The organism is Corynebacterium sp. HMSC061H03, assembly GCF_001838215.1.
GTDB classification, from domain to species: Bacteria; Actinomycetota; Actinomycetes; order Mycobacteriales; family Mycobacteriaceae; genus Corynebacterium; species Corynebacterium jeikeium_D.
This window is the reverse complement of record NZ_KV836075.1, coordinates 204567-262237: the sequence shown is the minus strand read 5'-3', so window position 1 is coordinate 262237 and position 57671 is coordinate 204567. Positions and strand designations below refer to the sequence as shown.

Annotated in this window: 43 protein-coding genes, 1 tRNA gene, 1 other RNA gene and 4 pseudogenes; 20 read left to right on the top strand and 29 right to left on the bottom strand. The window is 58.7% G+C overall.

The genetic code is table 11. The annotated features are described in order from the left end of the window. The first annotated feature begins 107 nt into the window (after nt 1-107). From HMPREF2787_RS07845 to HMPREF2787_RS07835, 3 genes are all read left to right on the top strand, one after another. Complete coding sequence (locus tag HMPREF2787_RS07845; protein ID WP_070858933.1) at nt 108-1472, top strand: dicarboxylate/amino acid:cation symporter; 1365 nt, start codon at nt 108-110, stop codon at nt 1470-1472. A 10-nt stretch (nt 1473-1482) separates the two neighbouring features. Beyond that, on the top strand, nt 1483-2337 hold the full coding sequence (locus HMPREF2787_RS07840; protein WP_070858932.1) for a serine hydrolase domain-containing protein: 855 nt from the start codon (nt 1483-1485) through the stop codon (nt 2335-2337). 268 nt (nt 2338-2605) lie between these two features. Next, the gene (locus HMPREF2787_RS07835) at nt 2606-3229 is read left to right on the top strand and encodes a DUF3145 family protein (protein WP_070858931.1); all 624 of its coding nucleotides are present in this window, start codon (nt 2606-2608) and stop codon (nt 3227-3229) included. Here the strand turns inward: HMPREF2787_RS07835 and HMPREF2787_RS10895 are convergent. Further along, nucleotides 3205-3570, bottom strand: a complete 366-nt coding sequence (locus HMPREF2787_RS10895; protein WP_083308422.1) for an acyl carrier protein — start codon at nt 3568-3570, stop codon at nt 3205-3207. The genes HMPREF2787_RS07835 and HMPREF2787_RS10895 overlap by 25 nt on opposite strands. After that, entirely contained in the window at nt 3570-6326 is a 2757-nt protein-coding gene (gene aceE, locus HMPREF2787_RS07825) for a pyruvate dehydrogenase (acetyl-transferring), homodimeric type (RefSeq protein WP_070858930.1), read from the bottom strand. Before aceE ends, HMPREF2787_RS10895 begins: the two co-directional genes overlap by 1 nt. A gap of 276 nt (nt 6327-6602) precedes the next feature. Between aceE and HMPREF2787_RS07820 the strand changes: the two genes are divergently transcribed. From HMPREF2787_RS07820 to HMPREF2787_RS07805, 4 genes are all read left to right on the top strand, one after another. Continuing rightward, nucleotides 6603-7013: a DUF3052 domain-containing protein gene (locus tag HMPREF2787_RS07820; protein ID WP_005511050.1), complete on the top strand. Its 411-nt coding sequence runs from the start codon at nt 6603-6605 to the stop codon at nt 7011-7013. 187 nt (nt 7014-7200) lie between these two features. Further along, nucleotides 7201-7272 (top strand) — tRNA-Val (locus HMPREF2787_RS07815). Between the two features lie 72 nt (nt 7273-7344). Beyond that, nucleotides 7345-7950, top strand: a complete 606-nt coding sequence (locus HMPREF2787_RS07810) for a zinc metalloprotease (RefSeq protein WP_141698021.1) — start codon at nt 7345-7347, stop codon at nt 7948-7950. Between the two features lies 1 nt (nt 7951). Next, nucleotides 7952-8911, top strand: a complete 960-nt coding sequence (locus HMPREF2787_RS07805) for a cobalamin biosynthesis protein (RefSeq protein WP_246824243.1) — start codon at nt 7952-7954, stop codon at nt 8909-8911. Here HMPREF2787_RS07805 and HMPREF2787_RS07800 read toward each other — a convergent pair. Continuing rightward, complete coding sequence (locus tag HMPREF2787_RS07800; protein WP_049170162.1) at nt 8908-9894, bottom strand: SURF1 family cytochrome oxidase biogenesis protein; 987 nt, start codon at nt 9892-9894, stop codon at nt 8908-8910. The genes HMPREF2787_RS07805 and HMPREF2787_RS07800 overlap by 4 nt on opposite strands. Before the next feature lie 136 nt (nt 9895-10030). Here HMPREF2787_RS07800 and HMPREF2787_RS07795 point away from each other — a divergent pair, with 136 nt between their 5' ends. Beyond that, the gene (locus HMPREF2787_RS07795) at nt 10031-10612 is read left to right on the top strand and encodes a GtrA family protein (protein ID WP_042388795.1); all 582 of its coding nucleotides are present in this window, start codon (nt 10031-10033) and stop codon (nt 10610-10612) included. Here HMPREF2787_RS07795 and HMPREF2787_RS07790 read toward each other — a convergent pair. Then, on the bottom strand, nt 10609-11112 hold the full coding sequence (locus HMPREF2787_RS07790; RefSeq protein WP_369707166.1) for a low molecular weight protein-tyrosine-phosphatase: 504 nt from the start codon (nt 11110-11112) through the stop codon (nt 10609-10611). The two genes, HMPREF2787_RS07795 and HMPREF2787_RS07790, sit on opposite strands and share 4 nt — an antisense overlap. A 68-nt stretch (nt 11113-11180) precedes the next feature. Continuing rightward, nucleotides 11181-11861 carry an HAD hydrolase-like protein gene (locus tag HMPREF2787_RS07785; protein WP_049170165.1) on the bottom strand — a complete coding sequence of 227 codons (681 nt, stop codon included), beginning with the start codon at nt 11859-11861 and terminating at the stop codon, nt 11181-11183. 35 nt (nt 11862-11896) lie between these two features. Between HMPREF2787_RS07785 and cobC the strand changes: the two genes are divergently transcribed. The 5 genes and pseudogenes from cobC to rnpB all read left to right on the top strand — a co-directional run bounded on the left by cobC (nt 11897) and on the right by rnpB (nt 16250). After that, nucleotides 11897-13030: an aminotransferase class I/II-fold pyridoxal phosphate-dependent enzyme gene (gene cobC, locus HMPREF2787_RS07780; RefSeq protein WP_049170167.1), complete on the top strand. Its 1134-nt coding sequence runs from the start codon at nt 11897-11899 to the stop codon at nt 13028-13030. A 69-nt stretch (nt 13031-13099) separates the two neighbouring features. Next, nucleotides 13100-14287, top strand: coding sequence for a Nif3-like dinuclear metal center hexameric protein (locus tag HMPREF2787_RS07775; protein WP_070858928.1), 1188 nt, complete (start codon nt 13100-13102; stop codon nt 14285-14287). 5 nt (nt 14288-14292) lie between these two features. Continuing rightward, entirely contained in the window at nt 14293-15036 is a 744-nt protein-coding gene (locus HMPREF2787_RS07770; protein WP_049189597.1) for a zinc ribbon domain-containing protein, read from the top strand. A 24-nt stretch (nt 15037-15060) separates the two neighbouring features. Next, a pseudogene (locus HMPREF2787_RS07765) lies at nt 15061-15726 on the top strand (histidine phosphatase family protein); the annotation flags it as partial. A gap of 59 nt (nt 15727-15785) precedes the next feature. Then, nucleotides 15786-16250, top strand: an RNA gene (rnpB, locus tag HMPREF2787_RS07760) — RNase P RNA component class A. 11 nt (nt 16251-16261) lie between these two features. Here the strand turns inward: rnpB and HMPREF2787_RS07755 are convergent. After that, nucleotides 16262-17425, bottom strand: a complete 1164-nt coding sequence (locus HMPREF2787_RS07755; RefSeq protein ID WP_070858926.1) for a galactokinase family protein — start codon at nt 17423-17425, stop codon at nt 16262-16264. Between the two features lie 263 nt (nt 17426-17688). Between HMPREF2787_RS07755 and HMPREF2787_RS07750 the strand changes: the two genes are divergently transcribed. Then, entirely contained in the window at nt 17689-17892 is a 204-nt protein-coding gene (locus HMPREF2787_RS07750; RefSeq protein ID WP_016423068.1) for an SPOR domain-containing protein, read from the top strand. A gap of 12 nt (nt 17893-17904) precedes the next feature. Here HMPREF2787_RS07750 and HMPREF2787_RS07745 read toward each other — a convergent pair whose 3' ends face one another. Next, entirely contained in the window at nt 17905-19728 is a 1824-nt protein-coding gene (locus HMPREF2787_RS07745) for a CYTH and CHAD domain-containing protein (RefSeq protein ID WP_070858925.1), read from the bottom strand. A gap of 30 nt (nt 19729-19758) precedes the next feature. Beyond that, complete coding sequence (gene panB, locus HMPREF2787_RS07740; protein WP_246824242.1) at nt 19759-20568, bottom strand: 3-methyl-2-oxobutanoate hydroxymethyltransferase; 810 nt, start codon at nt 20566-20568, stop codon at nt 19759-19761. A gap of 140 nt (nt 20569-20708) precedes the next feature. On the opposite strand from panB, the gene HMPREF2787_RS07735 reads away from it, so the two are divergent. From HMPREF2787_RS07735 to HMPREF2787_RS07725, 3 genes are all read left to right on the top strand, one after another. Then, nucleotides 20709-22049: a glutamine synthetase family protein gene (locus tag HMPREF2787_RS07735; RefSeq protein ID WP_005511085.1), complete on the top strand. Its 1341-nt coding sequence runs from the start codon at nt 20709-20711 to the stop codon at nt 22047-22049. Nucleotides 22050-22109: 60 nt separating this feature from the next. Next, complete coding sequence (locus tag HMPREF2787_RS07730) at nt 22110-25292, top strand: bifunctional [glutamine synthetase] adenylyltransferase/[glutamine synthetase]-adenylyl-L-tyrosine phosphorylase (RefSeq protein WP_070858923.1); 3183 nt, start codon at nt 22110-22112, stop codon at nt 25290-25292. 98 nt (nt 25293-25390) lie between these two features. Continuing rightward, nucleotides 25391-27604: a hypothetical protein gene (locus tag HMPREF2787_RS07725; RefSeq protein WP_070858922.1), complete on the top strand. Its 2214-nt coding sequence runs from the start codon at nt 25391-25393 to the stop codon at nt 27602-27604. Nucleotides 27605-27633: 29 nt separating this feature from the next. Here the strand turns inward: HMPREF2787_RS07725 and HMPREF2787_RS07720 are convergent, their stop codons facing one another. The 9 genes and pseudogenes from HMPREF2787_RS07720 to HMPREF2787_RS07685 all read right to left on the bottom strand — a co-directional run bounded on the left by HMPREF2787_RS07720 (nt 27634) and on the right by HMPREF2787_RS07685 (nt 41004). Beyond that, nucleotides 27634-29061, bottom strand: a complete 1428-nt coding sequence (locus tag HMPREF2787_RS07720; RefSeq protein ID WP_070858921.1) for an MFS transporter — start codon at nt 29059-29061, stop codon at nt 27634-27636. Between the two features lie 77 nt (nt 29062-29138). After that, nucleotides 29139-30875: a thiamine pyrophosphate-binding protein gene (locus tag HMPREF2787_RS07715; RefSeq protein ID WP_246824241.1), complete on the bottom strand. Its 1737-nt coding sequence runs from the start codon at nt 30873-30875 to the stop codon at nt 29139-29141. A gap of 135 nt (nt 30876-31010) precedes the next feature. Further along, nucleotides 31011-32459, bottom strand: coding sequence for a threonine synthase (gene thrC, locus HMPREF2787_RS07710; protein WP_070858919.1), 1449 nt, complete (start codon nt 32457-32459; stop codon nt 31011-31013). Between the two features lie 123 nt (nt 32460-32582). After that, nucleotides 32583-33827, bottom strand: coding sequence for a dicarboxylate/amino acid:cation symporter (locus tag HMPREF2787_RS07705; RefSeq protein ID WP_070438613.1), 1245 nt, complete (start codon nt 33825-33827; stop codon nt 32583-32585). Between the two features lie 80 nt (nt 33828-33907). Continuing rightward, nucleotides 33908-35311 (bottom strand): branched-chain amino acid transport system II carrier protein, encoded by a 1404-nt coding sequence (brnQ, locus tag HMPREF2787_RS07700; RefSeq protein WP_069359208.1) that lies wholly within the window; start codon nt 35309-35311, stop codon nt 33908-33910. Between the two features lie 467 nt (nt 35312-35778). Next, entirely contained in the window at nt 35779-37470 is a 1692-nt protein-coding gene (gene ptsP, locus HMPREF2787_RS07695; RefSeq protein WP_070827462.1) for a phosphoenolpyruvate--protein phosphotransferase, read from the bottom strand. Nucleotides 37471-37558: 88 nt separating this feature from the next. Beyond that, nucleotides 37559-37825, bottom strand: coding sequence for an HPr family phosphocarrier protein (locus HMPREF2787_RS11280; RefSeq protein WP_224433282.1), 267 nt, complete (start codon nt 37823-37825; stop codon nt 37559-37561). A 177-nt stretch (nt 37826-38002) separates the two neighbouring features. Then, nucleotides 38003-38818 (bottom strand): annotated as a pseudogene (locus HMPREF2787_RS11275) (PRD domain-containing protein); the annotation flags it as partial. Between the two features lie 65 nt (nt 38819-38883). Next, entirely contained in the window at nt 38884-41004 is a 2121-nt protein-coding gene (locus tag HMPREF2787_RS07685; protein ID WP_049189584.1) for a glucose PTS transporter subunit IIA, read from the bottom strand. 261 nt (nt 41005-41265) lie between these two features. Here HMPREF2787_RS07685 and HMPREF2787_RS07680 point away from each other — a divergent pair, with 261 nt between their 5' ends. Continuing rightward, complete coding sequence (locus HMPREF2787_RS07680) at nt 41266-42183, top strand: 2-dehydropantoate 2-reductase (protein WP_049189583.1); 918 nt, start codon at nt 41266-41268, stop codon at nt 42181-42183. Nucleotides 42184-42235: 52 nt separating this feature from the next. Further along, nucleotides 42236-42853: a DNA-3-methyladenine glycosylase I gene (locus tag HMPREF2787_RS07675; RefSeq protein ID WP_049189582.1), complete on the top strand. Its 618-nt coding sequence runs from the start codon at nt 42236-42238 to the stop codon at nt 42851-42853. An 83-nt stretch (nt 42854-42936) separates the two neighbouring features. Here HMPREF2787_RS07675 and HMPREF2787_RS07670 read toward each other — a convergent pair whose 3' ends face one another. The 6 genes and pseudogenes from HMPREF2787_RS07670 to glnA all read right to left on the bottom strand — a co-directional run bounded on the left by HMPREF2787_RS07670 (nt 42937) and on the right by glnA (nt 47838). Then, nucleotides 42937-43596, bottom strand: a complete 660-nt coding sequence (locus tag HMPREF2787_RS07670; protein ID WP_048732586.1) for a hypothetical protein — start codon at nt 43594-43596, stop codon at nt 42937-42939. A gap of 309 nt (nt 43597-43905) precedes the next feature. After that, nucleotides 43906-44196 (bottom strand): PspC domain-containing protein, encoded by a 291-nt coding sequence (locus HMPREF2787_RS07665; protein WP_070858918.1) that lies wholly within the window; start codon nt 44194-44196, stop codon nt 43906-43908. Between the two features lie 52 nt (nt 44197-44248). Then, nucleotides 44249-44443 (bottom strand): PspC domain-containing protein, encoded by a 195-nt coding sequence (locus HMPREF2787_RS07660; RefSeq protein ID WP_048732581.1) that lies wholly within the window; start codon nt 44441-44443, stop codon nt 44249-44251. 161 nt (nt 44444-44604) lie between these two features. Beyond that, nucleotides 44605-45150, bottom strand: a pseudogene (locus HMPREF2787_RS07655) (type I glutamate--ammonia ligase); the annotation flags it as partial. Further along, nucleotides 45144-45380, bottom strand: a pseudogene (locus HMPREF2787_RS07650) (ornithine cyclodeaminase); the annotation flags it as partial. The pseudogenes HMPREF2787_RS07655 and HMPREF2787_RS07650, both read right to left, overlap by 7 nt. A gap of 1021 nt (nt 45381-46401) precedes the next feature. Then, the gene (gene glnA / locus HMPREF2787_RS07645; RefSeq protein ID WP_038625898.1) at nt 46402-47838 is read right to left on the bottom strand and encodes a type I glutamate--ammonia ligase; all 1437 of its coding nucleotides are present in this window, start codon (nt 47836-47838) and stop codon (nt 46402-46404) included. 404 nt (nt 47839-48242) lie between these two features. On the opposite strand from glnA, the gene HMPREF2787_RS07640 reads away from it, so the two are divergent. Then, a complete protein-coding gene (locus tag HMPREF2787_RS07640; RefSeq protein WP_038625896.1) occupies nt 48243-48761 on the top strand; it encodes an RDD family protein in 519 nt (172 codons plus the stop codon). A 17-nt stretch (nt 48762-48778) separates the two neighbouring features. Here HMPREF2787_RS07640 and HMPREF2787_RS07635 read toward each other — a convergent pair whose 3' ends face one another. From HMPREF2787_RS07635 to sucB, 6 genes are all read right to left on the bottom strand, one after another. Continuing rightward, nucleotides 48779-50398 (bottom strand): aspartate:alanine exchanger family transporter, encoded by a 1620-nt coding sequence (locus HMPREF2787_RS07635; protein WP_191622166.1) that lies wholly within the window; start codon nt 50396-50398, stop codon nt 48779-48781. Between the two features lie 264 nt (nt 50399-50662). After that, the gene (locus HMPREF2787_RS07630) at nt 50663-51442 is read right to left on the bottom strand and encodes a DUF4191 domain-containing protein (RefSeq protein ID WP_070603038.1); all 780 of its coding nucleotides are present in this window, start codon (nt 51440-51442) and stop codon (nt 50663-50665) included. 93 nt (nt 51443-51535) lie between these two features. Continuing rightward, nucleotides 51536-52594 (bottom strand): lipoyl synthase, encoded by a 1059-nt coding sequence (lipA, locus tag HMPREF2787_RS07625; protein ID WP_070603040.1) that lies wholly within the window; start codon nt 52592-52594, stop codon nt 51536-51538. A gap of 9 nt (nt 52595-52603) precedes the next feature. Then, nucleotides 52604-53407, bottom strand: coding sequence for a lipoyl(octanoyl) transferase LipB (gene lipB / locus HMPREF2787_RS07620; RefSeq protein WP_049192903.1), 804 nt, complete (start codon nt 53405-53407; stop codon nt 52604-52606). Nucleotides 53408-53559: 152 nt separating this feature from the next. Beyond that, on the bottom strand, nt 53560-55185 hold the full coding sequence (locus HMPREF2787_RS07615; RefSeq protein ID WP_016423042.1) for an inorganic phosphate transporter: 1626 nt from the start codon (nt 55183-55185) through the stop codon (nt 53560-53562). Between the two features lie 569 nt (nt 55186-55754). Continuing rightward, nucleotides 55755-57671: 2-oxoglutarate dehydrogenase, E2 component, dihydrolipoamide succinyltransferase (gene sucB / locus HMPREF2787_RS07610; RefSeq protein ID WP_083326676.1), on the bottom strand; the 1917-nt coding region annotated here is incomplete at its 5' end.

Below are 57671 nucleotides of genomic sequence, written 5' to 3'. Positions count from 1 at the left end.
CTCTTCGAGGCTGAGCTCAGCGGCCCCGGACCCCGTCGCGCGCATTTGTCAGACGGCATAAGGCGCGGCACAAGTGTTTTCAGAGAAATAAAACTCCAGGAGGAAAAGTGAATAAATTTAAATGGGCGACCGGCTTCGGTGCCCAAGTTGTCTATGGCCTGATTATTGGTCTCATTTTGGGCTTCATGGCCCGCAGTACTGGCGATGACTCCTCGCTGCGCACAGCGCTCGACGAGGTCGGCAGTACCTACGTCACGCTGTTGAAGCTGCTCATCCCGCCGCTGGTGGTCACCGCGGTCGTGGTGTCGATTGCCAACCTGCGCCAGGTCGCAGGCGCAGCCAAGCTGGCTGTTTCGACACTGATTTGGTTTGCCATTACGTCCTTTGTATCGGTGGTCATCGCCATCGTGCTGGGCTTGGTCATCAAACCGGGCGTTAACTCTGGTGTGGATGCCTCGGCGGCGCAAGAGCCGAGTTCCGTGGGCTCCTGGTGGGGATTCCTGCAGAGCATTGTCCCGCAGAACTTTCTCGGCCTTGGCGTGAAGATCAGCGAATCTGACGGTGCTGTATCCGGATCGCTGAACTTCAACGTCCTGCAGCTGCTGGTCATCGCGATTGTCTTCGGTGTCGCCGCAGTGAAGGTTGGCCCGAAGGCTGAGCCATTCATCGAGTTTTCCGGCTCTCTTTTGACCATCGTGCAGAAGGTGCTGTGGTGGGTCATCCGCCTGGCACCAATTGGTACCGCGGCTCTGATCGGCCACGCTGTCGCTGAGTACGGTTGGGAAGCACTCGGCAGCCTGGGCAAGTTCGCCATTGCCATCTACATTGGTCTGTTCCTGGTCATCGCAGTTGTGTACCCAGTTGTGCTGAAGATTCATGGCATTAGCCCAATCGACTTCTTCCGTCGCGTCTGGCCAGTGACCTCGCTCGGCTTCTTCACCCGTTCGTCTATGGGCGTCATGCCGGTCACTGAGCGCGTTGTTTCCCGTCGTTTGGCAGTACCGGATGAGTACGCCTCCTTCGCCGTGCCGCTGGGCGCCACCACGAAGATGGATGGTTGCGCCGCCATTTACCCGGCTATCGCGGCTATCTTCGTCTCGCAGTTCTACGGTGTGCCGTTGGACTTCACGGACTACCTGCTCATCATCTTCGTCTCCGTCATCGGTTCGGCAGCAACTGCTGGCACCACCGGCGCTACTGTCATGCTGACCCTGACTCTGTCGACCCTTGGCCTGCCACTCGCCGGCGTCGGTCTCCTGCTGGCTGTCGAGCCGATCGTGGATATGGGCCGCACTGCGGTGAACGTCACCGGTCAGGCTGTGGTCCCGTTGGTCGTCGCAAAGCGTGCGGGAATCTGGGACAAGGACGAGTGGGACGCCAGCGCCAACGCCGACCTGTCGCCAGCCGACGAGTCGGACGACGAGTCTGCAGACGCGCCTGCTGAGAAGTCCGAGTCCGCCACGCTTGCGTAGTCTTGAGAACATGACTTCTTGGAAGCCCTCTGTTCTTGCGCAAGTTGATCAGTGGCCAGTTGACATGGTCGCGGCTGCCGTGCGTGCCGACGATGGCAGTTGGCACACCCACGGTGATAGCGGTCGCGTGTTTGAGCTCGCCAGCGTGACCAAGTTGCTAGCCGCCGTGGGAATGCTTGTGGCCGTCGAAGAGGGTGCATTGGAGCTCGACCAAGAGCTCACGCCACCCGGTCACGGCGCGACTGTGCGTCACCTTCTGGCGCACGCCGGCGGGGTGGGGTTTGCCAGCCGCGAGCTGGAAAAAGAACCAGGGGAGCGGCGCATTTACTCCTCCGCGGGCTTTGACATCATCGCCGATGCCATCGCTGCGGAGGCAGAGATGCCGTTTAGTGAATACCTGCGCCAGGCCGTGTTTGAGCCGCTGGGGATGGCGGATTCCGTACTGGATGGCTCGGCAGGGCATGGCGCGCGTAGCAGCGTCGCTAATCTCATGGCCTTCGTCGATGAGATCTTCACCCCGACTCTGCTGCATCCCGATACCGTGACCGAAGCGTTGACCGTGCAGTTCCCGGGCCTGAATGGTGTCGTGCCGGGCTATGGTATGCAACGTCCGGCCGATTGGGGCCTGGGTTTTGAGATTTTCGGACACCCCGATTCCAAGCAGGGGCTGTGGTTTGGTGCTTCGATGCCCAAGGATGTCGCAGGCCACTTCGGGCAGGCGGGCACGTTCCTGTGGCTGCATCGTCCAACCGGACGGGCGGCGATCGCGCTGACCGACCGAGATTTCGGCGAGTGGGCTAAGCCGCTGTGGACGGATTTCAATGATGAACTCTGGCGTGAGCTGGAAGAACACGCTGAAGATTAAGGGGATATGAGCTAAGTCGGCGTCGCTTGCGGCGCCGATTTTTCGTCTCAGCGATAAATCACATCTGGGGGATTAAGGACAACTTGAGGGTTGCCAGCAGCCGTCTCGGAAATAACAATCATAAACACGTGCAACGCAAACCTCAGAAGTGTTGTTTTACCGCAGTGCTTTTTTCTGCAGTGTGGCAAGTGTCGTTGGATGAGTTCGTAGGGGAAGACGAATCTCGTCTTACACCAATTGACCGCAACTTTTCCGAGGACCTTCGTCTATGCGCACCCAACTTTCAGGCGTTCTGTGGATTCACAGCATGCCAGGGCCGCTGCAACCACACATCACGTGGGCGCTGGCCCGACTCAGCATGCCCGATGGCACGAAGCCACGCCGGGATATTTGGCGTGCGACCGACCAGGATGCCACTTTGTGCGCCGAGGTGCCTTTCACTGCAAGTGCTGACACCATCGCCACACTGGTGGACAACCTGGCTAGGTGGCCCCGCCTCTATTTCGAGCTGGCGCAAGACCCAGCCGTGGATGATGACGGCTCCGCCATCGATGGCATGCGCTACTGTCATACCCCGCAGCTGGGGACTTTCGCCGGACAGACCGATGCCGCCGGAAACATCGTGGTCAACGAGGATGCGCTGCGTTCCATCATGGCACGCGGCGGCGACATCGCAGGCGCCCTCGACGCGGCCATCGGCGGGCCGTGGGATCGCGTGTTAGAGCCGATGCGCATGATGACGGCAGGCTACGCCCCCGAAGAGTGCTTTACGACGTCCACCCCTGCCGGACCCGACAGTGCCAGCGGCAACTCGGCCGCTGGCAACGCAGACCTCGGTGGGGTAGAGGCAGCTAACGTGCTGCAGCTCTACCCGCGCCGGGCGGCGATGTAGTCAACTACATCGCCAAGGGTCTTAAACGAGGGAATGTCCTCGTCCTCAATGCGGACTCCCAGCCCTTCCTCACAGCGGACGGCCAACTCTACGACGCTCAAGCGGTCAAAGCCGTAGTCGGTCAGCGGAGTGGGGAGCTCTAAGGACTCCACCTCGTCGTTAGCCATCTTTTTGACGATTGCCGCGACCTCGCCGTGAAGACCTGCGGGCAGGTCAGCGTCGGCGGAACCCTTCTTCGAGCCCGCGTTCGCTGCATTGAGAGAGGCATCGTCAGCGTCACCGGCTCCGGTGACCTGTGTGCCCAATAGGGCGCTGAGCTGATCTCCAAGGCTAGAGGTCATTATTCAGCGTCCTGAGTGGTTGCGGTTGGATCGGTAATCTGCAGCTCTTCGGCTGCTTCCTGGGCGACACTCTTGTCGAGCTTGCCAGCGCGTGCCAGTGCGGCCAGGGCCGCAACAGCGACTGACTCGCCGTCGGAGTTGAAGTAGCGGCGAGCGGCCGGACGGGTATCCGAGAAGCCGTAGCCGTCGGTGCCGAGGACGGTGTAGTCACCCGGAACCCACTTGCGAATCTGCTCCGGGACCGCACGCTGGAAATCAGTCACCGCGATGAACGGCCCATCGGTGTCGGACAGCTGGCGGGTAACGAAGGCGTCCTCGACCTCTTCAGCCGGGTTGTGCAGACGCTCAGTGTCACGCTCGTGTCCATCGCGAGCCAGCTCATTCCACGAGGTCACCGAGTAAATCGAGGAAGCCACACCGTAGTCTTCCAGGATGTCCGCGGCGCGCAGCGCCTCCTGCATGCCAATGCCGGAAGCCAGCAGGTTGACATGCTTGTCGCCCTCAGCCTTGCGGAAGCGGTAGATACCGCCAAGCAGCCCTTCGACATCGAGGTCTTCCGGGACAGCCGGCTGCGAAGTCGGCTCATTGTAGATAGTGAGGTAGTAAATGACATCTTCGCCGCGCTCCGGACCATACATGCGGTCGATACCGTCGCAGACGATGTAAGCAATCTCGTAGCCGAATGCTGGGTCGTAGGAGACCACGGACGGGTTCGTAGCTGCCAGCAGCTGGGAGTGACCGTCCATGTGCTGCAGGCCTTCACCTGTCAGCGTCGTGCGACCGGCGGTAGCGCCGAGTAGGAAGCCGCGGGACATTTGGTCACCGGCAGCCCAGATGGAGTCAGCCGTGCGCTGGAAACCGAACATCGAGTAGAAGATGTAGAGCGGAATCATGGCCACGCCATGGGTGGCGTACGCCGAGCCGACAGCGGTAAACGACCCCACAGAGCCCGCCTCAGAAATGCCCTCGTGCAGAATCTGGCCGTCCTTCGCTTCCTTGTAGGACAGCATCAGTTCATGGTCGACCGGGGTGTAGTTCTGGCCGTGCGGGTTGTAGATCTTCAGCGTCGGGAACCAGGAGTCCATGCCGAAAGTGCGGGCCTCATCAGGGATGATAGGCACGAAGCGGTCCTTGAGATCCTTATCGCGCATCAGGTCCCTGAAAACACGCACCGTCGCCATAGTGGTGGCAACCTTTTGCTTACCTGATCCCTTGAGGAGGTTTTTCAGGGTTTCCGGCTTTGGCGTTGTCAGTGGTTCGTAGCTAGTGCGACGCTCCGGCACGAAACCGCCGAGTTCCTTGCGGCGCTCCAGCATGTACTGCACTTCCTCGGACTCCGGGCCCGGGTTGTAGTACGGCGGCAGGTAAGGATCCTTCTCCAGCTCCTCGTCGGAGATCGGAATGCGCTGGTTATCGCGGAAAAGCTTCAGATCATCGAGCGTCAGCTTCTTCATCTGGTGGGTCGCGTTGCGGCCCTCGAAGTTATGGCCGAGGCCATAGCCCTTAACCGTGTGCGCCAGAATGACGGTCGGCTGGTCCTTGGTCTCCAAGGCCTTCTTGTAGGCAGCGTAAATCTTGCGGTAGTCGTGGCCACCGCGACGGAGGTTCCAAATCTCCTCGTCGGTCATGTCCTCGACCAGCTTGGCAGTGCGCGGGTCACGGCCGAAGAAGTGCTCGCGCACCCAAGCGCCGTTGTTAGCCTTCAGCGTCTGGTAATCGCCATCGCAGAACTTATTCATCAGGTCGACTAGTGCGCCGTCCTTGTCCTTAGCGAAGAGCTCGTCCCACTCGCGGCCCCAAACGACCTTGATGACATTCCAACCAGCGCCGCGGAAGAACGACTCCAGCTCCTGGATGATGCTGGTGTTGCCGCGCACCGGACCGTCGAGGCGTTGCAGGTTACAGTTAATGACGAATGTCAGGTTATCCAGGTTGTTCAACGCCGCATGCTGAATGGCGCCACGAGATTCCGGCTCGTCCATTTCGCCGTCACCGAGGAAGGCCCAAACGTGCTGCTGGGAGGTGTCCTTGATGCCGCGGTCATGCAGGTAGCGGTTGAAGCGTGCCTGGTAGATGGCGTTGAGCGGACCAAGGCCCATGGACACCGTCGGGAACTCCCAGAACTCCGGCATGCCATGCGGGTGCGGGTAGGAGGGAAGGCCATTGCCCTCGCCGAGGGAGACTTCCTGACGGAAACCGTCGAGGTCCTCTTCGGTCAGACGCCCCTCTAGGAATGCGCGGGCGTACATACCCGGCGAAGCGTGGCCCTGGAAGAAGACGTGGTCACCGCCGCCTGGGTGGTCTTTGCCGCGGAAGAAGTGGTTAAAGCCGACCTCGTAAAGCGGTGCGGCGCCCGCATAGGTGGAGATATGTCCGCCCACGCCGATACCCGGACGCTGTGCGCGATGGACCATAATTGCCGCATTCCAGCGGATCCACTTGCGGTAGCGGCGCTCAATGTCCTCATCGCCAGGGAATTCCGGCTCCATCTCAGTCGGGATGGTGTTGACGAGGTCTGTCGAAGTCAGTGGCGGTAGAGCTACGCGCTTTGCCGTGGCACGTTCCAGCAGCCGCAGCATGAGGAAGCGTGCGCGCTCCGGGCCTGCCTCTTCTAACAGGCCGTCGAGAGACTCAAGCCACTCCTTGGTCTCTTCAGGATCTGCATCCGTGAGATAGGAGGCGACCCCATCACGGATAAGGGCAAAGTTTGACTCATCAGAGTGGGCTTGTGGCGTACCCGACGAGATATCGGACATTGTGAGCTCCTTTCAGTCCCTGAAGGAAAGGCAAAGGTTATTTTTCTCCACTCTACGTCTGAATCGTTTGTTGTGCCCCTAGCCGTTTCTTGCACACGCTTTCACCGAACAATCCGGTCGGCTTTACGACGAACATTGCGAAGAACACTGCGAAAACTGCACCTTTTTGGGGAAATTCTTATTTTGCAGCTGTGAAAAATGTATTTGAGCGGTAAAATTTCCCCACATAGCTCGAAAAATCGAGCTGAATATTTTTTCTAGAGGAGGAAAAGGGAAGTGGTCAACGCCACAGGCGCTGCTCATGAATATGCGAGCAGGCTCGGCATCAAGGAAGGTCAGCTAGTCCAGGAGGTTGGCTGGGATACAGACTGTGACTCAGCAATCAGTGAGTCGGTCGAGAATTTCCTGGATGCAGACCTGCTCGACGAAGACACGGATGAGGTTGTCGACGTCGTATTGCTGTGGTGGCGTGAAGAAGACGGCGACTTGGTCGATGGTCTTGTGGATGCTTCCCGCCCTTTGGAGGATGAAGGCCGCGTTTGGCTGCTCACGCCAGGCGCTGGTCAGCCGGGCGCCATTGATCCTGGCGTGATTGATGAGTCCGCACAGCTTGCTGGTTTCTCCAATACCTCGGCGCTTCGTCTGGGGGATTGGCAGGGCAATTGCCTGGTGCAGCGCTCTAGCTAGCCGGTTCTAGCTGATTGGCTTTAGCTAATCAGCTAAATTTGGCCACTAGCTGAGCTGTTGCTGGGTAGGGCTGCCGTGAGGCGGGCTGTCGTCGTTGAGAAAGTCTGCTTAAATAAACTGGATAAACGCTGTGTGTAGTGCGAAATTGGCAATCTATGTTTGCCGTGTGTTAAAGTTTCGCAGCAGCGCGGCGATAGCTCAGCGGTAGAGCTCTGGTTTTACACACCAGCGGTCGGGGGTTCGAAACCCTCTCGCCGCACAGTCATAATCCGTCCGGATTCTCGTAATGGAGAAACCGGGCGGATTTTTGTTTGTGCTAAACTCCCGGTCTGTGCGTTTTACCAAATCGCTAGTAACCATCATTGTTGCCGGATCTCTACTTGCGGGCCCACAGGCCTACGCAATTGGAGGAGACGGTAAACCAGTAATCGACGCTGCCACCTGTAAGGCAATGGTCAAAGCCGCAAATGCAGGCGAGCCGGTGGAGGATCCATCGATTCTCCATCTCTCCGACAAGATGCCTTCCTACCTTGCCGACGGCACCCTGGACTACGTTGTTGCTCCAGACTTTCCGTACCGCGCGCAGCTGGACGCTGCTGCCCAAGAGTGGAATGAAAAGCTCGGTGGCAAGGTCGTGCTCCGGGAAGTGACCAAAGACAAAGCTGATTCGGATACCGTGAGCGTTCGCTACGTGCCTAAGCCGAACTCGCACGTTTTGGCTTCTGCATCGGAAATTAGTAAAGAAATGACGGTTTTCGTTACTTCCACACTCTATCCTGATGCAATTCGCAGCACGCTTGCACACGAGTTTGGGCACCTACTCGGTATCCGGCACACCTGTGATTACACCTTGATGGCTGCATCTTCGCACCGTCATCCGGCAGCACATGTCACTCCGCTCGATGTCGTAGCCGTTCTGCAGGGACAGTTCGATTAAATTGCGTATAAAAGCCAGAAGTCGACGCCTCTGGCGACGCGGTGCAGTCATCGCTGCAGGATATGCGCTTGACCGCATTTTCGCAGATCCCACCAATCACCATCCGGTGGCCCTCTACGGGCAGGCTGTCAGCAAGCTTGAGCGCCGAATCTACGCCGACTCCAAAGGGTGCGGTGTAGCTTTCACCACCATCGCCGTGGCCACACCGGTAGCGCTAACCGCTGCGGCCAGCACAGTTGCTCCGAGCCTCACGCTGGCTGCTGTCACGTGGGCGTCGCTTGGTGGCACCACTCTTCGCCGCACTGGTGAACGCATGGCCGACCGACTCACCTCCGGCGACATCAATGCCGCTCGTGCGCTAGTGCCGTGGCTGTGCTCGCGTGATCCGGAATCCCTCGACGCTGATGGCATCGCCCGAGCCACCGTTGAATCGCTCGCCGAAAACACCTCCGACGCCGTCACCGGCACTCTCATGTGGGGTGCCATTGCAGGAGCTCCTGGTGTGGTCGCTCATCGAGCGGCCAATACCCTCGACGCGATGGTGGGGTACCGCAACGCTCGCTATCGCCAGTTCGGGTGGGCTAGTGCACGGCTTGACGACGTCGCCGGGTTCCTCCCCGCGAGACTTACAGCTGTCGCAACTGTGGTTGCAGGTCCGGATCGTCGTCAAGCATTGGCAGCGTGGCGACGAGACGCCGGCAACCACCCAAGCCCGAACGCAGGCGTCGTGGAGGCGAGCGCTGCAGGCGCGCTGGGGCTGCAGCTGGGTGGTAAGACGGTGTATCCCAGCGGTGTGGAGATGCGCCCAGTGCTGGGCAGTGGTCGGAGACCTGCGGTGGCAGATGTTCGGCGTGCGGCTGAGCTGAGCAAGCGAGTGCAAAATATTGTTGCGCTCAGCTGTGCGGGAGCTGTGGTTGTGGCCGGATGCGTCCGGCACGCGAAGGCGCGAGCTGCGAGCTAGAAGCGTTCGTCGTATCGGTTGTCGCGGTAACCTGCGGCGCGGTGGCCAGTGTTGCCGTAGCGTTGCGCCATGCGCTGGCGGTGCAGCTCGGCGGCGCGATCCTCTTCGGACTTAGCCTGCGGAGGAGTGGGAGTGGTGGCATCGTCCGATTCGGGTGTTGCGTCCTCAGAGTCATCAGCGTCATCTACTGGTTCCGCGGCTTCGGCATCGCGGAGGTTCTTAGCCATCTCCTCTTGCTCCGCGCGGTCTCGTCTGCGCTCGACGATTTCAGCACGAATGAACCAGACGACGGCCAGCGGTACGAGAGCGCCGAAGAAGATCCACTGAATGCCGTAGGAGAGGTAGGGGCCGGACTCCAGAGTGGGCAGTGGAATGGCCTCGATGACGGCATCGGATTTGTCCGAGAGCTGAAGCCAATCGGGGTTGAGTTCGGTGTCGACTAGCTCGGACACTTCCTTGGTGTTGATTCCGTAGACCTGCGGCGGGGTGCCGGGGATTGGGGCGGTCTCGGCGGGAATCTCGTTTCGGCGGGTAAAGGCCGAGATAGTCAAGGTGCCCTTCGGGGCTGGCTCAACATTGGGGGTGCTGGAGTCTGTCGGGCGTACAAAGCCGCGGTTGACCAGGTAGTTTTCGCCATTGTTAGCGACGAAGACATCGAGTACCTGGACGGCGGGGGCTCCATTGACCGGACGGTTACGCAATAGCACGCGTGTATCCGGCAGGAAGGACCCGGTGGCGGTAACGCGACGCCATTCGTTGCCCTCGACGAATCCTTTGCCCTTGGGCATTAGCTCATTGACATCTACGGGGTCGAGCTCGAATGAGTGCTCAAGCTGCTGATTGCGATGCTGCGTCGCGGTGTTCTTACCCAACTGCCACGGAGCCAGAACAGTAAATGCGAGATAGGAAAACGCAATGGCGACAATGGCAGTGAGAACCCATCCAGGGGTCAGAAACTGGCGCACATTCTTAAACACATTCATTGAGCTTACCCGGTGGTGTGGATGGCACTAGAGCGGCTGGTGGTTGGCGGTGCGGAGATTGAGTGAACTTCGGGTAAAGTTGTTTGAGCGTATTTGACGGGGAATCTACCCGGGGATAGATGGAAAGAGAGGTGTCGTGGTGGGCACGCAAACAGCGAAATCTTCGCCTTCACGCCGCTTCAGCACAGTCTCGCGCCAGTTCATCAAGTTCGGTCTGGTCGGCGGCACAGGTGTGGTTGTCAACCTGATTGTCGTGATTATTGCCCGCAAGTTGGGCCTCAGTCTGGGCACCAATGAGCATGACGTGTTTATGAACCTGTTCGGAACGCGGTGGAATATCCGTTACTCCCACGTCTATGCAACTCTGGCGTTTGTCGTGGCTAACATCTGGAACTTCCAGCTCAACCGGTCCTGGACCTTCCGAACTGACAATCGCCCGAACTGGTTTAGGCAGTTCTTCCCGTTTTTATTTGCAGGTATCTCAGCGCTGATTGTGAACCTGGTTGTCATCACGCTGCTGACTAACCCCACCTCGCCGCTGGCACTGCCGGTGGATATTTTCGACGACTCCACCGGCTTTAGAAACCGCCTCTACTGGGCAAACCTTATCGGCGTTATTTTGGGCACGCCCGCTAACTTCATCTTGAATAAGATTTGGGCGTTTCGAAACCGGGGCAATGCCAGCAAAACAAAAGAAAAGGTTGTTTTGAAACCTTAGCGCTCAGAGGCCAGCGCCAGAGTCTCACGCAACCATGCGATGATTCCCGGCGTCGCGGCCTCAATTTCGTTTCGAGTGCGGACGAATCCCTCCGGACCTCCGTAGTAAGGATCGGCCACGACGGCCCCCTTCGGGGATGCCGGGTCGAAGGAACGCATCAGGCGAATCTTCTCTTTTGGCACGCCAGCGTGGAGTAGACCATTGATGTGCGATTCATCCATGGCGATGAAAAGCGTTGCATCCATGTGCTCATCGCCCAGCTGTGCCGCGGTGTGGTTCGGATCGTAGCCAGCATTTTCCAGCTCGGCTTGCGCTCGCTCGTCGGCGGGTTCGCCGACATGCCAGCCGCCGATTCCGCAGGAGGCGAGCAGGACATCGTCGGCAAGCGCATTGGCTTCAACCGCGTCACGGACGATGATTTCAGCCATGGGGGAGCGGCAGATATTTCCGGAGCAGACAAACACGACGTACACGGACTCAGTACGATGCGACGAGTTCATAAGCATAATAGGCAAAACCAAACTTCTCGGAAAATAAAAATAGGATTGTCACTAATCGTTGACGAGTCTTAAAGATACAACATTTCCCGCACAACACGATTCAGGTCCTCAGGCGAGGACGCCACCGCCGCTGCCGATGCCCACTCAGATTCCGAGCCGTAGCCCCATTTAACAGCGATGGCGGGGATGCCGAACTGTGCGGCGCCCTCAAAATCATGGATGCGATCGCCAACCATTACGACCGAACCGTGCGGACGCACTGCTTCATCGGTTTCAATGCCCAACTCCTTGAGCGTGTACTCAATGACCTCAGTCTTAGTCTGTCGTGAGCCGTCGTCGCTGGCGGCGCCGATGAAGTCAAAGGCGTCGAGAAGCCCGAAATTGTCCAGGGTCTTGCGGGCGAAGTAGTCGCCCTTGGACGTCGCAGTGGCTAGTTGGACACCAGCTGCCCGCCAATCGCGCAGGAGCTCCGGCCAGCCGGGGAACATCTCGGCACGCTGCCAAGCACCGGCGTGTTGATGCTCCATGTACACAGCGAAGGCTCGGTCGACTTGTTCGTCGGAAAGTCCGAGGGATGCGAGTGTCTCCACCATTGGCGGGCCGGGGATCGTGTTGATAAAGCTCTCGGGCGGAAGTGGGTGGTCAATTGCCTTCAATGCAAGGCGGAACCCATGTGCGATTGCGGGGAGAGAATCGGCGATGGTGCCGTCGACATCAATAAGGACAGTGGGGCGATGGCCAGTGGACATATTGTTCATCCTAAAAGGTCATTAGGCTGGATGGCATGTTAGACGACCCGCTGCGCTATCACGGCGATCAGGCCGCCCATGGCGCTGACCTGGACTTTGCCGTCAATGTTCACGGCACCACACCGCAGTGGCTGCAGGACTCGCTGGCCACGTCCCTCGGAGAACTTGCCGCGTATCCGTCTGCGCAGCTCGATGCCGACGTCCGCGCTGCCATTGCCACCAACCACAATCGCAGCGCCGACGAGGTACTGCTTCTCCACGGCGTCGCCGAGGGCTTTTCGCTCTTGCCGCACCTGGGCTTGCCCGCCACCATCGTCCAGCCGCAGTTCACCGAACCTGAAGCCGCGTTCCGCGCCGCGGGAGTCGGGGTGGATTCGCTGGTACTACCGTCGCCGTACACGCTCACGCCTACGCTTGCCGACGTCCACGAGAACGCCTCCTCCCCGCATTCCCAGCAGCTTGACGGTCGGATGGTCATCATCGGCAATCCGACTAACCCCACCGGTGTTGCTCATTCAGCGGATGACCTGCGGGGGCTCGCCAGCCGTTGTGGGATCTTGGTCGTGGATGAGGCATTTATGGACGTCGCCGATGGTGAGATTATTCGGCGGTGCTCACTAGCTGATTGCAGGCCGGGGGAAGCGAACAGTATCCCCGATAATGTCATCGTTTTCCGCAGCATGACTAAGACCTGGGCAATCGCAGGCCTGCGCTGTGGTTACGCACTGGGAACCCCTGAGCTCCTGGCGAAGTTGGGGCGACTGCGTCCGCACTGGCCACTGGGCACGCTGCAACTTACCGCTATGGCGGCAATCGCGTGTCGCGAGGCAGAGCTGTTGCCACAAATCCGCGCTGAGATTGGTCAGCAGCGCGAGGCTATGACACAGCTGTTAGTAGCCGCCGGCTGGCAGGTGTTGGATTCCAAGGCTCCCTTTGTGCTGGCGCGCCCGGGGGTTGCCCTGAGCACGCATGATGGTCCGGACGCTGCGGAGGTTGACGTCGTCAAGCACGAGCGCCTGAGACAGCGGCTCGCTGCGCGCGGAGTAGCCGTGCGGCGTTGCGACACCTTCGCCGGTTTGGACGGTTCGTGGTGGCGGCTGGCTGTGCGAGACGAGACCAGTGTGCGGCGGCTCATTGCGGAAGTAGCGGATTTGCTGTCGCAGAACTGATGGGTCGGGGCAGAGTTCACTACGCTGGAAGAGAAGCTGGAGAGAAATGCATGTTGAAGGGATGGATGTATGACGGACTCTGCGCAGACCCGTGCCGAGGGCAATAACGCAGTGGTGACCGTTGCCGACGTGCGTGCGGCGATGGACGCGGCCTACCCGCCGGCACTGGCGGAGAACTGGGATAAAGTTGGCCTGATCTGCGGTGACCCGCAGGATGAGGTGCGTCGCATCGCGTTGGCGCTGGACTGCACTGACGAGGTTGCAGATCGCGCGATTGCCTCCGGTGCTCAGATGCTCGTTGTGCACCATCCGCTGCTTCTGCGTGGTGTGAATTCCGTGGCGGCGGATACACCGAAGGGTCGGATTATTCATAAGCTGATTCGGGCAGGTGTAGCTCTTTTTGCAGCGCACACCAACGCTGACAGCGCCCGACCGGGTGTCAACGACCAGTTGGCCACGGTGCTCGGAGTTGAACCGGGTGCGCCGCTAGCTCCGCAGCCGGCTCCCGGCTTGGATACCTGGACAGTGAAGGTTCCGGCAGATCACGTCGATAAGGTCGCGCAAGCCATGTTTGAGGCGGGCGCGGGCACTATCGGCGACTACGACAGCTGTGCGTTTCGCATTAACGGCCGCGGCCAGTTCCGCCCGCTGAGCGGGGCGAATCCCTTCATCGGTGCCGAGGGGCAGATTGAGTATGTCGAGGAAGTACGCCTGGAGATGGTCGCGCCACGGTCCGTGCGCGCGGCGATTGTCAAGGCTCTCGTTGCAGCGCATCCGTATGAGGAGCCGGCCTTCGATATCGTGGACAATCAGGCTACCGGCTTGGATCCGCAGCAGGCTGTGGGCATTGGGCGAGTGGGCACGCTGGATACGCCGATGCCATTTAAAGACTTCGTCGCCCGTGTGGCTGAGCGCCTGCCTGCAACGGCATGGGGCGTGCGTGGCGCAGGCGATCCGGAGCGGATGATTCGCACGGTTGCCGTCGCATCTGGTTCAGGTGACTCTTTCCTGGACACTGTGGCAAAGATGGGCGTCGATGCGTTCGTTACCTCTGACCTGCGGCATCATCCTGTCGATGAGACACTGCGGACCGCGGACTTCTGCGTGGTGGACACGGCTCACTGGGCCAGCGAGTTCCCCTGGTGCTACCAGGCCGCAGACATGCTGGCCGAGAGGCTCGGGGTCGCGACCGAGGTCCTTGAGGTGCGCACCGATCCCTGGACAGTGGCAGAATCGTCGACACAGGCAAGGAAGTGAAGACCATGAGGCTTAGTCCACAAATCCAAGTTGCGATGTTGGAAAAGGCGGAAAACCAAACTCTGTTGGATGGGCTCACCGCCCGCCAGAACGTTCTGCCCGAGCGTGCCGAGTTGCAGGAGCTGCGCAAAAAGCACAGCCGTCAGGCCAGTGAGGCAGCGCGCTCCAAGCTCAGCGCCTCCGATATCGGCCGCGATATTGCCAAGCTGGAATCGGACATCAACAAGCTGAAGGCTCGCGAAAAGGCTGATCGTCTGTCGCTCGGTGCCGCAGAAGACGCATCCACGCGCCGTGACCTCGAGCACGACCTGCGCTCCACCAAGCGGCGCCGCGAACGCGCTGAACAGGAACTCCAGCAGTATGAGCGCATGCAGGAGGCCTATCAGGTCGACGCTGAGCACGAATACGACGCCGACGAGGCGCACGATGACATCGTCGCTGCCAAGCAAAGGCTTAACGACGCCGAGGTTGACCTCATTGCGCGCATTTCCATCGCTGAGACCCGAATCGAGGAGGCTGACAAGCTTATTGATGGTTCGGCAGCCAAGCTTTACCGTCGTCTAGCGCTTGCTAATGGGATCCCCGTTGCACGCCTGAACGGACGCACCTGCGGTTCCTGCTTCATGGAGCTCGATGTCGGAACCGTGCATGAATTCACCACGCTCGCGCCGGAAGAAGTGACGTTTTGTCCTGAATGCGGTGCGATGATTGTGCGTGCGGAAACGCTGGGAGCGGTGAAGGGCAAGTAGATGAGCCAGGCTGCAGACAAGCGCGATAGCGCGCCGGGCTGGACGGGGGCGACTACCGACCCCACGCGGTTGGTGCTGCTGCGCCATGGGCAGTCGCCAATGTCGATTCGCCGGGAGTACTCGGGAAGCCGTTCGAACCCCGACCTGACAGAGGTGGGCAGACAGCAAGCGGAAGTGGCAGCACGTCACCTGGCGGCGCTGGTCGATAGCGGCAACATGAGTTTCTCGGCGATTGTGGCCTCTCCACAGCGTCGTGCACAGCAGACCGCAGAGGCGGCAGCCAAAGCGCTCGGGCTGGACATCCACGTTGAAGAGGATCTGCGCGAGACCGACTTTGGGCAGTGGGAGGGCATGACTTTCTCCGAGGCTCACAACGCCACCCCTGAGCTGCACAGTTCCTGGCTTGCGGATCCGGCCGTGGCGCCACCGGAGGGGGAGGATTTCCGCACGGTCGATAGCCGAGTGAGCGCCGCGCGTGAGCGCATCGCTCAACAATTCGGTGCCTCGGATGTGCTGGTAGTCAGCCATGTCACGCCAATCAAGTCGCTGCTGCGCCAGGGGCTCGGCTGCGGCTTTGAAATCTTCACTCGCCTGCACTTGGACCTGGCCAGCCTCTCCATCGCGGAGTTCTACGCAGATGGGCCGACATCAGTGCGGCTGATTAACGACACCAGCTACCTGCGTGGTTAGCAGCCGAGCACGGCGGGTTATTTGAATTGCGGTTGTGGCGGGTACACTAACCATTCGAGCGAGCCGGCCGGGTGATCGCGGCAGTTAACGGAACCGGACGCCTCTTTTACAGAGTGCGTCCAGGCCGCTGTCGAGGAAAGTCCGGACTCCACTGGGCATGGTGGTTGCTAACAGCAACCCAGGGTGACCTGCGGGAATAGTGCCACAGAAAATAGACCGCCGGGCGCACAGCCGATGTCTTTGACGTAAAGCTGTGGAGATCCGGTGAGGGTGAAAAGGTGCGGTAAGAGCGCACCAGCGGGGCAAGTGATTGCACCGGCTAGGTAAACCCCACCAGGAGCAAGGCAAAATCGCGCATGCTTCGTCGTGCGCGTGCGCGAGTGTTTGAGGGCTGCCCGTCCGATACTCGCGGGTGTGCTGCTTCAGGCTGTCAGCAATGGCAGACCGAGATGGATGATCGCCACCCGGCGCTTTCCGAAAGGAGCGCCGAGGGACAGAATCCGGCTCATAGGCCGACTCGTTCACACAAGCTTTATTACTCGACCACCGCGCCGGCCGCAGTGTTCTCCACGCGGATGGTCTCGGAACCGCCGTCGTTAAGCGCGGAGGCAATCCGATCGGCGTCGTCGACGTGGGACCACATCACCAGCGACGCACCCGGGCATGGCGCACAACGGGCAATCTTCTCGCAGTCGATGGTGTCGGTCAGCTCGGCAATCTGCCCCAGTACAGAGCTTGCCGACGGCGCGGAGCCACGCTCACTGACATCGCGCGAAACCCCTGCGATGGCTGCTTGAATATCGCTGTGACGGATGTGGCCGATTACTGCGCGGGCACGGTCGGAGGATGCGTCGGCTTCGTCAAGCCACTGAATGGCACGGCCAATGGTGGGGATGTCTTCGTCGTCCGGATGCACCTCGTGACGAGCACGCACCCAGTCCGCGACCCGCTCCTGTGAGTCGGGGAGGCTAGCGAGAGTCGGCACGCCAAAAGCGGCGCAGGCCTGCTGGAAGAACTCGTAGCGCTCCTCGTCGGGCGAACCGCCGGTGACATCGGGGGAGTAAGCGACAGTCAGCGCCAACGACTGCGGGAACGCCGTCTGCGTGACTGCCTCATCGGAGTGGTTGATGCATAGCAGGCTGTCCGGGCGGCTGCGCAGTGCCGTGGTGTAGGGGTACAGCGGCCACGACTGTCCCTTAATCTGCACCATGGTCTCGTGGAGAGCGGTGGCAATACGCGTGCGGGTGGGCACATCATCGCGGTCGCCAAAACGCGCATTGAGAGCCAGTGCGAGGGCACACTGAATTGCCGGAATTTCTCCAAAACCGCGACCTGGCGCGATAGTGGAGGCAATGGTGACCTTCAGGCCGTTGCTGTTGCGCGGAACGAGATGCAGCGAGTGCTGCAATGCGACGATGGCAGCCGCGACAGCGGTCGGCACCTGAGAAAAAGCGGCGGGGACGCTATCCGGGAAATCCATCTTGGTAGTTTCGCGCTTGTACACGACAATGAGCTGCTGCTCGTCAATTTCCTCGATGCCGACCGCAGCATAGGCCGGAATGGCGGTGGCTAGGAGCATGCCGCCGGAGGACGCGCAGTCCTCACCCAACAGGTTGATGGAACCCGGGGCGTATGCAACTGAAGCATTAGAACCGACGGCATCGAAGACGTCGTTTACGACAGCGGGTGCGGCGGGCATGGGTGAAACCTCTCCAGAGATCGGACTCATAGTGCTGGTGTGCAGTGTTCGCGTTCAACGCTTGTGTTCTAAGGTGAACAATTCCGTCGATAATACCCGGGTCGGGGGACAGTGACAAACCTATATACTGGGATTTTATGTCGCCGCAGCGCACATGGCAGGCAAATGGTTGCCTCTCTGCAAGTTTGCTTATGTGTGGAGTTGGCGGTGGCAGAACCGCTTGATAACTCGACAAGTTCTCGATGTGGAAGAGGAGAAAAATCGTGAGCGACAACAGCAGTAAGTGGTACTACCAGCCGTCGACGGGCACGGTGTTTCAGGGGAAGAAAACCGGTTGGGACGACCGAATGGGCCCCTACGATTCCGAAGAGGAAGCCCGCGCTGCCATGGAAAAAGTCGCCGAGCGCAACAAGGCGGCCGACGACTGGGATGAAGAAGATGACGACTGGGGAGTAGCTGAAAAATAAGGCTCTACGCCTTTAGGCCTTCTTGCCCTTCTTAATCTTCTTTTCCATCTTGCGGAAGGCCTTGAAAACCTTTGCCACGGCATCGTCGTACTCAGTCAGGGCCTTCAGGCCGTCGTAGTACTCCATCTGGTAAAGCACGCCGTAGCCGAAGGTGTCCCTGCCCGCACGGGAGGCACGCTTAGCGCGAGCCAGTACGAAGTCACGCGCAGTACAGGTGTCCTGGAAGTCACCGAGAACCGACTGCAGGTTCTTGCAGGCAGCGTAGAGCTTCTCGGTCGGCAGGTCCGCGTTCTGAGCAGCTTCCGCGCTGTAGCGGAGCTTCTTCGCAGCCTTGCGGACATCGTGGTAACGCTCGTCCAAATCTGCCTCTGGCAGGTCAGCATCCTCGCGGCCATCGAGTACCAGGTTGTGGCGACGACGGAACTTCGAAAACGCGCTGCGCAGGTGATCGAGCAGCACCGCAGTGGTGTCGAGTTCCTTCGGTGCCTCTACCTTCTCCGGCTCGGTCTTGTCCGAGGTCGTGGAAGCTGCTGCATCGGCGGCTGCAGTATCAGCTTCAGCCGCGACCTCGGAGTCGGCTGCCGAAGAATCCTCTGCGGCTGCGTTCTCCGCGCCGTCGACAAGCGAATCATCCTTCTTCTTAGACTTCTTTTCCCCAGCCTCGGCCTCGTCCGCATTTGCGGCAATTGGCGGATTGGCGAGGAACTCATCGAGATCGTCGAGAAGTTGCAGGTACTCGCTTGAATTAAGTGCGAAAATGACGCGCTGATGAGCGCGGTCGTAGTCCTTCTGGACATCTTCGACGAGATTCGCACGCAGCTCCTCGCCCAAAGCGGCGCTTTCGCGATTGGCCAGCAACTCCTCCCAGCGCATAGCGACGACCTCAGCGTCACGAGCCACGCCGAGAACACCCGCCAGCTGCTTGAGGTTGCTCTCCAGCTCAGCGACCTTATCGCCCACAACAATGCCGTGGAAGGTCTGCATGTGACTGCGTAGCTCACGAGTGGCGACGCGCATCTGATGCACCGAGTCAAACTCATCGCGGCGTACCTTCGGGTCGTACTCGACCATCTTGGCCACGTTAGCGGCCAGCGCATCGACCACAGTGCGCCCCGGAGTGCCCTTCGGTAGCTTCGCTGGAACCGGCGGCAGGGGAGCGGAGTCGATGGAGTCACCCAACGCCGTCGCCAACTTCGAAGGGCTTTCCGACGGCACGGCGCCAGCCACCTCAGCGACCTTGGACATCGCTGCCATTACGGCCTTACCGTCCGGGTGATTTGCCCAATCCCCGAGAAGCTCAATCTCCCACTCACGCCAGGTAGTGGTTTCGCCGCCGTCGAGGAAGGAAGTCGCCGTGACGTGATCATCCGCAAACTCCGCCATGGGTGTGCCATCGAGGGCAAACACCGTGGTGACGTGGCGCTCATTGTCTACCTGCGCGATTGGTTGCAGCGGGTGATTGCGCACAATTGCGCGCACGGGGGCAAGCAACTCGGTAGGCACGATGTAGTCAGCATCGCGGCCTTCACCGTTAACAGAGCCCTCTTCCAGGCCAACGCCATATTCGAGGCGACCGCCGGTACCCGGCGCCTTCAGATGCCAACCCTCATCGGGGCCGCCCGTGCGGCGACGCAGAGTGTGCTTGGACCGGGTCAGACGCAGGTCCGCCGTGTCCAGGTAAATCGCGGAGAGATTTCGCACCTCAGTGGTGGTGGAGCCAACCTGTGGAACGAAATCGAACGATGGGGCTACCACTTCCGGGGTAGCTGAGAACTTAGATTCCACCTCCAACGCCGCAGTTGGAGTTTTGGACTTAGAACCAGACTTAGATGCCATAACCACTAATTCTACCCCTGAATCGAAGAGCTAACCCGAGAAGTTCTGCGCCTCAGTAGGGAACTCGCGGGAGTGCACCTGGTCGACATACTGCTTCGCTCCCTTGGCCAGCATCTCACCGACCTCTTCGAACACCGAGCTAAACGACGGCCTGCGGCCATCGGCCGGAACTGCAAAGGCATCCTGCCAGACGAGAACCTGGCCATCGCACTGATTACCAGCGCCAATGCCGCAGGTCGGGATGGATAGCTCGCGGGTAATCTCGGTGGCCAGATCCGCAGGCACCATCTCCAGGACCACGGCCGCGGCACCAGCATCGGCTACCGCATGGGCGTCGGCACGCAGCTGTTCCGCCCCCGCACCGCGCCCCTGTACCTTGAATCCGGACAGCGCGTTGACGGACTGCGGGGTGAAACCGATGTGCGCCATGACGGGAATGCCGGCGTTGACCAGCGCACGGATGCGCGGAGCGATACGCACGCCACCTTCAATCTTGATCATGTGTGCGCCGGTTTCGCGCATCATCTTCGCGGCGGACAGCACGGCCTGCTCATCGGAGGCCTCGTAAGTGCCGAAGGGTAGATCGGCAACAACAAGTGCGTTGCCAGCGCCCCGGACGACACCGCGCGCAAGCGGGATCATTTCTTCCAGCGAGATCTCGGTGGTGGTGTCGTAGCCGTAGACAACGTTTGCTGCAGAGTCGCCGACCAACAGTAGCTCGACACCGGCGGCGGAAAAAGCGCGCGCGGTGGAGTAGTCGTAGCAAGTCAGCATTGCCCAGGGGCGAGACTCAGCCTTCCATTCGGCCAGATTATTCAGACGAATCTTTTTTCCGCTCATGTCAATAGAGCATGCCATAGTCACCCGCAATTCGAGGCCACGAGGGCAGCGGTTATGGCACGGGTGCGGCAGTTGGCTAGCCACGCCGGATGGTCAAAATGTGTACCGCGAATCCGGGCACCTGGGTAACGTTGGAAAGTATGAACAGTCAGCAGGAATTCGTCCTCCGCGCAATCGAAGAGCAAGATATCCGTTATATCCGTCTGTGGTTTACCGACATTTTGGGGTATCTGAAGTCCGTTGCCGTCGCACCGGCTGAGCTCGAGGGCTCCTTTGAAGAGGGCATTGGTTTCGATGGCTCCGCGGTGGAGGGCTTTTCCCGCGTCTCCGAGGCTGACACTATCGCGCAACCGGATCCTTCGACGTTCCAGGTCATGCCGCGTCTGCATAAAGAAGACACAATCACGTCCGCGCGCATGTTCTGCGACATCGTCATGCCCGACGGTCAGCCGTCGTGGGCAGATCCACGCCAGGTGCTGCGCCGCCAAATTAAGGCGCTTGCCGACGAGGGCTTCCACGCGTTCATCCACCCGGAGATTGAGTTTTTCCTCGTAGAGAGCCTGGCTACTGATGGAAAGCCGCCGGTGCCAACGGACAATGGCGGTTACTTTGACCAGGCGGTCTACGACCGCGCACCCCGCTTTCGCCAAGAAGCGATCACGGTGTTGGAAGACATGGGAATCCCTGTGGAGTTCTCCCATCACGAAAATGCGCCGGGTCAGCAGGAAATCGATCTGCGCTACGCCGATCCGCTGACTATGGCGGATAACGTGATGTCTTTCCGCTACATCATTAAGCAGATTGCAATGAAAAACGGTGTGCAGGCGACATTCATGCCGAAACCTTTCCAGGATTTGCCGGGCAATGGCATGCACACTCATATTTCCCTCTTTGAAGGGGACACTAATGCATTCCACGACCCGGATGATGAAAACCAGCTCTCCGACACCGCAAAGGGTTTCATTGCCGGCATTCTGACTCACGCCAGCGAAATTTCCGCTGTGACCAATCAGTGGGTCAACTCCTACAAGCGCACGGCATTTGGCGATGAGGCTCCGACGTCCGCGACATGGGGCATGGCCAACCGCTCGGCTCTCGTGCGTGTGCCCATGTACTCACCGGGTAAGGCACATTCGCGCCGGGTGGAAATTCGTTCCTTGGACTCGGCCTGTAACCCGTATCTTGCTTACTCGGTGATTTTGGCCGCCGGTTTGAAGGGAATTAAGGAGGGTTACCAGCTTCCGGAGCAGGCAGAGGACAACATCTCCGAGTTGACCAAGCGGGAACGACGTGCGATGGGCTACCGCGATTTGCCGACATCCCTGGAGGTGGCGCTGCAGGAGATGGAACGCTCCGACCTGGTGGCCGATGCTCTCGGTGACCATGTCTACGAGTTCTTCCTGCTCAATAAGTGGCGCGAGTGGCGCGAGTTCCAGCGTCAGGTGACGCAGTGGGAGCTGCGCACAACTCTGGATTACTAGTTTCCCCGTACCGCCCCCTTCCTTTTTCGTCTTTAATTTGTTTTTGGGTGACCAGTTTCAATGGTGATGAATCGACCTCGCACATCTCGCCAATCAGTGCCGCGGCCCGCAGCGCTGGGCTTGCGTAACGACGATCGGACGCGGGCTGACCTGGAAGATTTGGGGTGGTACAACGAGGAGTCCCTACATCTGTTGTGGGGTCTTGCCGGAGCCAGCGACCCCAAGCTGGCGCTTATGGCGCTAGTGCGGCTGAAAGGCGCTCTCGACGAGCTGGAGCAGCAGGGAAAGCTGGAGAACTGGGCCACCTGGTCCGGTCTCGATGAAGCCATGCGCGAGCAGGTGCCGCTACGTACGCGTATGTTTGCGCTGCTCGGCGGCTCGAGTGCACTGGGCGATCACCTGGTTGCACACCCAGAAAAGTGGGTTCTGCTCCAAGCTGAGTTTCCAACTGAGGCAGACATGTTCCGCGAGATGCTCTCCAGCGTCGGGGCTGTGCCCGAGGTCATCGAACTCACTGATGAGGCCAGTCTGGAAAAGCAGGAGGATCCCGAGTATCGCAACCCCGTCGTTGCGCCCGCCACGCTTGAAGGCCCCGGTTTGTACCGTGCGAAGCTCACCGGCCGTGAGGCCGAAGTTGCGATGCAGTGCGCCTACCGCGACTTGATTATGCGTATTGCGTGCTACGACTTGGCTGGAACGTACCCACGGGGTCCTCGCCGTCCGGGACAGCCACAAGTCCCATTCCGTCAGGTCTCGGAGGCACTCAGTGATCTGGCTGATGCAGCGTTGACGGCTGCACTGTCTGTGGCTGTTCAGCAGGTCTTTCCTTCGTCGCCGGTCTCAACACGCCTGGCCGTAATCGCCATGGGCAAGTGCGGTGCGGAAGAGCTGAACTACATCTCCGATGTGGATGTCATATTCGTCGCAGAGCCGGCGGATGCCCGAGCCACCCGTTTGGCCAGCGAATTTATCCGGATTTCTTGCCACTGCTTCTTTGAGGTCGACGCGAATCTCCGCCCGGAGGGCAAGTCGGGTGCACTCGTACGCACCGTGGATTCCCACGTCGCCTACTACAAGCGTTGGGCCGAAACCTGGGAGTTCCAGGCGTTACTGAAGGCGCGGCCGATGACAGGCGATATCGAGCTGGGCCGCGAATACATCGATGCTCTAGCTCCGATGGTGTGGACCGCCTCTCAGCGGGAATCCTTCGTCGATGATGTTCAACGCATGCGCGCCCGTGTGGTCCAAAACGTCCCCGAAGAGCTTCGCTACCGAGAGCTCAAGCTCGGTCGCGGTGGTCTGCGTGATGTCGAGTTCGCGGTGCAGCTGCTGCAGCTGGTCCATGGTCGCTATGACGATAGCCTCCGCGTGCTGCCAACTGTGATGGCACTCGACGCACTTGTCGAGGCTGGCTATATCGGTCGCGAAGACGGTGCCGCGCTGATTAACGCCTACGAGTTCGTCCGTCTGCTGGAGCACCGCCTGCAGCTGCAAAAGATGCGGCGGACGCATTTGTTGCCTGCCGACGACGACACCGAAGCTCTTCAGTGGCTCGGTCGCGCCTCTGGCATCGTCGGTGAGGGCGGCACCGATGCCAGCAAACCGCTGGCCAAGCAGGTTCGACTGGCCAGCTCACAGATCCGCTCCCTGCACAACAAGCTTTTCTACCGTCCACTGCTGAACTCCGTGGTGGAGCAGGACATTGGAACCCTGCAGCTATCGGCCGATGCGGCAAAGCGCCAGCTGGCCGCGCTGGGCTATCAGTACCCGGATCGCGCCTACGAGCATCTTTCTGCGCTGGCGGCGGGCACCTCGCGCAAGTCGCGTATTCAGGCGATGCTGCTTCCGACGCTGATGGAGTGGTTATCGTCGACACCAGATCCCGACGCGGGTCTGCTCAATTACCGCAAGCTCTCTGAGAAGCTCCACGACGAAACGTGGTTCCTGCGTACGCTGCGCGATGAGGGCGTCGTCGGCCAGCGGCTGATGCGTGTGCTCGGTTCTTCGCCGTACGCGTCTGATCTGATTATGAGTGCGCCGGACGTAATTAAACGGTTCGGCGACGGTGCATCCGGGCCGAAGCTTCTGAATACCGACTCCGATGCAGTCGGGCGTGCGCTGGTCGCAGCGGCTGCCCGTCACAACAGTCCAGCTAAGGCCATTGGTGTGGCACGTGCGTTGCGCCGTGCAGAGCTCGCGCGCATTGCCTCCGCGGATCTTTTCGGGCTGATGGATGTGCAAGAGGTCTGTCACTCTCTGTCGATGGTGTGGGACAACGTGCTCGAAGCTGCCCTCGCCGCCGAAATCCGTGCATGGTCGCTGGAGCATCCTGACTCGGAGGTCCCGGGCGTTATCTCCGTAATCGGTATGGGGCGACTCGGCGGTGCTGAACTGGGCTACGGCTCCGATGCCGACGTGATGTTCATCTGTGAACCCCGCAAGGACGCCGATGGCACGCCGCTTGTCGACGATTCCGAGGCGGTCAAGTGGGCAACCAGGATTTGTGACTCGTTGCGTCGTAGGCTGGCAAAGCCAAGCCAGGACCCGCCATTGGAGGTCGACGTGGACCTGCGCCCAGAAGGACGCTCGGGCCCGATTGTCAGGACCCTGGATTCCTATGTGACCTACTACGAGCGCTGGGGTGAAACCTGGGAGATTCAGGCACTGCTACGTGCTACCTGGATTGCCGGCAATAAAGACCTGGGCACCCGCTTCCTCAAAGCCATCGATCCGCTGAGGTACCCTCAGGGCGGAGCTGATGCCAAGATGGTCCGCGATGTCCGTCGTATGAAGGCGCGTGTTGATTCCGAGCGGCTGCCTCGCGGAGCCGATCGCCGTACCCACACCAAACTCGGTTCCGGTGCACTGACCGATATCGAATGGACTGTGCAGCTGCTAATCATGCTGCATGCCCACGAGGTGCCGGAGTTGCACAACACGTCGACGCTGGAGTGTCTGGAAGTGCTGAAAGACCGCGAAATTCTAGATGCGGAGGATACCGACGCACTTCGGGATGCCTGGCTGATGGCGACGAATGCTCGCAATGCGCTGGTGCTCACGCGTGGTAAACGCACGGATCAGCTGCCACAGCCGGGGCGTCAGCTGACTCAGGTCGCTGGTGCGGCGGGGTGGGAAGCATCGGATTCCAACGGTTTTATTGAGCACTATTTGCGTCTGACTCGTCACTCCAGCCGTGTCGTCAATCGCGTGTTTTGGGGTGAGGAGAACCCCGACCACGAGTAGGCCGGGCAGAGGTCTGCCGAACTTCGCTGCGAGGCTCATTGTGTGGCAGCGGGGTGCAGCCTTTGTCTTAGCACGGCGACCGGGCATAATGGTGGGCTATGGAACGCAACGTCGATTACTCGGTACGCCCTAGGTATGAGGATTTCATTCTCAACCTCGATGGCACTGACCTGCGTTTTTTATTGAGCCGCACGTGCCCAGCCGCTGATACCTCAGCTGCTGGGCAAGAGGCGGTGGAATTGCTGATGTCACAGGATTCAGCGCATACGGCGCTGTCTTTTTGTGATCCCGATGTTCTCGATGTGGCGCACTTGGTTCATATTCTGGAGGATTCCGCATCGCTGGATACCCTCACAGAAGTGGCCTATTGGGCATCGGATGCGGACGTGATGGCGCACGATACGCCGAAGGGCGTTGACCGCAAGCGTCGTCGCGTCGGCAAGCAGCAGCTTGAGCATGTGCTACGCCGTGGCCAGCGTCAGGGGCTCGTGTGGGAGGAACCGGCGGGCGTGTGGCATGTGCCGCCACATATTTCGGAGGTGTTCCCGGCGGAACCGAGCCTCAGCTTCCGCGTCGCCGACTTGGTGGCGAATATGCCAGCGGATGTGCTGAGTCGCCGTATGGAGCGCATGGGGCTGGAGCCGGATAACGCGCCGGGAGAGGGCACATCGCGAGCTCTGAACGCCAGCGATTTAACGGTGCGAAATTTGCAGGCTCGCCAGGTGGAGCACATTGCAGGCTTCCTCTGCGATCCGGTGAAGGTGCGGGCTCTGGTGATGACAGCTCCGGTGGATATTCGCAATGAGCTGCGCTGGATGGCAACCGACGAGAAGTACTTGCCCTCCTATATGTGGTCTGAACTACGTGCCGACGCGGTGCGCTGGGCCGAAGAGCGTCTGCTGCTGACTGTGCTAGAAGAACCGGCGATGCCGACATTTGAGCAAGAATCGGAAGCACGCAACGAATCGACAGTGGTTGCCCGCCTGGTGGGCGCAGTCGCGTTGGCGCTCAAGGGCGACATGTGGTCGATTCGTAAGCCGCATCCGACGGAGTCTTTCCCGGCAACGCTGGAGTCAAAGGAATTGACCGAAGCTTCGGTGGCTGCGGTGGCGTTTGCTTCGGCGTTTATGGATGCTGCGGGCAGCGGCGACGGGCGCCTGAAGGATCCGTTGCACATGTATGAGGAATCGAGCCTGCTGTGGATTCAGGACTTCGCAGCGTCAATAGGGGCGAGTGCTTTCGCAGCACCCTGGATTGTGGAGATGCTGGTCAACGCGGGATTGATTCACGCTGACAGCGGGCATCCGACGCCGCGCGCACTGCAGTACTGGTACAACGCCGATGCTTCGACCCGATGGGCGTATCTCGCGGCGGGCTTCCTCGTTGGTCGCGGTCCGTGGCACGGCGAGTTTCCGTGGGTGACCATGGGGGTCGATGATCTGTCGCATGCCACCCTTGCCTACGGCTACCCGTATGCCGCGCGTGAAGTAGTGTCACTGGCCGCGCAGCTGGAGGAAGATCAGAAGTTCTATGGCTGCTGCGTCGAAGGGCATATGGCTTGGAATGTCGACAACCTCTGCGCTCGCAATGGCGCCGATGGGGAAGCGATGGTCGGTTGGCTGCTGGAGCAGGCCGGCATCTTGGGCATTCTCTATCATGGGCACGCCTCCTGGCAGGCCATGGCTATCATGTATGCCTTGCACGACATTTGGCTGACTGATCAGCACGTCGGTGCTCAGCGCATGGCCGAACTCATCGCTGAGTATGCCGCTGGCCAGGTGCCGACGGCGGAGGCAGTCCAGATTGCCCGCCTGTTCAAGGATGCCGCACCTAACGAGCGCCTGGCTGCCACATTGGATGGCGTCGCCAGCAACCAGGTTGCCCTCGCGTTGGACTTCATCGGCGACCGCGAAACCTGCGCTGAAACTTCTCGCTGGATTATTTCCGAGGAGAGCCTGCGTCGCGCTTGCCTCGCGGTTGACGGCGACGTCGATGTCCTGTTTTCCCAGCTGGGGCCACTGGTCAATAGTTCTATGAAGCTGGTCATCTACGCCGAGCTAGTCCGCATTACCAAGACCGAGAAGCTGCAGGAAATGTATGAGCGTGAGGCCGTAGCATCAACGCCTTCGCTTGACGACGTCCCGGAGAACGCAGCCTCCGAAACTGACACCGGTGAGCGCGTTTCCCATGGTGCTCAGACCGATGGCAGCGAACGCACGGCGGATAGCGGCCGCGCAGACTCCTCTGGGCGATCGGAGGACTCGGATGACTCGGAGGGACTGGAAGGACCAGAGCAGCTTTCGCTGTTCTAGCCGCTCCGTCTTTCGGCTTCCTGTAGTTCCTACTCCGTAGGTTCCAGCTCAAAACGGCTCTGCTGGGCGACAAAGCGTGCCGCCGCACGCTTTGCCACCAGCAGGCCAACGAAACCGATCACCCACACACCGACGACAGCCAACCAGCCAATGCGGAAGGTCTCCCAGGTGTAGTTTCCATCGGGAGCTGCAATATCCAGCAGGAAGCCGACACCTTGTGCTGCGAGCATGGTGGCCACAAAACCGCCCATATTCGCCAACCCAGTGCCGGTGGCGAGTACCTTGCGATCGACCTCTTCGCGCACTGAGTCGAAGCCGAAGTTGGACATTGCACCAAGACCGGCCATTAGGATGTTGACTACGATAATTGCCCAGTACGCTGGTGGGTTGCTCGGTGCCAGGAAGACAATCCAGACGGCCATGTTGATAAACGCGATTGCGACAACAACCTTGATGCGGTCGCGGCCGGTGCGTGCCGAGACCATGCCCATCAACGGCCCGGCGATAATTACTGACAGCGTGTTAACGACCAGCACCACACTGGCCTCGGAGGGCTTAAGACCCATACCTAGCATCATCAGAGGCATGCCCCACAGCAATGTGAAGATGCACTGATGCATCAAACCAGTCCAGTGAGTGAAGAAACCCTGCCAGCACACCGGGTGAGTGGTCACAATCTTCAGAGTCTGGCCGATAGTTAGTTTCTCATCGGCTGCGGCAGAGGCTCCGCCATCGGCAGCCGTTTTCGCGGCCTTCTTGGCGGCGCGGCGTTTACGAAGTGACATCTTGGCTGTGGAGGAGTTCTCCGGGACGTCGGCAAGCGCGATCATGCCTACGATAGCGATGAGAAGACCCGCGGTGCTCAGCGACAAGAACGCGGGCACCCACCCCGCGGCGTGCAGAATCGCGAGGAACGGGACCGCAGAGATGAACTGGCCGAGCTGGCCAAGACCAGCCGTGAGCTGCGTGAACAGCGGAGTGACGCGCAGTGGGAACCACGCGGGAAGCAGCCGCATAGCACCGAGGAATGCGGTGGCATCGCCGGCGCCGATGAACACACGAGCAATGACAGCCAGCGGATACGATGTCGTGAACGCAATGATGACCTGGCCCAGTGCCATGATCAGTGCGCCCACGACCATCGTTTTCTTGGCGCCGACGCGGTCAATGATGATGCCCGTCGGAATCTGCGCCAGGGCGTAGACGCCAACCTGCACGGCGGTGAACAGCGCGAGTTGGGAGGCGTTGATATGGAAGCGATCGAGCGCCTCGACGCCAGCGACACCCATGGAGGTGCGGCCGACGATGGCAACGATGTAGGTAATCAGCGCCGCCAGCCAGACGGCAATCGCGCGACCAGTGACATGCTCGCGCGGGTCCTTTGCCACTGCGGTGGCGAGCTGATCTGTTGATGAAATCTGATCTTTACCGTTACGCTGCTTTACCACTCGCCACATTGTAGACCCCATCAACCAACCGGCCTGAAGAGGGGTCGCACCGGGGCCTAGATGGCCCCGATCATGCCTGCGGCAAACTACCTTTGTGCCTTAGCCAGAACTTCCTTCACGAAGTCCGCGACCACCAGCCGTGAGACCTTGAAATCAATTACGGCAACGGAAGCCTCATCGGAGTTGGAAACGTCATGGAAGTAGGCGTCGAGTTGGGCAAAGTCCTCAGGTTCGCCGACACTGAAACCGTGAGCGCCATAGGCACGTCCGACTGCGGCGAAGTCGTAGTCGGCAATCTCCATGGACGAGGTGTCCAACCCGACATCGCCAAACTGGTGCAGCTCCGCGCCATAGGCAGCATCGTTAATGAACACCACGCAACCGCCACGACCACGCCGCAGCTGCTCAATCGCCGCAGGTAAATCCGCAATACCCATCGTGCCGCCACCGTCACCGGCGACTAGCACGCAATAGTCCTTGGGGCGTGCCGCCGCGAGGCCGACAAGTGACCCCATGCCCAAACCAATTGACTGAATCGCCGTGCCCACAATCACTTGCTGCTGCGGACCAGGCACATCAAGATATTTCGGAACCCACCCCAGGAAATGGCCACCGTCAGTACACACAGCGCGCTGATTGGGCAGGATACGATTCAGATACTGCAGGCACGCCCGCGGATCCAACCGGCCATCCGCGCACGTCAGCGACTCGACCTCCGCTGTCGTCGGCAGTGTCTTCAACTCCGCACGCCATGTGCTTGACGACGCCCCCCGGGACTTCTCCAGCTGCTCTGCCAGTACGGGCAGAAGTTCCTCCAACTTAGCCAATAGCGGTGTCACCGACGGCTGAGCAGCGGGATGGGGCTCGTCGACAACCTGGATAATCTTCGCGTCCGGTGCAAACATGTTGCCGCCACGGTTTTGGAAAGCGTTGAAGCTTGCTCCCAGGAACAGCACCACATCGGCCTGTCGAGCTAGCTCCACCTGCCACGCGTGCGCAAAACCGCCCACGGTGCCAATCTGCCACGGACTGGAAAGCACATGACGAGCCATCGCTGAGTGCATAAACAGTGCCCCCGCACCGTCCCCGATGCGGCGAACTAGATCTGCGGTACCAGAGAGCAACACACCTCTACCAGCAATAATGAGTGGGCGACGGGCAGTTTGCAGTTCCTCGGCCAGCGACGCGACAGTTGACTCCAACCATTCTGGTCGGCCGGTGTGCAGATGCTCCTGATTAGTCGACTGTGTTTCAGACGCAGATGCCGTAATCGGTGCTTCTTGGATGTCATAGGGGAGCAGCAGCACGACAGGCTGCCGAGAACTCAGTGCGTGCTGGACCGCAAAGTTTGCGTCGTCAAGCGCGGACTCGGGAGTAACGGTGCGATGACAGACATCGAGTGCGTCGAGGAGCGCCGCCTGATTGAGGTCAAAGGGACGTGGGCGTTCCGGGTGCGTGCCGACGACAAAAACCAGCGGAATACGGGCTACCCGAGCCTCGGCCAGAGTAGTCAGCGCATTGGTGAATCCTGCGCCGCAAGTGGCGGTCGCGATAGCAAGCCCTCCACCTGCACGGTGGAAGGCATCGGCGGCCCCGACAGCAGCCGATTCGTGTCGGACGGAGGAGTAGCCGAATCCCGATTCAGTAAGGGCTGACGTGAAGTGGGAGTTCGCGTTGCCGATGAGACCGAAGCAGTGGTCGCAGTGCTGGGCCAGTGTGTCGGCCAGCGCCCGCGAGACCGTGGTTGTCTTTTGGGAACCTTCCTGCGGGGAAGATGCGGGCGCGTGGGGCATAGGACGGCTATTAACTCGAGTGAAACTCATGTGAACAATTGTGAGGTAATCACGGGGGTAATAACAGCCCTATAGCCCAAGATAATGCCGTTTGCCCTTAAAAAAGAGGGCACTATTCCACATCGCTGCTGCGCGGATGGGGGTGACGTTGGGCTATGCCCGGTTTTAAGCCACGTTGTCGTCGATGAACTTCTTCACCACATCGACATCATTCGGCAGCTCGGTAACGCGGCGCGGGGCATTCATGATGTCCGCGAAACGCTCCGGGCAATCCGGCTCGCGTCCGGTGGCCTCCAGGATGGTCTCGGAGAACTTTACCGGCAGGGCGGTCTCCAGGCAGACGATTGGGGTGGATACCTGGTCTACCAGGCCGCGGGCGACGTGAATACCGTCAGCGGTGTGCGGATCGACCATGACCTCTAGGCGCTCCCAGCAGTCCTTGATGGTCTCGACGCGGTCAGCGTGAGTCGAGCGACCGGAGAGGAAACCGTACTGGGCAGAAGCCTCTGGGAAGATTGGATCAGCAGTAAGCGAGAAGCCGCCCTCCTTGACCTTGACACCAAAGAGGTCTGCAGTGCGCTCAGCATCGCGCCCCAGCAGATCGAAGATGAAACGCTCAAAGTTAGACGCGCGGGAGATATCCATCGATGGGGAAGAGGTAGCCTGCGTCTCCGCAGCGCTGCGCACGCGGTAGGCACCCGTGCGGAAGAACTCATCCAAGACATCGTTTTCATTGGTAGCCACAATCAGGCGGTCAGTTGGCACACCCATCTGGCGCGCAATATGGCCGGCGCAAATATCACCGAAGTTGCCGGTCGGCACACTGAAGCTGACCTTCTGCGCGTTGTTCGCCTCAGCACCGTTGCCGCCAGTGACACGAATCCACGAGGAGACGTAGTACACGATCTGAGCCATCAGGCGAGCCCAGTTAATCGAGTTGACTGCACCAATGTGGCGGCTGGCCTTGTACTCCAAGTCACCGGAGACGGCCTTAACGATGTCCTGGCAATCGTCGAAGACACCGTCGAGGGCGACGTTGTGAATGTTGGCATCCTGCAGACCAAACATCTGAGCCTGCTGGAACGCGGTCATTCGACCAGCCGGAGTTAGCATGAACACGCTGATTCCCTCACGGCCGCGCATTGCATACTCGGCCGAGGAACCCGTGTCACCAGAGGTGGCGCCGAGGATGTTCAGGGTCTCGCCACGACGAGCCAGCTCATACTCGAAGAACTCACCGAGCAGCTGCATCGCCATATCCTTGAATGCCGCTGTGGGGCCCATGGACAAGTGACCGATGTAGAGCTGATCTTCCAGCTTCGTCACCGGCACAATATCCGGATCGGAGAACTTCGGGTAGGTGTACGCCCGTGCACAGATACCGCGCAAATCCTCCAGTGGAATGTCGTCCACAAAAAGGCTGACGACCTCTGCAGCCAAGGCTGCGTAACCGTCGTCGACAAGCACGGAGCGCCAACGCGTCAAAGTGGCATCGTCAACCTGTGGGTACTCGACCGGCAGGTAGAGGCCACCGTCGTTAGCGAGACCTCCCAGGAGAATGTCTGAGAACTTGTGCGGCGTGCGCTCTGGGTCGCGAGTCGAAATGAAGTCCAAGGCGGGCCCCTTACATGTATGCCAACACCCGCCGCATCGGCCCATAAGAAGGCCTTTTGAAAGATTGCGACGGGGTTGACCGGTGGATGTTTTCTTTAATTTTTACATATGCACCGAAGCCAGTTAGGCCTCGGTTGTGGAAGATGCGGAATTGGCCTCTTCAGCGTCGAAGCTGAGCTCTTCGGAACGGTCGATGACATCATCCTTGGCAAAGCGGTTAACAATCATGGCAATTGCACCGTCTCCAGTGACATTACATGCGGTACCGAAGGAGTCGATGGCGATGTAGGCGGCAATCATCAAAGCGACCTGCTCCTGATCGAAGCCCAGCATGGACTGCAGCACTCCGACCGCGGCCATAATTGCGCCACCTGGAACGCCCGGAGCCGCGATCATGGTGATACCCAAAGTGAGAATGAAGCCGATGGCCATGCCCGGCGAAAGCGGCTTGTCCGCCATAAACATCACAGCAAACGCGAACAGGGTGATCTTCATCATCGAACCGGCCAGGTGAATGGTCGCGCACAGCGGCACGGTAAAGCCTGCGACCTTCTCCGAGACACCATTCTTCAGCGCGGCCTTGTAAGTCACCGGAATGGTAGCGGCCGAGGAGGAGGTACCGAGTGCGGTGGCGTAAGCCGGCAGCATGTTCTTCAGGGACGTCCACGGGCTGCGGCCAGCGATGGCGCCAGCGATGGAGAACTGGATTGCCAACAGGAGCACGGTGCCGATGACTGCCAGCAGCAGCACCTTGAAGAACATCGACAGCGTCGTGGTCAGGTTGCCGTTCATGCCCATAGACAGGAACATGCCGAAGATGTAAATCGGCAGCAGTGGGATGATAAATGCCGAGATGATCTTCATAATCACGTCGCGCAGCTGCGTCGCACCGCGGTAGAGCGAGTCCGACTTCACGGTGGTCATCGCCACACCGACCGTGAAAGCCAGCAGCAGGGCGGTCATGACGTCAAACGGTGGTGGCATCTCTACATTGAAGAAGCTCTCCAGCGCGCCCTCATCAATATCCACCGATGTGCCGGCCTGATCAGCGCCGAGCAGCCAAGGGTAGAGCCCCTGGGTGGCGGCGTAGGCCAATAGACCCGAAAACACCGTCGAGCCGTAGGCGATAGCAGTGGTAATACCCAGCCACTTTCCGGCGCCGCGGCCCAGGCTAGCAATCGCCGGCGTGATGAGGGCAAAAATCAGCACCGGGATAAAGAAGCCCAGGAAGTTACCAAAGAGGCCATTGAAAGTGACAAAAATTCGAGCCAGCCAGTCCGGGAAGAAAAAGCTGCAGACAATGCCCAGAATAATCGCGACAATAACGCGGAAAAGGAGCGTTTGCGTAAAACGCATTCGGGTACTCATAGTCAATCCTTGTTCGGATGGAATTTACTTCTCTAGCGTGCGGTATTTACGTTATGCAACGCAAATAACCGGGTGTGGTTTTACGCCTTTTCGGCTACCTCTTCTGCAACGGTCTCGTCGGCAAGCACACTCGCCGGGCGATTTGCGCGCTGCTTTCGCGTGACGACGTCAATTGCGTATCCGATCACCGTCGCTGCCAGAGTCGGCAGGAACCATCCGAACTCGATGCTCTGACCAGGTACGAGACTGAGGAAGTCCGCCAAAGCAGAACCACCGACACCCAAACCGGAGAGTACTGAGATACCCGACCAGATGGTGGCAACCCAGACGCCCAGGCGGTAGGTGTAATGCAGCTTGAAGGAGTAGGAAATGACCGGGTCGAGAAGAGTCAGTGCAATCAGAGTGATAGCCGGCGGGTAAATAAAGGTGATGATCGGCGCGGCAATCGCCAGTACCTGAGACAGCCCCTGTGTTGCCATTACGAAGGACATGACCGTGAAGATAATGGCCCAGGCCTTGTAACTGATGCCCGGAAGCAGCAGGTTGAAGAACTCACTGGTGGCGGCAATTAGGCCGACAGCCGTGGTCATACATGCGAGCAGAACGATGAGGCCGAAGACAATCTGTCCGACCTGGCCCATGGCCAGCTTGGAAGCCTCTGCGAGAATGCCCGAGCCGTTATCGAAGGAGGCGGCATTCGGCAGCACCTGGCCGACATAGCCCAGACCCAAGTAGATGATGGCGAGCAAAATGCCGGCGAACAGTCCTGCGGTCATGGTTCCGCGAACCATGCGCTTGCCTTCTGGGACACCGCTGACGCGCAGGGCGGAAATCACAATAATGCCGAATGCCAGGCCGGCGATGGAGTCCATGGTGAGGTAGCCCTCGACCAGGCCGGAGGCAAATGGGGTAGAGGAGTACTTCTCAATTGGCGCAGCCGGAGCGGCATCGAATTTGAATGCCGACATTCCAACCAATACAACCAAGAGAATCAGCAAAGCCGGGGTGAGAATCTTGCCCAGTTTGGACACAATTTCATTCGGATTCCACGCAAGTGCTAAGGCGATACCGAAGAAAACAAAGTAGAAGGCCGCAGCGACGGCCAGTGAATCACTGCCGAAAATCGGCTGGACACCGGTTTCGTACGACACGGCACCGGTACGCGGCAGAGCGTAGAAAGCACCGATGGAAAGGTATGCGATTACCGGGAAGCCCAAGGAAAAGATGCGGCCCGCGCGGAACGCTAGGTCACGCAGGTTGTTGCCTGAAATGGCGATAGCGATGATGGCCAGAACTGGCAACGCCACACCGGTGAGCAGGAAGCCGGTGATTGAGGGGCCAAAATTGGTACCGGAATCCACTCCGAGCTTCGGCGGGAAGATGAGGTTGCCCGCGCCGAAGAACATCGAAAACAGCATGAGAGCTGTAACAACGATAATGGAAGCGAAAGACTTCGGGGACTCCACTCCGCTCGACTTGGTCATGAGAATTGTGTTCTTTCTAAATTAGTGTCGCCCGTAAGGTCAAGGGCGATGCTGCAAGCTGCTGTGGCGATGCCATTGTTGCCGGTGCTGCGGTGGCGCAAACGCCCGTTACAGCAGCGCAATTGCAGTTCGTGTGCCCATGTAGATGAAAGGCCACGATGTCGAAAACTGACACTCTTAATGTGAAATTGTGAATTTTCACGGGCTGGGTGGAGCCTGATGCGTGAATTAAGTTGCGGCTTGTATGATCCGTCTTTATTTGAATTATTAAGGGGCTTCGACGGCGTTGGTGGTGCCGACGAAGGCACTCTATTTATCCTAATGGGGCGTTCGAGAGAGGGAAAATCAAGAAATTTCCCAGAAAATTTGCTGCCTGTGATGGGGCAGCGAACATAAGAGAAAGAGCCTGGCGCACACGTTTACGCTGACAGCGTGTGTACGCCAGGCTTAGTGCTAATTCCGTCGCTCTACAGCAGATCCTTCACCTTCGGATCCACCAGCGCGGTCACTGCGGCCTTCGCATCGGCCGCAGTTTCGGCATCGACAGCGTATGCTGCCATCTGCTGGCAGGTAGCGCGGTCGTGGAGGCGGAGAGCGGCGCGGACGGCCGGCACCTTCTTGGAAGCCATGGACAGCGAGCTCACGCCGAGGCCCACCAGGACCAGTGCCAGCAGCGGGTCACCGCCGGCTTCACCGCAGACACTAATGGGCTTGCCGGTAGCATTGCCGCCCTTGCATGCGGACTTAATCATTTGCAGCACAGCCGGCTGCCATGGAGATAGGAGATCCGCCAGAGCCCCCTGCATACGGTCGGCCGCCATAGTGTACTGCGACAAGTCGTTAGTACCAATGGAGGCAAAGTCCACAATGGACAGCAGCTGCTTCGCACGAATCGCTGCTGCGGGGACCTCAATCATGATGCCGACCTTCGGCAGGCCACGCTCACGCGCTTTGTCCGCAAACCACTTTGTTTCTTCGACCGTTGCGATCATCGGAGCCATAACCCGTAGGTCAGCCTTGCGCCCGGTGGCGTCAAACGCAGCGGCGAGTGCATCCAGCTGCGTATCCAGCAAATCTTCCCGAGCCTGCGACAGGCGCAGTCCGCGGCGACCCAGCGCCGGGTTTTCTTCCTCGCCTAGGTCGGCAAAGCTCAGCGGCTTATCCGCACCCGCATCCAGCGTGCGCACAACCACGCGTCGCTCACCGAATGCCTTCAGCACACGAGTGTAGGTTTCCGTTTGTTCTTCCAAACTCGGAGCCTTGTCGCGGTCGAGGAAAAGGAACTCAGTACGGAACAGGCCGGTGCCCTCATTATCCTGCGCTGCCGCAGACTCACCATCTTCCGCGGTACCAATGTTGGCCAGCAGATTCACCGGGTAACCATCAGCGGTCTTGCCTGCGCCCACAGACTGCGCTAGGGCTGCTTCCCGGCGTCGAGCGCGCTCTTCCAACGCGGCGACCTCATCGGCGGTCGGATTCGCAATCACCTCACCGGCGCCGCCGTCAATGGCGACGAAGGTTCCGGCCTCGAGTTCCATGACGCCCTTCGCCTTAACGACGGCTGGAATGCCCAGCTGTGCTGCGAGGATAGCCGTGTGACTGGTCGGCCCGCCACCGGCGGTGGCAATGCCTACGACCAACTCGGGGTCAAGACCCACGGTTTCGGCGGGCGCGAGATCGTCGGCAAGCAGAATAGTTGGGGTGGAGACATCCGGGACGCCCGGTTTTGGCAGGCCACGCAGCTCGCAAATCGTGCGGTCGCGAACATCGTAGAGGTCGGTGACACGTTCAGCCATGTAGCCACCGAGACTGGTTAGGAGCTGCGCGTAGTCCTCAACGGCATCGTGAACGGCCTGGGTGACGCCGGAGCCTGCCTTGAGTTTCTTCACCACGGCCTTGGCGAGCGCCCTATCGGAAGCCAGTTGCGCAGTGGCCTCCAGAATCGGACGTGCCTGCGGGCTGGAGTGCTCAGCCTGCTTCTTCAGCGACTCTGCGACGTTGGCCATCGCCGCGCGGACGCGCTCACCATCGGCGACGGGATCGGTCGACGACGGCTCTTGAGTATCAACTCCCGGGGCGGGGAGTACCTTTACTACTTCAGCGCTGGCCGTACCGGTCGAGACACCGATGCCATAGATGACAGTGTGCTGCTCGTTCATTGCTTCCGATCTCCTTTTCGGGACCTCTGCGGGGATACTCGTCGGTCGTGGTGTGCCGTGGTGTTATCCAGGAGCGTTCTAGCTGGGCTTACTCGGCATCAAGGTCGCGCTCGAGCATGGCTGCAAGCTCGTCCAGAGCTGCAGCTGCGGAGTCGTCCTCGCAGCTCAGCGTGACTTCGTCGCCGTGCTTAGCGCCGAGGGTCATGACCTCCAGGATCGAGGCGGCATCGGCCTCTTCGTCGTCAAGGGAAATGACAATGTCGTAGTCGTACTCAGCAGCAGCCTGAGTGAACAGGGAAGCCGGGCGAGCGTGCAGGCCTACGGAGGAACCGATGGTAGCGGTACGAGTAATCATGGTTGAATCCTTTCGGGTCGAATATGTGAAATTTTCTGACTCAGGCACAGTGCCTGTACATCCCACCGCGGGTGCGCCGCCCGCTGGTGCTTGCTTAGCATCAACGTCGCGAACGCTCCGGGAAACCCTGGAGGCGGTGGGAGATACAGCCGCTGCCTGCACAATGCGTGCAATGTGCAGGGTGAGGTAGGAAACTTCGTCTTCCGTCAACCCCGACCCCAGACGCAGTTCAATGACTGCGGAGATACGCTGTGCGCAGCGAAACGCCTCTGGGGCGGAGTCACGGATGGCCTGGCCAATAGCGGAGGAGTGATCTTTCAACTGCTCATGCTTGGCAATCCGGACGAACAGGTAGCGCAGGTGTGTGATGAAGCGCCCCACATTGACAGTCTCTGGCTCCAGCGTGATGCCAAAATCACTTTCAATGATTGTGAGCAGCTGCTGCAGGACGCCCGTCATGGTGTAGGTGAAGCTCAAATCACCCGTGGCAAACCCGGCGTTGACCAGGTGCAACGTAATAGCCACTGCTTCGGAACGGGGCAATGGTGCTATACGACGGTCATTGAGAGCGCGATTGATATGCGACAAAATCGCCTGCGCCTGCGCGTATTCTTCACTATAAAGTTGGCTGACTTCCGCGAGCAGCGGGTAATCTGCTCGCTGCCCGTTAGCTGCCCTCATGATGGCGAAACCAATGTGATCGGCTAACGCCACAAGGAGGGAAGCGTTCTTCGTCATTGATTCCGGCAGGCCGGCTGCGGTTACCGCATCGGTCACAAGAGTCATGTGAGCCAGCGGAATTTCTGTGAGCATCGTGGCAATATGGTCCGGATCACGGCCTTCCGCTGGGACAAAGATGCGAACAACTTTGCTCGAATCAACCGGCTGCCCCGGGCGGGCCTTGAAGCCAATGCCGCGGCCGGTGATGATTTTCTCGCCGGTCGCGTCCTTGGCCAGAACCACGTTGTTATTGAATACTCTCAGGATTTCCATGTCGGTAACCGTGAACTCCTCCATAAGTTGAGGGATTTCAGGCCGGTATGCCTTCTAGAAATCAATTATGGCTGAACTTCGATGACCGTGTCGCCGGCTTGGACGGAGATGCCGGTGACCGGGGAAACCTTGGTCAGCTTCTTGGTATTGGTGATGGTCATCAGTGTCGTGGTTGGGTAGCCAGCTTCCTTGACCTTGTCGAAATCGACCTCGGCAAGAACATCGCCGGCCTCGACGTGCTGCTTCTTGGAAACCTGGACATCGAAGCCTTCACCGGCCATCTTGACCGTGTCGATACCGACGTGGACGAGTACCTCTACACCGTCATCGGTCTTAATACCGAAGGCGTGACCGGTCTTTGCCACAGTCATCAACGTGCCCGATACGGGTGCGACCACGGTAGAACTGGTCGGCTTGATACCGACACCGTCACCGAGAGCACCGGAGGCAAAGACCGCGTCGCCGGCCTCAGCAAGGCTGACAACCTCACCGGCAACCGGGGCCTGCACCTGTACAGGCTTGGTATCAACGGCAGTTGCGACACCACCGGCGCCAGCTGCCGCAGCAGCCGGTGCGGCAGCCTCGGCGTTGGTACCAGCGTCACCGGAAGCCTCAGCTGGAGCCGAATCGGAGCCACTGGTGGCAGCGTGTGGGGTGGCGTCGCTGGGTTCGTCGTCAAGCTCTGCGGCGCGTGCGGCCTCGGCCTCAGCCTTCTCTTCCGGCGTGCGGTAGTCGGTGAGAATGATGGCGAACATGGCGACGAAGAATGCCACGGCGACGGAAATCAGGTAGACCCACATCGGTTTGAACACGACAGTGGTGATGAGGGAGGTGAAGACGAAGGCGTTGGTTGTCACACCACCGAACGGAGCCGACAGGATGGCGATAGTCAGACCGCCGGCGAAACAGCCGAGCAGCATGCGCGGGTAAATCCGCTTGAAGCGCAGGTGAATACCGTAGAGGGACGGCTCGGAGATACCACCGAAGAGACCGGCAGCGAGTGCACCCGTTGCAGTTTGGCGCATCTGAGTGTCGTGGTCGCGCATGGAAAGAACCAGCACACCGGCAGTTGCTCCGAAGCAGGCGAAGTTCCAGGCACCCATCGGGCCTTGGATGAAGTCGTAGCCGAGAGTCTGGATATTGACCAGCATCAGCGCATTCAGTGGCCAGTGCAGACCCAGTGGCACCAGGAACGGGTAGAGCATCGGGATGAGAATTGCGAACACAAACGGTGCGTTCGAGTTCATCCATGCCAGGCCGGAGCCGATGCCGTTACCCAGCCAGATTCCCAGTGGGCCGATGAGGAAAGCGGTCAGCGGAATCATAATCAACATGGAGATAAACGGCACGAAGACCATCTGCACATTCTCCGGGAAGATCTTCTTCAAACCGTGGTAGACCACTGCCAGGATGGCGACCATGATCAGCGGTACAAAGACCTGTCCGCCGTAGTCATTGAGCTGCATTGGCAGGCCGAAGATGTTGGCGGTGAAAGTTTCGGTACCGAGTTCCTCGTTGACTGTCTTGATGGTGTCCGAGAAGCGATCGGTATCCTGCAGACTCATAAACTCCGGCGTCATTAGGGCAGCCATGATGGCTGCGCCCAGCCATGGATCTACCCGCAGCTTCTTCGCTGCGTTGTAGGCGACCATGATTGGCAGGAAGTAGAAGACGCTGCGCCACATGGCGTCAACAAAGATCCAAGTAGCGGACTTATCCTCAGCGCGGAAGTCGACGATGTTCAGACCGTCGAGAACCGCGGCAATAGCGATAATCAGCGATGCGCCCAACAGCACGCCCAGGATTGGGCGGAACGAATCGGAGAGGTACTCGAAGAAGTTGTCCAACCAGGAGTACTTGCCGCGTGCCTTCGAGCGAGCTTCTGCCTTAACGTCTGCGTCGGACTTAGTGGCGACTGCGCCGGCGCCCTTCATTTCCGGTAGATGCTTAATTGCCGTGTACATCGATTCGACGCCACCGCCACAGATGACCTGGTAGCGGTTATCGCCCTGGTGAACGACACCGAGTACGCCCGGCACCTTGTCAATCTTGTCCTCGTTGATCTTGGAGACATCACCGAGTTCAAAACGCAGACGCGTCGCACAGTGCGTCATGCTTGTGATGTTTCCGGGTCCACCGAGGTTTTCAACTATTGCCCTCGCGCTGGAATCTTTTGACGACCCCATCGTGACCTTCCTTCACAGTAAGCAGGGCCGTTAAACGCAAAAAGACCCGAGGCGCCACAAACTGTGGGCCTCAGGTCTTGCCTCAAAAGAGTAACAACCCTGGGTTGATATCTATTAATTTCGACCCTACTCCGCTTTACATAGTTTTGACAAGGTAGTAAATCAAGCTCAAATTTCACATTTGGGGATAGCCTGGATTGCCTGTGGACAACCGCATGCAACCTATTTCGCGCTCAGTGCGGAAGTCGTAAGGTGGCAGCTATGAGGATTGGAGTTTTAGGTGTAGGAGCTGTCGGCGGCTGGTTTGGCGGTCGCCTCGTGCAAGCGGGTTATGATGTCGTCTTTCTCGCCCGCGGCGAGACCCTGACACGTCTTCGTGAGGTGGGGCTCACGCTTATCGACGAGCACGGGGAACGCAGCATTATCCCCGTCAAAGCAGCCGACAATTGGGGTGAACTCACTGCCGATGGCGTCGACGTCGATGTTGTGATTGCAGCAACCAAGGCGCTGCCGGGCAACGATCCTTTCCCGCAAGTTCCGGCTGGTGCAGCAGTGGTGACCACCCATAACTCGGTGGAAATCCCTTATTTGGCAGCGGGGCGGTTCGGTGAGGACAAGGTGTTCCCGGGTGTTATCCGCGGTTTCTTTATCCACACTGGCCCGGCAGAAGTCACCTTCCGACCAGGACCGATGAGCCTGAACATCGGCACATTCGATGACTCCACTAATGACCTGGTCGGGGCAGTTATCGAGGCATTGCACATGGCTGGGCTCGGTGGCGAACAGCTCCCGGATATCTGGGTCGATATCTGGGCAAAAGCGATGTTCGTGGCTAACCTCGGTGCCCTAGGTGCCCTGGCTGATAGTCCGATTGGTTACTTGCGTTCGGAAATGCGCGACAGCTTGACGCGGATGTTTGAAGAAACCGAGGCAGTCGGTCGAGCCTGCGGCGTTGCGCTGCCAGAGGACATCGTGTCGCGGACCTTGGCCTTTACTGATGCTCAAGGGTACGACAACACCTCGTCGATGCAGCGCGACTACACCGCGGGACTTACCAATGAGCTCGATGCCCAGATTGGCGCAATCCGCCGGATGGGGCAGAAGGCGAAAGTGGAAACGCCGACGCTGGATCTGGTGTATGGCGCTCTGGTTGGGCGTCAACACAAGCATAAGAATTAAGACCTGCGGTGCTCAGCTAAGTCAAACCGGAATTGGGGGATTGGAAAGACTGATGAAAATTGGATCGGACTACACGGAAAACAATGGGCTCATCATCGGTGAGGATGGATTGGCTCGACCGGCATGGGCTGCTCACAGTGAGCTGCTGAGAGAGTACTACGACACCGAGTGGGGGATGCCGGTGCGCGATGAGCAAGGACTATTCGAACGGCTCAGCCTGGAGGTATTTCAGGCGGGGTTGTCGTGGGAGACAGTGCTGAAGAAGCGGCCCGCGTTTCAGGAAGCCTTCGCGAACTTCGACCCCGATGCGGTTGCTGATTTCGATGACGAAGATGTCGAAAGATTGATGAATGATGAACGAATCATTCGGAATCACAGGAAGATTACCGCGGTAATCAATAACGCCGCGGCGACGATTGCTCTGCGTGAAAACGGCGGCTTAGCCGAGTTGATGTGGTCGTTTAAACCGGAGAAGTCTCCCGAGCCACGTTCAATCGAAGAGGTGCCCAGCTACTCCGAGGAGTCCAAGGCGCTTGCCAAGGCATTGAAGAAAGCTGGTTTTAAGTTCGTAGGCCCCACCACGGTCTTTGCATCAATGGCTGCCGTGGGGATTGTCGATATCAACATTGTTGGCGCACATCGGCGCGGTGCCTCTGGCGTTTTTGGCTAGGGGAAAGGGGGATTTAACTAGCTAGGGGGAAAGAAAAAGAGCGTGCCACCCGGCACGCTCAAAATCTTTCGGTTCGTGTAGAACTACTTGTTCTCGTAGGAGTCGGAGTAGTTCTGGCCGTCCTCAGAGGTCCACTTCATGGTGTCCTTAGTGAACGGCTGCTCCCAGCCGTTTTCAATCTCCGACTCCGGTGCGGTCGGCAGACCAATCTCGTTTTCCAGTGCACCGTTGGCAACCCAGGTCTCGCGAATCTTACCGATCAGCGGCTGTGCACCGTTGGTCTCCGGGGACTCAACGAAGGTGACGTTCTCGTATTCAGCGGCAACTGCGTCGCCGACCTTCTTAGCGGACTTGAACTCGCCAGCCTCAGCATCGTACGGGGAGGTGAAGGAAGAAGCTGCCTCGGTGATGGACTCAGGCAGGTCAGCCTCTGCCACATCCTCGCCAGCAGCGTCGCCCAGACCCAGACCGTTCATAGCCTCGCCGGCCTTGTCCTTAGCGCCATCAGCAGCCTCGCCAGCCTTGTCCTTAGCGCCATCAGCTGCGTCGCCGGCCTTGTCCTTAGCGCCGTCCATAGCGTCGCCAGCCTTATCAGTGGCGTCGGTTGCTACCTGGCCCGCCTGATCCTTGGCGTTGTTAGCAGCATCCTGTGCATCATCGGAAGAACATGCAGCCAGGCCGCCGAGTAGGGCGGCGGAGCCAACGATTGCGGTAGCGATACGGGTCATCTTCTTGTTCTGCATTTCAAAACCACTTTCTTGAGAGCTAACTAAGTTACCTATTCAATTATTGGCATCTTCCACTATTTGTCCGAATTAAATTCAAAGAGAAATTGACAATTCTTTTGAATATCGGACATTCGAAGATGGTGTGGCTTCAAAGCCGTACAGAAAGAACACTAGGTAATTCTGGGGCCTGTGCAAGTCAAATGGCGCGAGTCTGTGCACTCTATGCTCTATTTGTTACCGAATTTGCGTGATTGCGAAATTGGAATAGTGCTGGTGAGGGCGTTGCGAGTAACGGAAAGGTATCAATCTTATTAAGCTTGACGTTTATTGCTTATTTTCTTTCTCTGCGTGGTTGGAGCCGCGGGCATCGTCGTCAAGCGTGTACTCGCCATCTGGCAGGACGAACCAGGCTAAGAGGTAAAGAGCTAGGAATCCAGCGCCAATCTTCCAGCCAATCATCGATCCAACGCAGGGAAGGATGATGTAGACCATTCGTGTGAAAGTGGTATCCCAGCCTTGGCTTTCCGCGATTCCTGCGAGGACGCCACCGAGGAGGCGGTCATTACGCGAGCGGTAAATTTTCTTGGTGGGTTTTTCGGGAGCGGCGTCGCTCATTAGATAAAAACTCCAAGGTATGGCTATTTAGGCATTTTTCGGTCGACCGCGCTTATACGTAAGTTTCCTTCGGCATGATAATCCATGCTGCGAGGTAGAGAAGAAACTGCGGACCAGGCATCAGGAAAGACGCGACAAATATAACGCGCAGCAAAGTCGCATCCCAGTTGAAATACTCAGCGAATCCACCGAGCACACCTGCAACCATTTTGTTATTGGTGGAACGGGTCAGTGACTTGTTGTTCATACTTATCAAGGTTAGCCCCGATTCGTTTAGTTCGCAGTGGTGCTAGCTCTACTAAATGTGTCGACTAAAACAGCATGTCCCAGCTAAAAACACCGCTACCCCAAGACGGTTAGGTGGGGTAGCGGTGTGGGCGTCGTCAAGCGAGCTTGACTGGGCGAGTGCTAGCAGTCGTAGTAGAGCTCGAACTCCTGCGTCGTCGGGCGCAGACGTGCCGGCATAATCTCCTGCTCGAACTTGTAGCGGATATGCGCGTCGATGAGATCCTGTGTGAAGACATCGCCGGCGAGCAGGAACTCGTGGTCCTCCTCCAGCGCCTTCAGCGCACCCTCCAGCGAATGCGGGACGGTAGGGACGTCCTTGAGTTCCTCTGGTGGCAGTTCGTAGAGGTCCTTGTCAATCGGCTTGCCAGGCTCGATACGGTTCTTGATGCCGTCGAGACCAGCCATCATTGCGGCGGTGAAAGCCAAGTACGGGTTGCCCGACGGGTCCGGAGCGCGGAACTCGATGCGCTTGGCCTTCGGGTTTGCGCCGGTAATTGGGATTCGGATGGCGGCCGAGCGGTTCTCCTGGCTGTAGACCAAGTTGACGGGGGCCTCGAATCCCGGAAACAGACGGTGGTAGCTGTTCATTGTCGGGTTGGTGAAAGCCAGGACTGCACCAGCGTGCTTCAGGATGCCGCCAATGTAGTAGCGCGCCATGTCCGACAGCCTGCGCCATTGAAGCGGCCACCGAGGTAAGCGGGCATTGCCATGAAACGACGGTCAGGGCCATTTGCCGGCATACCTTCATGGACGGGGTTATCCGGGAAGTTGATCTGGGCACCGTGGGAGTTAGCGGAAGAGCCGGCCATGCGGTAGTCGCCGTCAGCCAGCAGAATCAGGGTTTCTTCCATGGTCTCAACACACTTGGCGAAATCCGTGACACCAGCTTCAACCATGTCAGGTTCGCTGAGGTAGAGAAAATCAATGCGAGTTGAGTTTTCTGGGTCGGCAGCGTTTTCGTTAGTCAAGAATGCTCAAATCATTCTTAATGTTCATCGGCCACCATTTGCGGCGGCTGTGCTTAAGAAATTCCAGATGCATGCTCTCCAGAATCAATCAAATGCCTCGGTGTGGGCTCTCGAGTCGCCATTTCCGAGGGTATGTCGTACCACCATATGGAAAAACCACAGCGTAGGGGGCGTTTACGCAGTCTTCAGCACGCCATTTCCGCTTTACGACGGTCACAGCGACGGAGCCCAATTTCCGTCAATTAGTTGCCCGTAATAACTACTTCGACATGCACAATTGATACTTATTGAGAACGACTACCGATGAGTGATTTATCCTCCCATGCATCGATGTTTATGAACTTTGTCACATGTCATTAATCTGCGACACATTTCTGGTTCAACGGGCGTGATTGCCAGGCATCCTACCTTCGCAGCATGCCCCATCCACCCTTGGTGGCCCCGCCCCGCATCCGTCCCTCGTGTTGTCCCCAGCGCCGCCCTCGCACTTATGGCCAATTTTCTGGCACCTATCGATGATTTTCCTTCACTTGTCGACGATTTTTCGTCACTTATCGACGGCTGTCCGGCTCTTGTGCGCACGGTTTCCTCCCCACCCTGTCACTTGTCGATGCGCTGTTCACATATGGCCACGCTATGGCGCATCGACAAGTGAATATTGCATCGATAAGTCTGGGGAGGAGAGCGTGCGACTCTACTCGTGCAGGAGGCGCGGCCCTTTTGTAGTGGTGCATGGCTCTATTCAGGGAAGTGGCCCGGAACTGCGCACAAATTCGTGCTCACATACGCGTGCGTATGCAGGCCCAGGCACCCGCAGCCAGCATGGCCGCAACGAAAAACCGCCTGGCCACATTTACTGTGGTCAGGCGGCATCTACCAAGCTCGTTGAGCGACCATGAGGAGCAATGGGGGGGGGGCTGCTCGCTATGGCCGTCGTGAAGCGAAAACTCTAGCAGTCGTAGTACATTTCGTATTCCTGCGGAGTCGGGCGAAGGCGAACCGGCTCGATCTCGTTTTCGTACTTGTAGTCGATGTAGGTCTGGATGAGGTCCTCGGTGAAGACATCGCCCTCGAGCAGGAACTCGTGGTCGTTGCGCAGAGCCTCGAGCGCGGCCTCGAGAGAGGTTGGAGCCTGCGGGATGTCGGCGGCTTCCTCCGGCGGGAGCTCGTAAAGGTCCTTGTCGACCGGAGCGTGCGGCTCGATGCGGTTCTTCACGCCGTCCAGTCCGGCCATCATCATGGCGGCGAAACCAAGATACGGGTTGCCCGACGGATCCGGGGCGCGGAACTCGATGCGCTTTGCCTTCGGGTTGGAGCCAGTGATCGGAATGCGAACAGCGGCAGAGCGATTGCGCTGCGAGTAGACCAGGTTAATCGGAGCCTCGAAGCCCTTGACCAGGCGGTGGTAGGAGTTCAGGGTCGGGTTGGTGAAGGCCAGTACCGCACCTGCGTGGTGCAGGATGCCGCCGATGTACCAGCGAGCAATGTCCGACAGGCCTGCGTAACCGGCCTCATCGTGGAACAGCGGCTTGCCGTCCTTCCATAGCGACTGGTGAGCGTGCATGCCCGAGCCGTTGTCGCCAGCCAGCGGCTTCGGCATAAAGGTGACGGACTTGCCCTCTTCCCAGGCGGTGTTCTTGATGATGTACTTGAAGGTCTGCAGGTCGTCTGCAGCGTGCAACATCGTGTTGAACTTGTAGTTGATCTCCTGCTGGCCACCAGTGCCGACCTCGTGGTGGGCGCGCTCCAGGTCGAAGCCGGCATCAGCGAGCTTCAGGCACATCTTGTCGCGCAGGTCCTGGTAGTGGTCGTACGGAGCGGTAGGGAAGTAGCCGCCCTTCAGGCGAGTCTTGTAACCCAGGTTTGCAGAGCCGTCCAGGTTCTGGTCCTTACCGCGGTTCCACCAACCTTCGATGGAATCAACTTCGTAGAAGCCGCGGTTGGTGTCGGTCTCGAACTTGACGTTGTCGAAGATGTAAAACTCCGCCTCGGCGCCGAAGAAGCAGGTGTCGGCGATGCCGGTGGAGATGAGGTATTCCTCCGCCTTCTTGGCGACGTTACGCGGGTCGCGGGAGAACGGCTCGAGGGTAAACGGATCGTGGACGAAGAATTTGACGTTCAGGGTCTTCGCCTTGCGGAACGGGTCAATGCGCGCGGTGCTCAGGTCGGGCAGCAGAGCCATGTCGGACTCGTCGATGGAAGTGAAACCACGAATCGAGGAACCGTCGAATGCCAGGCCTTCGGCCATCGCGTCCTCGTCAAATGCGGATGCCGGGATGGTGAAGTGCTGCTCGATGCCGGGAACATCCGTGAAGCGGACGTCTACGAACTCGACGCCCTCTTCCTTGATATATGCGACTACTTCCTCGGGAGTTTTGAAGGACATGTGCGGTCTCCTTAGTTGGCCTTGTTTAGTACACAGCAGGGAATTCTTGCACGATGTTTCGTGCACCTGCCGCGCTGTCAAGGACTGGCCGGTTGACGCCTTTAAGCTTAACGAACCACGCATTCATTCTGGAATTAGAACCACGAATTTCTGACACGGCGCGTGAGGAATTCACCAATGCGGAATGGGTTACGCAAATAGGGAGCGGGTTATCTGTTTGTGGAAACTCGGCAATACCCTGCGCATTCGCGTCACACATGCTTTACGACGATCCTTTAGCTCCCATGCTGATAAGAAAATGGAAAAGGCGACGCAACATCGCCCCCGGATTACCCCCGCGTAGGCTGAGTGGCTGTCCCAGCCCGTGATTTGATAGCCGGATTACTGCATTAGACTATGAATCCATGGAAGAAAAGCACAGTTGGCTAGATGGCCCTCAGATTCCGGGAGAGTTCGATAATCCGGACAAACTCTCGGACTATCCCGGCCAGGCGTTGGGTCTTGCCCCCGATGGCCCAGGCTCGCAAGCGACGCTGATGCGTCGCGTCGGCGGCATTCTCATTGACTGGATCATTTCCCTGATGATTGCCGGCGCTTTTTCGATGTTCTTCGGCCCGAGCGAGGAGCAAATTGACCAGTTCGGAGATTCGTTTATCGCCTGGCAGTCATTCCTTGCGACCTATACGCCAGTTGTCTTCCTCATTATTGGCACGGTGTCGGTTTGGCTGTTCGCCCGCACTCCGGGGCAGTGGATGATGAAGATGGGCGTCGCTCGCGTGGACAAGCCCGGCGAGCGAGTCGGCTTTGTTCGTGCCTTCTTCCGCAGCTTGCTTACTCTTTTCCTACTGCCGCCAGCAATCACCGACTCGGATATGCGCGGCATGCACGACCGCGCCACTGGCACGGCAGTTATTTTGGGGTAGCGCTGTTTGGGTTAGCGCTATAGCACCAACACGACCAGGACTTGGGCGAGAATGATCTTCATGATCATGGCCATCGGATACACCGTTGTGTATCCCATTGCCGGCAACTCGTTCTTGGCCTGGTCGTTGACGTATGAGAGCACTGCCGGGTGAGTCTGCAAGCCCGAGAGGATACCCGCAGTTTGACCGAACGGAATCTTCAGCACGCGGTGACCGACAATGAGGGTCAACAGTGCGGAGCTAAAGGCGATGATGGCGGCAAGGCCCAGAACTGTCAGTGATGCCGGGTCAGACAACGCAGCCTGGAATCCCTTACCAGCAGTAGTGCCGATACCAGCCAGGAACAGTGCCAGACCCATGGTGCGGAACGCCAGGTTGGCCGAGTAGGGGATAGGCCAAACCAACGGGCCAGTGCGACCAACAGCACCCAGAATCAGCGCCACAACCAGTGGACCACCAGCGGATCCCAGGGCTAGCGAGCTGCCGCCCGGAAGCGGAATCTTGATGAGACCGACCAATACACCCAGCGTAAGCCCAAGGGTGAGAGGCAAGAGGTTGACGTCGGAAAGCTTCTTGTAAGAGTCGCCGAAGAACTTTGTTGCGTCCTTGATTTTCTCTGGTGGTGCAACCACGCGGACGCGGTCGCCAAGCTCGAGGCGCATGTTTGGTTCCGCGACGATGTCGTGGTCGCCGCGGCGAATACGCGTAATGATCATGCCGTCCATGCGAGTCTGAAGCTCCGCAATGGGTACGCCCACCACGTCAGATGCGGAGACGAAGATGCGACGGAAGTCCAGGCGACCGTCGTGTGTCGGATCACCTGGCATAAGCTCGCCAATGTACTCGGCGGCACGAGCAATTTCTTCCTCTGTACCGACGACGGAAATAATATCGCCGACGGAGACAGTGTCACCCGGAGATGGAATGTAGAGGTGGCCCTTATACTCGATGCGTGAAACCGTGATGTCCAAACCGAACTTCGACGGAAGGTCAGTGATGGACGGCAGGTCGTCCTTGAGGACCTTGATGTCCCGAGTATGCAGCGGAAGCGCGGCGACACCTGCGTCAATAGCTTCCTGGTCGTGATCGACGCGGAAGACCTTCGACATAATACCGATTGAGGCAATCACTGCCAGCACGCCGATTGGGTAGGCCAGGGAGTAACCAATCACCGGCATATCGTGGGCAGCGGCCAGCTCGCCCTTATCCGAAATGAGGCTAGGAAGAGCATCGACGATTGCTGCCATAGCCGGGGTGTTGGTCAGGGCGCCTGTGAAGGCACCTGCGCCCTCCACCGGGTCGATAGGCAAAAACTTGATTAGCAAGAAAGACTCGATAGTGACAACTGCGAGCACACCAATGCCGAATAAGTTGTGCTTGATACCGCGTGAGCGTAACGAGCTGAAGAATTCGGGGCCCGCCTCCAACCCGATGGTGTAGACGAATAATGCCAGGCCCACGATGTAAATCAGCGGGGAGATTTGAATTTCCGGCTCAATGGTCGCGAGGATAAGGCCGACGAAGAGGACGGCAGCCACGCCAAGCTTGAAGCCGAAGATCTTGATCTGGCCAATTGCCAGGCCAAGAAACAAAATCACTAGAAGCGCTAAGAGTTCATTTTCAGCCAAGAGTTGCACATATCCCATGGTGGCACAACTAGCAGTAATCTTCATTAAGCATTGTTTTCAGCAAGGATATAACCTTTGCTGACGGCGTGATAAGTGAGAGTAATCACTTCAACAAGACATCAATAACTGTGTTTGAAGTCGTGGTTTTGGACTTCGTTTTAAAGCTTTAGAGCAGAAAAAAGGGGCCCGAAAGCCCCTTTTTTCTGCTTCAACCTAGGTTGTCCCTCGTCGGGTTGCCCGAGCAACTGGCTCTGGTGAAACCTAGCTAAGCCTCTAGTGCTTCTTGCCGCGGTTTGCCGCACGGCGCGCACGACGGTTCATGCCGGCCTGTGGGTTAGCGCCCTTCGGCATTGGACCCTTGGGCATGTTCGCGCGCGCATCGCGAATACGGTCCATCGACTGGATGCGCTCATTCAGAGCGTTGGCCTGATCCTTATTCAGGTTGCGCGGCAAACGCATGAGTTCGCGCTGCAGCTTCTTCGGCGGGACCTGGCCCTCGTCGCTACCAGCAATCATGTCGTAAATCGGAGCTTCGCCCGCAATGCGTGCCAGCGACTTCTTCTCACGAGCAATCATCTGCTTGACGCGGTTCGGATCACCTTCACCGACCAGCACAACACCGGCGTTACCAATAACACGGTGAATAGCATCCATGTGCTGATTAGCGACAACACCAGTCTTGACGTGCCAGACATAGCCAACGCCCTGACGCATATTGTCCAGCGTCCACGCCGCAGCGCCGGCCTGGCCTTCCGCCTCTGTGTAGAAGGACGCCTCAAGACGCTTAGAGAAGATGTACATCGCGACCATAAAGCCGATCGAGATACCAATAATCGTCAGAACCCAGGGCCAGACTCCACCAATGAGCAGACCAAGCAGTAACAGCAGGATAATTGGACCGAAGAAGCCCAGTGCCATGTAAGGCACGAGCTTGTTGTCCCGCGAGCGCTGCAGCTTAAACGCCTGCCACATCTGGCTACGAGTCTGCTTACGCTGAGCGCGCTTGGCGGCGCGGTTCGCCTTCTTCATTTCTTTCGCATCATTGGTCGCCATAATCACCAACTTTAGGGCATGCGATGTAGTTTTAGGCAATAGACCGCGCCGTAGCGCCGTTTCGCTTTACGACGGCGCTGCGGCCGTCGGCCTCTAGGAAGCCGGAATAGTCGAAGTGACTGGCGTATCCTCCGATGCGCCATAGCGGTCGAGCAGAGTCGAGGCTTCCTGAAGCGCGAGGTTGTTGTCGTTGTCGTCGGCAAGCGCGGACAGATGCGCCGGCAGTTCCTGACCGCGGTGCGCCAGTGCGCGGGCGTAGAGCCGTCCAGCGCGGTAGGAAGAGCGGACCAGCGGGCCGGACATGACGCCGGCAAAGCCCATCTCTTCAGCGGTCTTGGAGAGCTTGACGAACTCCTCCGGCTTAACCCAACGTTCAATTGGATGGTGCAGTGGAGTGGGGCGGAGGTATTGAGTAATCGTCAGAATATCGCAGCCGGCATCGTGCAAATCCTGCATAGCGGAGATGATCTCGTCATAGGTTTCGCCCATGCCCAGGATGAGGTTGGACTTGGTAACCAGTCCAGCTTCGCGAGCGCGAGTGATGAGTTCCAAGGAACGCTCGTAGCGGAATGCGGGGCGGATGCGCTTGAAGATACGAGGCACCGTCTCCACGTTGTGGGCGAAAACCTCAGGCTTGGCATCGAAGACCTGCTGTGCTGCAGATTCGTCGCCACGGAAGTCATCGACAAGGAGCTCGACTCCGGTATTCGGGTTGAGTTCGTGGATCTGGCGGCAGGTCTCAGCGTAGAGCCAGGATGCACCGTCGGGCAGATCGTCGCGGGCGACACCGGTGATAGTGGCGTAACGAAGACCCATCTCGCGGACGGATTCCGCAACACGACGCGGCTCATCCTTATCCAATGGGTCGGGCTTGGCTGAGTTAATCTGGCAGAAGTCGCAGCGGCGGGTGCACTTATCGCCGCCGATGAGGAAGGTGGCCTCGCGGTCTTCCCAACATTCGTGAATGTTCGGGCAGCCAGCCTCCTGACAGACCGTGTGCAAAGAGGCACCCGAGACACGGTTTTTCATGTCCTTGTAGCTGGGGCCCGGACGAACCTGGTTGCGAATCCACCGGGGCTTGTTCTCGATAGGGGTCTCGGCATTTCGTGCCTCGACGCGCAGTAACTTACGTCCTTCTGGCTTAACAGTCACAGTTTCATCCTACTCTTTTGTTGATGAGTACTCGAATATGCCGGTGGTGGAGTTGTGCTTCACCCGGTGTGGCAGGTCCTTCGTGGGGTCGGGCGCGGAGCCGAAGGAATGGTCGGCAACGGTCAAACGGCCTTCCAAAGCATCTTGCAAATCTGCCAGAAGCGGCTCTGTCATCTCTGACACGCTAACATTTCGGTCAAGCTCCCGGGATAGGGCGGTCACTCCAGCATCGGAGATGCCACACGGGATGATGTAGTTGTAGAACTCCATAGAGTTGTCGCAGTTCAGACTGAGTCCGTGCATGGTTACACCATGGGTCACGCGGATTCCCAGTGCCGCAATCTTTCGGTCGCTCAGTCCGTTTGATGCGGGAACCCATACCCCCGAGCGGCCATCGATGCGGCCAGCAGCCGCGATGCCGGCTCGGCGAACGGTTTGAATGAGGGCTTCTTCCAGTCTGCGGACGTAGTCCACCACATCGACCGGCTGAGCGAGCTTGATGATGGGATACATCACAAGCTGGCCCGGGCCGTGCCAGGTGATGCGGCCACCGCGGTCGACATCGACGACCGGCAACCCATTGGTAGGACGGTCCTCCGGCTGGGTGCGCTTTCCTGCTGTGTAAAGACTCGGGTGCTCAAGCACGAGAACCTGATCTGGAATTAGGTCTTTCGCACGCTTGGCAGCAAGGTCTGCCTGTAGGTGCCAGGTCTCTTCGTAGTCGACAAGGCCGAGATGTTGAATCTCGATGTCGGAGCTTGATTCCCGAATGGATTTATCTGCGCGAGTAAAAGGTTTTCTTGGGGCAGTCATGGTGGCCTATAGGATACGCCGAAATTCTGTAGGCCTCAGATTACTTGTTACTTGGATAGCGCCAAACTTACTTGGATAGCGCCAGACGTAAAAATACCCCGGTGGTCACTAGAAAGTGACCGCCGGGGTAAAAGTGGCGTGCTTTTGTGGGCTTAACCGAAGACGACGCGGAGGATGGAAACGGTGATTGCCGAGATACCTGCAGCGGCCGGAAGGGTAATAACCCAGGCCAAACCAATCGGCTTCATCAGGTTCCAGTTAGCGGCACGGTTAACGATACCGACACCGAGAACGGCACCAATCAGAATGTGGGTGGAGGAAACCGGCAGACCCAGCAGGGAAGCAATCATAACGACCACAGCAGCGGAAAGCTCTGCGGCAAAACCCGATGCTGGGTGGATCTCAGTCAGGCCGGATCCGACGGTCTTGATAACGAAGCGGCCGATAAACCACAGACCGGAGATGAGAGCGACACCCATGGTGGTCATGACTGCCAGCGGGACGCCGGACTCGGAAGAGATCTCGTTGGTACGGAGAACATCCAGAATTGCCACGAACGGGCCAAGCGCGTTAGCGATGTCGTTCGAGCCGTGGGAGAAAGCGAACGCAGCAGCGGTGAAGACCTGCATCCAGCTGAACAGCAGGAAGGTGGAACGATCCAAATCCTGACGCTTCAAAGTACGCGCGAAGATGTAAACGGCAAGCCACACTGCGGTGGCGATCATGCCCATAATCAGGAAGTTGTCCAGGCTGGAAAGCCCTAGGTGAAGGTTCTTCAGACCCTTGAACAGCATCATCGCGGAGATGACAATAGAGCCCAGGGCTGCTAGACCCGGAACCCAAGCTTCCAGCGCACGGTGAGCGCGGACATCATCAACCTTGGATTCGATGTGGACGAGCTTGCGGAAGTACTCAGACTCCAGGTCATCCGGAGTCCAGTCGTTGTCACGCATCGTCGTCGCGTCGCGAAGCATCGCGTTGGTGTACGAGATCTGATCGTGCTCAGGGAGCTTTTCGAAGTCGTCGCGGTGCTGCGCCTTGAGGTCCGCCTTTTCCTGGTGGATGGCCTGCAGCTGCTTGGAAGCCTTGTCGTTGTAGACGAGAATCGAGTTCTTAATGCCGCCGAACAGGAGGAACGCGACCAAACCGCCGAGGAGCGGAGAGAGGACCCAGGAAACGGCGATCTGACCAATCTGATCCCACTGGACCATGCTCCAGCCACCCTTGCCGGTGATGAAACCGACCGTCAGTGCGGCACCGACGATACCGCCGACGATGGAGTGGGTAGTGGAGACTGGCCAACCCATGCGGGTGGCAACGAGGAGCCACACTGCCGCGCCGAGAAGCGCGGACATCATGATGAAGGCGAACTCCATCGGGTCCAAACCGTGGATTGCGTTCAGGTCCACAATGCCGGAACGGACGGTGTCAGTAACCTCGCCACCAGCGAGGACGGCGCCCGAAACCTCAAAGACTGAAGCGACAACAAGCGCCTGCTTCATGCTCAGGGTGCCGGCACCGACTGAAGTACCGAAGGAGTTAGCAACGTCGTTACCGCCGATGTTGAACGCCATGAAGACGGCGAACGCGATGGTAATCAGAAGGATTGCCGTATTTGCCTGCGGGCCCACAAAGTCATAAGCCCAGAAGACAAAAATTACGATGTTGATTGCGAGAAGCCCGCCGAAGAAGAGGTGCCACCACTTATCTGAGGAGCTCGATTGCTCAGATGATGTGGTCCCGGTCGACGAACTAGTATTCGCTGGAGCCGAGGACATGCTCCACCTTTCTAAGTTACGTACAGAGAGCAAAAATAGGCACGCCAAAGAAGCCTGCTGTCTAATGATTTCTTAGATTGGTAAAGGCTAATTGCTAACTAGGTGACGGCGAGGTTAACAAATAATGAATTTAATTATCGCTATCTTCAGCTCTCGTCGGTGTAGCTGAAAGCGATAGCCGGAACTGTGTGCGGGGGTGTGTGGTGTTCTCGCATTTCGGCAGGACAAAAAGTATGCGCATTTGCTACTTGCAGCTTTGCTTTCGGTTCGACCCTCCCGCTGTCTGCTAATGGCTTAACGGCGCAATAACAGCACGTTAATTCTTTGTGTCGATGGAGCCTTTGCTAGCTATGTGTGGCTACGTGAAATCTGAGCACTAGCCAAGAATAGGGGGCCTGCGCATTTGAAGGAATCGCTGATTAGGTTCAACTGCGGGACGAATGCGGCAAAAGAAATACCCGCGTCAGCCGCAAAGTGCGACTAACGCGGGCAGGGAAGAGGTAGAACCTCCTGCTAGCAAGCCAGCTAGCTTCCCGCGGCGCTACTACCCCAGGACGGGAGCAAGCTGCTTAGAGCTGCAAATCCGATTCGAAGTTAGCAACCTCGAGGCGATCAACAACGGTCGTCATGAAGCGACCTGCATCAGCGCCGTCAATCAGGCGGTGATCGTAGGTAATTGGCAGGAAGACCATGGCGCGAATACCAATGGCATCTGCCTCATTCTCGGTGACGACTACTGCGCGCTTCTTAATCGCGCCGGTGCCGACCATTGCGGCCTGCGGCGGAACCAGAATCGGAGTGTCGGTCAGAGCGCCCTCGGAGCCGATGTTGGTAATGGTGAAGGTGCCGCCGGACAGGTCGTTCGGGGTCAGCTTGTTGTTGCGAGCGCGGTCTGCGATGTCCGCAATAGCAGCAGCCAGCTCCGGCAGGGACATATCCTGAGCGTTGTGGATGACCGGGGAGAGCAAACCACGCTCGGTATCGACAGCGATACCCAGGTTGACCTGCTCGTGGTAGGTAATCTCCTTGGTCTCTTCGTTCCAGGAAGCGTTGACGTTCGGGTGGCTGACCAGAGCCTCAACGATTGCCTTTGCAAAGAATGGCAGGAAGGTCAGCTTTGCGCCGTGCTTCTTCTCGAACTCAGCCTTCTTAGTAGCGCGCAAATCCCAGATGGCAGTCATATCGGCCTCGTGGACCTGGGTCAGCTGTGCGGAAGTCTGCAGAGACTCGAGGGTCTTGGCAGCGGTGATCTCGCGGATGCGGTTGACACGCTGGGTGGTGCCGCGCAGCTCAGCGAGCTCAGGGCGAACGCCCTTGGTGGACCAGTTGGAGCCGGACTCAGCAGTAGTCTCCTGGCCGCCCTCGGCAGCGCGCAGAACATCCTGCTTACGAATGCGGCCGCCGATTCCAGAGCCCTCGACCTTAGTCAGGTCAACGCCGTGCTTGTCAGCCAGCTTGCGGACCAGCGGGGTGACGTAAGGAACGTCCTTGTTAGCGGAAGGCTTGGATTCAGCCTTCGGAGCCTCAGCCTTCGGAGTCTCCTTCTTCGGCTCTTCCTTCTTCGGCTCCGGCTTGGACTCTGCCTTCGGCTCTTCCTTCTTCGGCTCAGGCTTGGATTCAGCCTTTGGAGCTTCCTTCTTCGGTGCAGCCTTCTTTGGCTGGCCACTGCCAACGCGAGCGATGACCTCGCCGACGTCAACGGTGTCGTCTTCGTCGTAGAGGACCTCGAGCAGGGTGCCTGCGACCGGGGAAGGAATTTCGGTGTCGACCTTGTCGGTGGAAACCTCGAGCAACGGTTCGTCGACCTCGACGGTGTCGCCGACCTTCTTCAGCCAGGTGGTGATGGTGCCTTCGGTGACGGATTCGCCGAGCTCCGGCATCTCAACGTCAGTAGCGTCGCCAGCGTCAACGTCAGTGGAGTCTTCCTCAGTCTCCTCGTTAGCCTTTACTGGCTCCTCGTCCTTCTCGACTGCGGCAGATGCCTCCTCGGCCTCTTCCTTGGCGGCCGGAGCAGCGTCTGCATCGCCAACGCGAGCGATGACTTCGCCGACGTCAACGGTGTCGTCTTCGTCGTAGAGGACCTCGAGCAGGGTGCCTGCGACCGGGGAAGGAATTTCGGTGTCGACCTTGTCGGTGGAAACCTCGAGCAACGGTTCGTCGACCTCGACGGTGTCGCCGACCTTCTTCAGCCAAGTGGTAATCGTGCCTTCGGTGACGGACTCGCCGAGCTCCGGCATCTCAACATCAGTAGCGGAACCGGAGGCAGCCTTCGGTGCTTCCTTCTTTGGCTCTTCAGCGTCTTCCTTCGGAGCCTCTTCCTCGGTCTCCTCAGCGGAATCGTCAGTGCCTTCCGGCTCTTCGCCCGGCTCGCCGACCTTTGCGATGACCTCGCCAACATCGACGGTGTCGTCTTCTTCAAAGAGAATCTCGGTGAGAACACCGGCGACCGGAGATGGAATTTCGGTGTCGACCTTGTCGGTGGAAAC

Excerpts from the sequence above, each read along its gene's own strand:
- HMPREF2787_RS07840 (WP_070858932.1), top strand. The coding sequence starts at position 1,483 with ATGACTTCTTGGAAGCCCTCTGTTCTTGCGCAAGTTGATCAGTGGCCA.
- HMPREF2787_RS07835 (WP_070858931.1), top strand. The coding sequence starts at position 2,606 with ATGCGCACCCAACTTTCAGGCGTTCTGTGGATTCACAGCATGCCAGGG.
- HMPREF2787_RS10895 (WP_083308422.1), bottom strand. The coding sequence starts at position 3,570 with ATGACCTCTAGCCTTGGAGATCAGCTCAGCGCCCTATTGGGCACACAG.
- aceE (WP_070858930.1), bottom strand. The coding sequence starts at position 6,326 with ATGTCCGATATCTCGTCGGGTACGCCACAAGCCCACTCTGATGAGTCA.
- HMPREF2787_RS07800 (WP_049170162.1), bottom strand. The coding sequence starts at position 9,894 with ATGAATGTGTTTAAGAATGTGCGCCAGTTTCTGACCCCTGGATGGGTT.
- HMPREF2787_RS07790 (WP_369707166.1), bottom strand. The coding sequence starts at position 11,112 with ATGAACTCGTCGCATCGTACTGAGTCCGTGTACGTCGTGTTTGTCTGC.
- HMPREF2787_RS07785 (WP_049170165.1), bottom strand. The coding sequence starts at position 11,861 with ATGTCCACTGGCCATCGCCCCACTGTCCTTATTGATGTCGACGGCACC.
- cobC (WP_049170167.1), top strand. The coding sequence starts at position 11,897 with ATGTTAGACGACCCGCTGCGCTATCACGGCGATCAGGCCGCCCATGGC.
- HMPREF2787_RS07775 (WP_070858928.1), top strand. The coding sequence starts at position 13,100 with ATGACGGACTCTGCGCAGACCCGTGCCGAGGGCAATAACGCAGTGGTG.
- HMPREF2787_RS07770 (WP_049189597.1), top strand. The coding sequence starts at position 14,293 with ATGAGGCTTAGTCCACAAATCCAAGTTGCGATGTTGGAAAAGGCGGAA.
- HMPREF2787_RS07755 (WP_070858926.1), bottom strand. The coding sequence starts at position 17,425 with ATGCCCGCCGCACCCGCTGTCGTAAACGACGTCTTCGATGCCGTCGGT.
- HMPREF2787_RS07745 (WP_070858925.1), bottom strand. The coding sequence starts at position 19,728 with ATGGCATCTAAGTCTGGTTCTAAGTCCAAAACTCCAACTGCGGCGTTG.
- panB (WP_246824242.1), bottom strand. The coding sequence starts at position 20,568 with ATGAGCGGAAAAAAGATTCGTCTGAATAATCTGGCCGAATGGAAGGCT.
- HMPREF2787_RS07735 (WP_005511085.1), top strand. The coding sequence starts at position 20,709 with ATGAACAGTCAGCAGGAATTCGTCCTCCGCGCAATCGAAGAGCAAGAT.
- HMPREF2787_RS07730 (WP_070858923.1), top strand. The coding sequence starts at position 22,110 with ATGGTGATGAATCGACCTCGCACATCTCGCCAATCAGTGCCGCGGCCC.
- HMPREF2787_RS07725 (WP_070858922.1), top strand. The coding sequence starts at position 25,391 with ATGGAACGCAACGTCGATTACTCGGTACGCCCTAGGTATGAGGATTTC.
- HMPREF2787_RS07720 (WP_070858921.1), bottom strand. The coding sequence starts at position 29,061 with ATGTGGCGAGTGGTAAAGCAGCGTAACGGTAAAGATCAGATTTCATCA.
- HMPREF2787_RS07715 (WP_246824241.1), bottom strand. The coding sequence starts at position 30,875 with ATGAGTTTCACTCGAGTTAATAGCCGTCCTATGCCCCACGCGCCCGCA.
- HMPREF2787_RS07705 (WP_070438613.1), bottom strand. The coding sequence starts at position 33,827 with ATGAGTACCCGAATGCGTTTTACGCAAACGCTCCTTTTCCGCGTTATT.
- brnQ (WP_069359208.1), bottom strand. The coding sequence starts at position 35,311 with ATGACCAAGTCGAGCGGAGTGGAGTCCCCGAAGTCTTTCGCTTCCATT.
- ptsP (WP_070827462.1), bottom strand. The coding sequence starts at position 37,470 with ATGAACGAGCAGCACACTGTCATCTATGGCATCGGTGTCTCGACCGGT.
- HMPREF2787_RS11280 (WP_224433282.1), bottom strand. The coding sequence starts at position 37,825 with ATGATTACTCGTACCGCTACCATCGGTTCCTCCGTAGGCCTGCACGCT.
- HMPREF2787_RS07685 (WP_049189584.1), bottom strand. The coding sequence starts at position 41,004 with ATGGGGTCGTCAAAAGATTCCAGCGCGAGGGCAATAGTTGAAAACCTC.
- HMPREF2787_RS07680 (WP_049189583.1), top strand. The coding sequence starts at position 41,266 with ATGAGGATTGGAGTTTTAGGTGTAGGAGCTGTCGGCGGCTGGTTTGGC.
- HMPREF2787_RS07675 (WP_049189582.1), top strand. The coding sequence starts at position 42,236 with ATGAAAATTGGATCGGACTACACGGAAAACAATGGGCTCATCATCGGT.
- HMPREF2787_RS07670 (WP_048732586.1), bottom strand. The coding sequence starts at position 43,596 with ATGCAGAACAAGAAGATGACCCGTATCGCTACCGCAATCGTTGGCTCC.
- HMPREF2787_RS07665 (WP_070858918.1), bottom strand. The coding sequence starts at position 44,196 with ATGAGCGACGCCGCTCCCGAAAAACCCACCAAGAAAATTTACCGCTCG.
- HMPREF2787_RS07660 (WP_048732581.1), bottom strand. The coding sequence starts at position 44,443 with ATGAACAACAAGTCACTGACCCGTTCCACCAATAACAAAATGGTTGCA.
- glnA (WP_038625898.1), bottom strand. The coding sequence starts at position 47,838 with ATGTCCTTCAAAACTCCCGAGGAAGTAGTCGCATATATCAAGGAAGAG.
- HMPREF2787_RS07640 (WP_038625896.1), top strand. The coding sequence starts at position 48,243 with ATGGAAGAAAAGCACAGTTGGCTAGATGGCCCTCAGATTCCGGGAGAG.
- HMPREF2787_RS07630 (WP_070603038.1), bottom strand. The coding sequence starts at position 51,442 with ATGGCGACCAATGATGCGAAAGAAATGAAGAAGGCGAACCGCGCCGCC.
- lipB (WP_049192903.1), bottom strand. The coding sequence starts at position 53,407 with ATGACTGCCCCAAGAAAACCTTTTACTCGCGCAGATAAATCCATTCGG.
- HMPREF2787_RS07615 (WP_016423042.1), bottom strand. The coding sequence starts at position 55,185 with ATGTCCTCGGCTCCAGCGAATACTAGTTCGTCGACCGGGACCACATCA.